At 40.7% G+C, this 57,671-nt stretch carries 51 protein-coding genes and 8 tRNA genes (1 of these 59 running past the window's edge); 12 read left to right on the top strand and 47 right to left on the bottom strand.

The features are described from left to right. Positions 1-380, bottom strand: partial view of an ABC transporter ATP-binding protein gene (locus KK487_RS05405; protein ID WP_036956944.1) — the 5' portion only. 211 nt of this gene lie to the left of the window's left edge; 380 of the gene's 591 nt are visible here — the first part of the coding sequence; its start codon is at positions 378-380; its stop codon lies off the left edge, out of view. Positions 381-542: 162 nt separating this feature from the next. On the opposite strand from KK487_RS05405, the gene KK487_RS05400 reads away from it, so the two are divergent. Next, entirely contained in the window at positions 543-2,486 is a 1,944-nt protein-coding gene (locus KK487_RS05400; RefSeq protein WP_036956943.1) for a S9 family peptidase, read from the top strand. Between the two features lie 63 nt (positions 2,487-2,549). Here the strand turns inward: KK487_RS05400 and KK487_RS05395 are convergent, their stop codons facing one another. The 10 genes from KK487_RS05395 to dnaQ all read right to left on the bottom strand — a co-directional run bounded on the left by KK487_RS05395 (position 2,550) and on the right by dnaQ (position 6,405). After that, a complete protein-coding gene (locus KK487_RS05395) occupies positions 2,550-3,113 on the bottom strand; it encodes a transcriptional regulator (RefSeq protein ID WP_232311339.1) in 564 nt (187 codons plus the stop codon). A 334-nt stretch (positions 3,114-3,447) separates the two neighbouring features. Beyond that, a tRNA-Asp gene (locus KK487_RS05385) sits at positions 3,448-3,524 on the bottom strand. Positions 3,525-3,577: 53 nt separating this feature from the next. Then, positions 3,578-3,654, bottom strand: a tRNA-Asp gene (locus KK487_RS05380). A 37-nt stretch (positions 3,655-3,691) separates the two neighbouring features. Then, positions 3,692-3,768 (bottom strand) — tRNA-Asp (locus KK487_RS05375). Between the two features lie 38 nt (positions 3,769-3,806). Further along, positions 3,807-3,883, bottom strand: a tRNA-Asp gene (locus tag KK487_RS05370). Between the two features lie 31 nt (positions 3,884-3,914). Then, positions 3,915-3,991, bottom strand: a tRNA-Asp gene (locus KK487_RS05365). 41 nt (positions 3,992-4,032) lie between these two features. After that, positions 4,033-4,109: transfer RNA gene (locus KK487_RS05360), tRNA-Asp, on the bottom strand. Between the two features lie 27 nt (positions 4,110-4,136). Further along, positions 4,137-4,213, bottom strand: a tRNA-Asp gene (locus KK487_RS05355). Positions 4,214-4,311: 98 nt separating this feature from the next. Then, positions 4,312-5,682 (bottom strand): TIGR03503 family protein, encoded by a 1,371-nt coding sequence (locus KK487_RS05350; protein ID WP_128583293.1) that lies wholly within the window; start codon positions 5,680-5,682, stop codon positions 4,312-4,314. A 9-nt stretch (positions 5,683-5,691) separates the two neighbouring features. Continuing rightward, positions 5,692-6,405: a DNA polymerase III subunit epsilon gene (gene dnaQ, locus KK487_RS05345; RefSeq protein ID WP_058154394.1), complete on the bottom strand. Its 714-nt coding sequence runs from the start codon at positions 6,403-6,405 to the stop codon at positions 5,692-5,694. A gap of 68 nt (positions 6,406-6,473) precedes the next feature. Here dnaQ and rnhA point away from each other — a divergent pair, with 68 nt between their 5' ends. Next, positions 6,474-6,938, top strand: a complete 465-nt coding sequence (gene rnhA, locus KK487_RS05340; protein WP_013464557.1) for a ribonuclease HI — start codon at positions 6,474-6,476, stop codon at positions 6,936-6,938. Positions 6,939-6,952: 14 nt separating this feature from the next. On the opposite strand, the gene KK487_RS05335 is transcribed toward rnhA, so the two are convergent. Then, positions 6,953-7,714: a class I SAM-dependent methyltransferase gene (locus KK487_RS05335; protein WP_128583294.1), complete on the bottom strand. Its 762-nt coding sequence runs from the start codon at positions 7,712-7,714 to the stop codon at positions 6,953-6,955. Positions 7,715-7,767: 53 nt separating this feature from the next. Here KK487_RS05335 and gloB point away from each other — a divergent pair, with 53 nt between their 5' ends. Both gloB and KK487_RS05325 read left to right on the top strand, forming a co-directional pair. Then, positions 7,768-8,541, top strand: a complete 774-nt coding sequence (gene gloB, locus KK487_RS05330; RefSeq protein WP_128583295.1) for a hydroxyacylglutathione hydrolase — start codon at positions 7,768-7,770, stop codon at positions 8,539-8,541. A gap of 187 nt (positions 8,542-8,728) precedes the next feature. Then, positions 8,729-10,306 (top strand): lytic transglycosylase, encoded by a 1,578-nt coding sequence (locus KK487_RS05325; RefSeq protein WP_138764352.1) that lies wholly within the window; start codon positions 8,729-8,731, stop codon positions 10,304-10,306. 53 nt (positions 10,307-10,359) lie between these two features. On the opposite strand, the gene KK487_RS05320 is transcribed toward KK487_RS05325, so the two are convergent. Next, positions 10,360-11,730: a Gfo/Idh/MocA family protein gene (locus KK487_RS05320; protein WP_215522006.1), complete on the bottom strand. Its 1,371-nt coding sequence runs from the start codon at positions 11,728-11,730 to the stop codon at positions 10,360-10,362. Between the two features lie 161 nt (positions 11,731-11,891). On the opposite strand from KK487_RS05320, the gene KK487_RS05315 reads away from it, so the two are divergent. Then, on the top strand, positions 11,892-13,505 hold the full coding sequence (locus tag KK487_RS05315) for a M28 family metallopeptidase (RefSeq protein ID WP_215522005.1): 1,614 nt from the start codon (positions 11,892-11,894) through the stop codon (positions 13,503-13,505). Positions 13,506-13,536: 31 nt separating this feature from the next. Here the strand turns inward: KK487_RS05315 and KK487_RS05310 are convergent, their stop codons facing one another. From KK487_RS05310 to KK487_RS05190, 25 genes are all read right to left on the bottom strand, one after another. Further along, complete coding sequence (locus tag KK487_RS05310; protein ID WP_016899465.1) at positions 13,537-14,484, bottom strand: EAL-associated domain-containing protein; 948 nt, start codon at positions 14,482-14,484, stop codon at positions 13,537-13,539. A 231-nt stretch (positions 14,485-14,715) separates the two neighbouring features. Then, positions 14,716-14,931, bottom strand: coding sequence for an EF-hand domain-containing protein (locus KK487_RS05305; RefSeq protein WP_013464551.1), 216 nt, complete (start codon positions 14,929-14,931; stop codon positions 14,716-14,718). A gap of 69 nt (positions 14,932-15,000) precedes the next feature. Then, entirely contained in the window at positions 15,001-15,213 is a 213-nt protein-coding gene (locus KK487_RS05300) for an EF-hand domain-containing protein (protein WP_008467121.1), read from the bottom strand. Positions 15,214-15,373: 160 nt separating this feature from the next. Further along, positions 15,374-15,586: an EF-hand domain-containing protein gene (locus tag KK487_RS05295; protein ID WP_008467122.1), complete on the bottom strand. Its 213-nt coding sequence runs from the start codon at positions 15,584-15,586 to the stop codon at positions 15,374-15,376. 577 nt (positions 15,587-16,163) lie between these two features. Continuing rightward, the gene (locus KK487_RS05290) at positions 16,164-16,379 is read right to left on the bottom strand and encodes a TIGR02450 family Trp-rich protein (protein ID WP_033103890.1); all 216 of its coding nucleotides are present in this window, start codon (positions 16,377-16,379) and stop codon (positions 16,164-16,166) included. 69 nt (positions 16,380-16,448) lie between these two features. Continuing rightward, positions 16,449-16,802 carry a cupredoxin domain-containing protein gene (locus tag KK487_RS05285; protein WP_215522004.1) on the bottom strand — a complete coding sequence of 118 codons (354 nt, stop codon included), beginning with the start codon at positions 16,800-16,802 and terminating at the stop codon, positions 16,449-16,451. A 22-nt stretch (positions 16,803-16,824) separates the two neighbouring features. Continuing rightward, the gene (locus KK487_RS05280; RefSeq protein WP_215522003.1) at positions 16,825-19,068 is read right to left on the bottom strand and encodes a heavy metal translocating P-type ATPase; all 2,244 of its coding nucleotides are present in this window, start codon (positions 19,066-19,068) and stop codon (positions 16,825-16,827) included. Next, positions 19,065-19,502 (bottom strand): MerR family transcriptional regulator, encoded by a 438-nt coding sequence (locus tag KK487_RS05275; RefSeq protein WP_215522002.1) that lies wholly within the window; start codon positions 19,500-19,502, stop codon positions 19,065-19,067. The genes KK487_RS05280 and KK487_RS05275 overlap by 4 nt, the downstream gene beginning before the upstream one ends. Before the next feature lie 209 nt (positions 19,503-19,711). Further along, positions 19,712-20,209 carry a DUF2059 domain-containing protein gene (locus KK487_RS05270; protein WP_215522001.1) on the bottom strand — a complete coding sequence of 166 codons (498 nt, stop codon included), beginning with the start codon at positions 20,207-20,209 and terminating at the stop codon, positions 19,712-19,714. Positions 20,210-20,336: 127 nt separating this feature from the next. Beyond that, entirely contained in the window at positions 20,337-20,669 is a 333-nt protein-coding gene (locus tag KK487_RS05265; protein WP_013464546.1) for a Na+/H+ antiporter subunit G, read from the bottom strand. A gap of 9 nt (positions 20,670-20,678) precedes the next feature. Next, positions 20,679-20,948 carry a K+/H+ antiporter subunit F gene (locus KK487_RS05260; RefSeq protein WP_215522000.1) on the bottom strand — a complete coding sequence of 90 codons (270 nt, stop codon included), beginning with the start codon at positions 20,946-20,948 and terminating at the stop codon, positions 20,679-20,681. After that, positions 20,942-21,478: a Na+/H+ antiporter subunit E gene (locus KK487_RS05255; RefSeq protein WP_016899457.1), complete on the bottom strand. Its 537-nt coding sequence runs from the start codon at positions 21,476-21,478 to the stop codon at positions 20,942-20,944. The genes KK487_RS05260 and KK487_RS05255 overlap by 7 nt, the downstream gene beginning before the upstream one ends. Then, entirely contained in the window at positions 21,478-22,995 is a 1,518-nt protein-coding gene (locus tag KK487_RS05250; RefSeq protein ID WP_215521999.1) for a monovalent cation/H+ antiporter subunit D, read from the bottom strand. Before KK487_RS05250 ends, KK487_RS05255 begins: the two co-directional genes overlap by 1 nt. Continuing rightward, entirely contained in the window at positions 22,992-23,339 is a 348-nt protein-coding gene (locus KK487_RS05245) for a Na+/H+ antiporter subunit C (RefSeq protein WP_013464542.1), read from the bottom strand. Before KK487_RS05245 ends, KK487_RS05250 begins: the two co-directional genes overlap by 4 nt. Next, complete coding sequence (locus KK487_RS05240; protein ID WP_028835352.1) at positions 23,339-26,131, bottom strand: monovalent cation/H+ antiporter subunit A; 2,793 nt, start codon at positions 26,129-26,131, stop codon at positions 23,339-23,341. Before KK487_RS05240 ends, KK487_RS05245 begins: the two co-directional genes overlap by 1 nt. A gap of 289 nt (positions 26,132-26,420) precedes the next feature. After that, complete coding sequence (locus tag KK487_RS05235) at positions 26,421-27,560, bottom strand: hypothetical protein (RefSeq protein WP_028835353.1); 1,140 nt, start codon at positions 27,558-27,560, stop codon at positions 26,421-26,423. Then, positions 27,544-28,416 (bottom strand): lipoprotein NlpI, encoded by an 873-nt coding sequence (nlpI, locus tag KK487_RS05230; protein WP_013464539.1) that lies wholly within the window; start codon positions 28,414-28,416, stop codon positions 27,544-27,546. The genes KK487_RS05235 and nlpI overlap by 17 nt, the downstream gene beginning before the upstream one ends. Before the next feature lie 185 nt (positions 28,417-28,601). Further along, complete coding sequence (pnp, locus tag KK487_RS05225; RefSeq protein WP_013464538.1) at positions 28,602-30,728, bottom strand: polyribonucleotide nucleotidyltransferase; 2,127 nt, start codon at positions 30,726-30,728, stop codon at positions 28,602-28,604. 362 nt (positions 30,729-31,090) lie between these two features. Then, positions 31,091-31,360 (bottom strand): 30S ribosomal protein S15, encoded by a 270-nt coding sequence (gene rpsO, locus KK487_RS05220; RefSeq protein WP_006793376.1) that lies wholly within the window; start codon positions 31,358-31,360, stop codon positions 31,091-31,093. Between the two features lie 109 nt (positions 31,361-31,469). Beyond that, positions 31,470-32,414 carry a tRNA pseudouridine(55) synthase TruB gene (gene truB / locus KK487_RS05215; RefSeq protein ID WP_013464537.1) on the bottom strand — a complete coding sequence of 315 codons (945 nt, stop codon included), beginning with the start codon at positions 32,412-32,414 and terminating at the stop codon, positions 31,470-31,472. Beyond that, positions 32,414-32,821, bottom strand: a complete 408-nt coding sequence (gene rbfA / locus KK487_RS05210) for a 30S ribosome-binding factor RbfA (RefSeq protein WP_008467148.1) — start codon at positions 32,819-32,821, stop codon at positions 32,414-32,416. Before rbfA ends, truB begins: the two co-directional genes overlap by 1 nt. Before the next feature lie 157 nt (positions 32,822-32,978). Next, positions 32,979-35,636, bottom strand: a complete 2,658-nt coding sequence (gene infB, locus KK487_RS05205; protein ID WP_013464536.1) for a translation initiation factor IF-2 — start codon at positions 35,634-35,636, stop codon at positions 32,979-32,981. A 25-nt stretch (positions 35,637-35,661) separates the two neighbouring features. Next, positions 35,662-37,161, bottom strand: coding sequence for a transcription termination factor NusA (gene nusA / locus KK487_RS05200; RefSeq protein WP_013464535.1), 1,500 nt, complete (start codon positions 37,159-37,161; stop codon positions 35,662-35,664). A gap of 38 nt (positions 37,162-37,199) precedes the next feature. Then, positions 37,200-37,655 carry a ribosome maturation factor RimP gene (gene rimP / locus KK487_RS05195; protein WP_008114543.1) on the bottom strand — a complete coding sequence of 152 codons (456 nt, stop codon included), beginning with the start codon at positions 37,653-37,655 and terminating at the stop codon, positions 37,200-37,202. Between the two features lie 279 nt (positions 37,656-37,934). Then, positions 37,935-38,011, bottom strand: a tRNA-Met gene (locus KK487_RS05190). Positions 38,012-38,235: 224 nt separating this feature from the next. On the opposite strand from KK487_RS05190, the gene KK487_RS05185 reads away from it, so the two are divergent. The 4 genes from KK487_RS05185 to KK487_RS05170 all read left to right on the top strand — a co-directional run bounded on the left by KK487_RS05185 (position 38,236) and on the right by KK487_RS05170 (position 42,661). Next, positions 38,236-39,789, top strand: a complete 1,554-nt coding sequence (locus KK487_RS05185) for a cryptochrome/photolyase family protein (protein WP_128583301.1) — start codon at positions 38,236-38,238, stop codon at positions 39,787-39,789. A gap of 159 nt (positions 39,790-39,948) precedes the next feature. Next, the gene (locus KK487_RS05180; protein ID WP_128583302.1) at positions 39,949-40,962 is read left to right on the top strand and encodes a phospholipase C/P1 nuclease family protein; all 1,014 of its coding nucleotides are present in this window, start codon (positions 39,949-39,951) and stop codon (positions 40,960-40,962) included. Further along, entirely contained in the window at positions 40,962-42,152 is a 1,191-nt protein-coding gene (locus KK487_RS05175; RefSeq protein ID WP_024602791.1) for a peptidylprolyl isomerase, read from the top strand. Before KK487_RS05180 ends, KK487_RS05175 begins: the two co-directional genes overlap by 1 nt. Then, complete coding sequence (locus tag KK487_RS05170; RefSeq protein ID WP_016899449.1) at positions 42,149-42,661, top strand: hypothetical protein; 513 nt, start codon at positions 42,149-42,151, stop codon at positions 42,659-42,661. Before KK487_RS05175 ends, KK487_RS05170 begins: the two co-directional genes overlap by 4 nt. A gap of 59 nt (positions 42,662-42,720) precedes the next feature. Here KK487_RS05170 and KK487_RS05165 read toward each other — a convergent pair whose 3' ends face one another. Then, a complete protein-coding gene (locus tag KK487_RS05165; RefSeq protein WP_016899448.1) occupies positions 42,721-43,167 on the bottom strand; it encodes an Hsp20 family protein in 447 nt (148 codons plus the stop codon). 289 nt (positions 43,168-43,456) lie between these two features. Here KK487_RS05165 and KK487_RS05160 point away from each other — a divergent pair, with 289 nt between their 5' ends. Both KK487_RS05160 and KK487_RS05155 read left to right on the top strand, forming a co-directional pair. Beyond that, positions 43,457-43,720 carry a GrxA family glutaredoxin gene (locus KK487_RS05160; protein WP_008114535.1) on the top strand — a complete coding sequence of 88 codons (264 nt, stop codon included), beginning with the start codon at positions 43,457-43,459 and terminating at the stop codon, positions 43,718-43,720. A gap of 160 nt (positions 43,721-43,880) precedes the next feature. Continuing rightward, positions 43,881-45,713: a DEAD/DEAH box helicase gene (locus tag KK487_RS05155; protein ID WP_016899447.1), complete on the top strand. Its 1,833-nt coding sequence runs from the start codon at positions 43,881-43,883 to the stop codon at positions 45,711-45,713. A gap of 1,048 nt (positions 45,714-46,761) precedes the next feature. On the opposite strand, the gene KK487_RS05150 is transcribed toward KK487_RS05155, so the two are convergent. The 5 genes from KK487_RS05150 to KK487_RS05130 form a co-directional block, all read right to left on the bottom strand. Further along, positions 46,762-48,321: an AbgT family transporter gene (locus tag KK487_RS05150; protein WP_010391381.1), complete on the bottom strand. Its 1,560-nt coding sequence runs from the start codon at positions 48,319-48,321 to the stop codon at positions 46,762-46,764. 143 nt (positions 48,322-48,464) lie between these two features. Further along, complete coding sequence (locus tag KK487_RS05145) at positions 48,465-48,740, bottom strand: YfcL family protein (RefSeq protein WP_024602794.1); 276 nt, start codon at positions 48,738-48,740, stop codon at positions 48,465-48,467. Between the two features lie 3 nt (positions 48,741-48,743). Then, positions 48,744-49,886 (bottom strand): ATP-NAD kinase family protein, encoded by a 1,143-nt coding sequence (locus KK487_RS05140; protein WP_128583304.1) that lies wholly within the window; start codon positions 49,884-49,886, stop codon positions 48,744-48,746. Then, positions 49,876-50,430: an elongation factor P hydroxylase gene (locus KK487_RS05135; RefSeq protein ID WP_215521998.1), complete on the bottom strand. Its 555-nt coding sequence runs from the start codon at positions 50,428-50,430 to the stop codon at positions 49,876-49,878. Before KK487_RS05135 ends, KK487_RS05140 begins: the two co-directional genes overlap by 11 nt. A gap of 180 nt (positions 50,431-50,610) precedes the next feature. Then, entirely contained in the window at positions 50,611-53,796 is a 3,186-nt protein-coding gene (locus KK487_RS05130) for an HD domain-containing phosphohydrolase (RefSeq protein WP_128583306.1), read from the bottom strand. 220 nt (positions 53,797-54,016) lie between these two features. Between KK487_RS05130 and KK487_RS05125 the strand changes: the two genes are divergently transcribed. After that, positions 54,017-54,715, top strand: a complete 699-nt coding sequence (locus KK487_RS05125) for a 2'-5' RNA ligase family protein (protein ID WP_171040100.1) — start codon at positions 54,017-54,019, stop codon at positions 54,713-54,715. 45 nt (positions 54,716-54,760) lie between these two features. On the opposite strand, the gene KK487_RS05120 is transcribed toward KK487_RS05125, so the two are convergent. From KK487_RS05120 to prmB, 3 genes are all read right to left on the bottom strand, one after another. Next, the gene (locus KK487_RS05120) at positions 54,761-55,147 is read right to left on the bottom strand and encodes a DUF4112 domain-containing protein (protein WP_128583308.1); all 387 of its coding nucleotides are present in this window, start codon (positions 55,145-55,147) and stop codon (positions 54,761-54,763) included. Between the two features lie 126 nt (positions 55,148-55,273). After that, entirely contained in the window at positions 55,274-56,371 is a 1,098-nt protein-coding gene (gene aroC, locus KK487_RS05115) for a chorismate synthase (protein WP_128583309.1), read from the bottom strand. 91 nt (positions 56,372-56,462) lie between these two features. Then, the gene (gene prmB, locus KK487_RS05110) at positions 56,463-57,398 is read right to left on the bottom strand and encodes a 50S ribosomal protein L3 N(5)-glutamine methyltransferase (RefSeq protein ID WP_013464520.1); all 936 of its coding nucleotides are present in this window, start codon (positions 57,396-57,398) and stop codon (positions 56,463-56,465) included. Positions 57,399-57,671: the final 273 nt, after the last annotated feature.

The raw sequence follows: 57,671 nt of genomic DNA, 5'->3' as shown, positions 1-57,671 counted from the left end.
TGATTACCTGACGACAGCGCATCAAAACGAGTATTTAAAAATTCATTGAAATTAAACCCATCTATTATTGTCGTTGGCCAATCACAACCCAGCGTATTCACGGACAAGTTAATAATTTGCTTTGCCGTAAGAAAGTCAGGTAAAGCAATACAGTCTGAGGCTATAGCAACTTGTTTATGCGGTTCGGTTAATGCTTTTTTAGAAAATAAAATCTGCCCACTTTGGCGCGTTTCGAGCTCTGCCAACATCATCAACAACGTTGTTTTACCTTGGCCATTAGGCGCTTCAATGCATATTTTAGGTGCACAAAACTGCACACTATAACCACTGTACAATACGTTTTCAGCAAACTGTTTATGTAACCCAATGACTTCTATCATAAATACTCCCTGATTTTGAAAGTGAATTATAACTAGTTTTCTATTTTCGTGGGCTACATGGTTTGTAACACTTTATTGCAGTTCGAATAGGCTAATTACTTGCGTTTAAAAAACCTTCGGTTAACACTAAAAGTCCATAATTATAATCCAAGGAATGTATCTATGAAAAAAGCCCTCAAATTTGCCTGTATTACCTGTGCAGTATCAATTGCATTAACAGGTTGCAATCAATCTAATAATTCAGCCTCTACCCCTGTGGCAACTGAGCAAACACGACAAGTAAAAACCTATAACGCTAAAACCTTTTTTGATACAACATCTATCATGGGCAGTAGCTTTTCCCCGACTGGCGATAAAGTTCTAGTTAGTAGCGATGAAAGCGGTATTTACAGCTTGTATGAAGTTGACGTAAAAACAGGTAGCAAAACGCGCCTAACCAATTTTGAAGACAGCACCTACCCTATTCGCTATTTCCCAAATGATGAGCGTGTACTATTTACCAAGGACTCAGGCGGTAATGAGCGCTACCATGTTTATGTGCGTGAAGTTGATGGTTCAATCAAAGATTTAACCCCAGGGGAAGAAACCCGCGCGAGTTTTGCAGGCTTTACTAAAGATGGCAGTCAGTTTTTTATTACCAGTAATCAACGCGATGCCAAGTTTATGGACTTGTATCGCGTAGATAGCAAAACCTATAAAGTCACGCCCGTTTATCAAAACACACAAGGACTAGATGTGGGCGCAATTAGCCCCGATGGACGCTACATTGCGCTGTCTAAAAATAATACCAATAAAGACAGCGATACGTTTATTCTTGATACCTATAAGAAAACCCTCAAGCCGCAATTAATTTCAAAACACGATACACCAGCACAATATACGCCTGAGACCTTCTCTGTAGACAGCAAATATTTATACTACTCAACAGACGCTAAAGGAGAGTTTTCAGAGGTGTGGCAATATGAGCTCGCCACAGGCAAGCACAGTCCAGCATTAAAAGATGATTGGGACGTTAGCTTTATTGATTTTTCTAAATCTGGGCGATACCAAGTAAGCGGTGTAAATGCTGATGCCAGCACAAAGGTCACAGTAAAAGACACGCAAACAGGGGATGAAATTGCCATGCCTAAATTACCTGCGGGAAATCTACGTGGTGTGAATTTCTCAAGCGATGAGAAAACCATGGCGTTTTATTTAAATTCAGATACCTCACCAAGCAACTTATTTGTTTGGCAAGTTGGCAGTAATGAAGCCAAGCAACTTACCAACACATTAAGTGAAGATATAGATCAAAACGACTTAGTAGAGAGCACCATTGTGCGCTTTAAAAGTTTTGATGGTTTAGAAATACCGGGCGTATTATACAAACCAAAACAAGCCAGCAGCACCAATAAAGTACCTGCACTTATTTGGGTGCATGGCGGCCCAGGTGGGCAAAGCCGAACTGGTTATAGCGCAATGCAGCAACATTTAGTTAATCATGGCTATGCTATTTTTGCCGTCAATAACCGCGGTAGCTCAGGCTATGGTAAAACATTTTTCCATTTAGACGATAAAAAACATGGCACCGATGATCTACAAGATATTATCTACGGTAAAAAACACTTACAAAGCCTAGATTGGGTCGATGCAGATAAAATCGGCATCATGGGTGGTAGCTACGGCGGTTTTATGACCGCAGCCGCGCTTGCCTTTAAACCGGAAGAGTTCAAAGTAGGTATCAATATTTTTGGTGTGACTAACTGGGTACGCACACTGAACTCAATTCCACCATGGTGGGAAAGCTTTAAAAAGGCGCTTTACGATGAAATGGGCGATCCTGCCACCGATGGTGAACGTCACCGTGCTATTTCACCGCTGTTTCATGCCGATAACATCACTAAGCCTTTAATGGTGATACAAGGTGCTAATGATCCACGCGTATTACAAGTTGAAAGCGATGAGTTGGTTGCTGCGGTTAAAGCTAATGGTGTGCCAGTAGAATATGTATTATTTGATGATGAAGGACACGGTTTTAGCAAAAAAGAAAACCGTATCAGCGCCTCAAACGCCTACCTCAACTTTTTAGATACTTACTTAAAAGAGTTATTTGGCCCACAAGGATAATTGGAAGCCAATTTATATTAAAGCCTGCTGCGTTTTCATGTACGCAGGCTTTTTATTACTTTTTTATTGCTTGGTTAATCTGGGTTCCAGTAAAGCGAACGCCAAACCAAATACAGCAGCCAAAATACCTAAAAACTCAAACCAACTATTGCCTGCATGTGGTATTGTTCGCGAGAGTTCATTTACGTTATAAAGTCGTTTACCTCCCTCGACTTCTTCAACAAATGATTCACCGATGTATTCATCCATTAACTTAAAACTGGGTACCCTTCTGGCCAGCATTTCACGAGTTTTTTCCTCTCTTTTCTCTCGGTTTGAATCAATAATATAATTGCTCCAATGAGTATATATATTTAGAGGTTCATCATTTTTGATCACACCCAGTGATTTATATTCGTAAAAGCGCTCATTGAACAGATAATTTTTATGTCCTGCATAAAATAATGCACAGCCAAAAGAAATCAGAAACATAGCGAGGTATATAATTTTACGCTGTGCGACTGAGCTCTTTACTGCTTTACTTTTAAACCACAGCTCTAAATCGGGTATTTGCATGAGTCTTGTTTTGTCATGGCTGTAGGTAAGGGGCTTCATAAACTCATCAATTGAAAGGTCTAATGCTATCAATAAAGCTCTAAATATTTCATTCGAGGGAATTGATTTATCGTTTTCAAGTTTTGATATATATACCTACTTGCTGGGCAAATTCAGGTTGGCTCAATTTTTTATTATTTCTTAGCTGCTTTAATTGCTGACCTAATGTACTCATCTTAATGCTTCCTTTTTTAAAGTGAGATTAGATTCTTGGTAATTCATGCAGAGATAAGAAGCTGAATATTGAAGAATAGACAAGAATATTAGCAGGTTAGTATATAAGAGTCGAGCTGATAGCTGATAAAAATGATGTTTGGATTTATTAATAAGTAAATTATCTATTGCTTGTTATTGAGGAAATAACAAGTGGCGGAGTGGACGGGACTCGAACCCGCGACCCCCGGCGTGACAGGCCGGTATTCTAACCAACTGAACTACCACTCCGCAGTGGTATGTGCATGGGGTAATGCACTTACTAATTTTGTTACGATATCAAATGGCGGAGTGGACGGGACTCGAACCCGCGACCCCCGGCGTGACAGGCCGGTATTCTAACCAACTGAACTACCACTCCGCAGAGATATCTTTTTACTTGTCATTACTTAATTTGTTGGCGGAGTGGACGGGACTCGAACCCGCGACCCCCGGCGTGACAGGCCGGTATTCTAACCAACTGAACTACCACTCCAGCATACAAATTTTGTAATATAACAGTGTTTAAATAGTTGGCGGAGTGGACGGGACTCGAACCCGCGACCCCCGGCGTGACAGGCCGGTATTCTAACCAACTGAACTACCACTCCAGCGCGTATTTAAACTGTTATTTTTTCTTATTGGCGGAGTGGACGGGACTCGAACCCGCGACCCCCGGCGTGACAGGCCGGTATTCTAACCAACTGAACTACCACTCCATAATAAGAATATGTTTTACAACCATATGTTGTGTAAGTGTTGGCGGAGTGGACGGGACTCGAACCCGCGACCCCCGGCGTGACAGGCCGGTATTCTAACCAACTGAACTACCACTCCAGCTTTTACTTACAAATTGTCGAAAATTGGCGGAGTGGACGGGACTCGAACCCGCGACCCCCGGCGTGACAGGCCGGTATTCTAACCAACTGAACTACCACTCCGCATTTTCGTTGCTGTCTGAGTCTCCCCTGACAGCGGCGTGAATAATACGAACCAGCCCCTACTTCGTCAAGGGCTTTTTTGTTTTTTTACAGGTTTTTTAGTCATCTGACATCGAAAGGTTTAAAATTTCACCTGTTTTGTCATTTTTTGAGCCATTTTCTGCATCAGTTGTTTTTTGCTGTTCTGATTTTTTTGCCTCGGTTGCTTTCTTTTTCTTTAAAAAAGCAAAATTCAATTTAAGTTTTATTGGTTTATTCTGCACAAAAACACGAATACATAACCAACCAATAAATAATATGGCCAAATTCCCACCAATAATTAAACTTACCATTACACCGGTTGCCATTACTTTTGGTTTTATAACAGGCTCTGGAATATTTTCTTCCTTAATGAGGCTCGCTTTTGGAATTTCAGGAATAACTTCTATCGGTCTTTCTATTTCAAATAAATAGGTTGGCAACGTAGCCATAAACTCTCTGTCATTTACTGTTGAGCCAAACACAGAAATTTCAATGTTGTAACGTCCCCATCCGTAATCTTGTAAAGCCAGTTCTCTTACTGCGGTGTTATTAGTGTCTAAGTAAAATACTTGCTCTTCATTATTGGGATAATAAATTTTCCCTTGCATGATAACGGTTTCAGGCTTTAATAACTTTTCATCAATATTTATAGTAATACGGTGATCGTCCCCCTCATCGGTTGCTTCAACTGAGGTAAAACTAAAAGGCGGCTCATGCACAACTATCGTGTCTTGAACAACTCGTCGCTCAAGGACATCGGTGGTAATATAAAGTTCTGGCCGCCACTCGCCTGGAGTAAAATTTAAAGTAAACTCACCCGTAAACACACCGTCTTTTGCACTTTCATCAAATCCGTAGCCATCGTCTTTAAATTCAGTAACTTGCTGTATGCCCGCTCCAAAATTTTCAAAATTTTCATTATTAGTACTCACAAAACTCACATTGAGCGATACCGCATCTTTGAAAAGATTAGCGCGAATGGGCTCGCCATCATTTAAAATCTCACCGGTTACCTTTACAGTTTCACCCTGAAAAAGAATCTTAGGGAGTGGATCAACCTTAAGCGATAGCTCACCAATTACAACAATACGGCTCTGTGGCATTATTTGGCCAATAACTTGCCATGGCCCAGGCATAGGGTTGCGAATAACCACTAGATCGTAATTTAATTCGTCGTACCAATCTAGGCTGGTGTTTCTTACCGCATTGGTTGCAAAGTACTTAGTGCCATCGGGTCTAACTAAAATAACGGCAGGCGAGCCAGGACGTCTAAAAAATATTAATTTTATTTCATCAATTTTGTCATCTATACGAAAACGGTTATCCAGTAACGGGATTTCATTTTGTTTACCGCTGCCTTTTAACTCTTCAACTTGCTTTACGCTGTGTGCATCGGGGTGGAAACACACGGCAATTAAAAGCAGTGAAACTACTAATAGCGTTTTCATAATAATGCCCTATTCAGCGCGCCATAAACAATGGCCGCCCTCCTTTTGTACAATGTCTAAACGCGTTTGATGTGCGCTTTGCTCTGCTTCGCTTGCTGCTATAACTACCAAAGGCGCCCTGTCGCTACTTAGGCGTCTAATACCGCCTTTTTGATCTTCACTTGAGTCATCTTTGTTTTGATTTAGGTTTAGCTTTACTTGTCCACCGGTCATTGCCAGGTAAACATCGGCTAAAATTTCAGAATCCAGTAAGGCGCCATGTAACGTCCGCTTAGTGTTATCAACATCGTAGCGACGGCAAAGCGCATCCAGGTTGTTCTTTTGTCCTGGATGCAAGTCACGCGCCATTTTAAGGGTATCAAGCACGCCACAAAAATCATGGGTGTTTTGATAACCTTGATTTAATAACGCAAATTCATTATCCATATGGCCAATATCGAACGGCGCGTTATGAATAACGAGTTCTGCGTCTTTAATATAGTCAAAAAACTCTTGGGCAATGTCTCTAAAAAGCGGTTTGTCACGTAAAAATTCGTTGGTAATACCGTGAACGTCGATTGCTTCTTCTTCAATGCTGCGTTGTGGATTTATGTAAACGTGAAAATTATTGCCGGTTAACCGGCGATTCATTAGCTCCACACAGCCAATCTCAATGATTCGATGCCCTTGTTTAGGGTCGATGCCGGTGGTTTCTGTATCTAAAACTATTTGTCTGCGTGCCATATCGAATTAAGCCTGACTCTGGTATCTTTCTATAATCACTTTATTGTACATAATATCAAGGTAAAACAGTGCAAAAAACCGTAGAGATTTACACCGATGGTTCGTGTTTAGGTAATCCAGGCCCCGGTGGTTATGGTATTTTTATGATTTATGAAGCCCACGAAAAAAAATTAAGTCAAGGTTACAAACTCACAACAAACAACCGCATGGAAATGCTAGCTGCCATTGTTGCGCTAGAATCACTTAATCGTTCATGTCCTGTTACCCTGACTACCGATAGCCAATACGTAAAACAAGGCATTGAGTCGTGGATCACCAATTGGAAAAAACGCGGTTGGCAAACCTCTGCTAAAAAGCCGGTTAAAAATGTCGACTTATGGAAACGTCTCGATAAAGCCTGCGCCGAGCACGATGTTACTTGGAAATGGGTAAAAGGTCACAGTGGCCATAAATATAATGAAATTGTTGACGACCTTGCCCGTGATGCGGCCAGCGGCAACAACTTAATTGATGATGAAGGTTACCAACCGTAACCCTCTACATCATGCTATTTTTTATTTTGCTGATAATGTTGCTTTGAGGTCTGCCTAAGCCCTACCCCTTTTATTGGCGCAAATTGTGGCCGTGCATGCCACTTAGGTTTTATTGGCGTAAGTGGCGCAACACGCTTTCGTGCCACCAGCAAATATACACTGCCCATAGGTTTTAAATATTGCTTGGTAAAGCTGCGCCAAAACGCAAACCGCGACAACCGGTTACCGCGTGCCAACGATGAATAAATAAAGCGCTCATCGGCCACAATTTCAAACCCAAGCAAATTAAGCCAGTCTTTTACCCGTGCAGGGGTAAAAAAGCGCCCTGTCCACGGTAATTTTTGACCACTAAATGGCAGTAATTGCGCTAACCCACAAAAGCTAAAAGGATTAAAACCGGTAATGGCAATATAACCGCCGGGAATAAGCGAGCGATGAGCCTCACGTAATATATGATGCGGATCTGAGTGATACTCTAAACAATGGCTCATAATGCACGCATCTATACTGTGCTCATAAAAAGGCAGTTCGTCTATGTCAGCCACCACTCCGGTATAAGGGCCTGGCTCTGCAACACATACTTGATGCTTAATGGAACTTTTGCTGGTATCTAACTCGCCACTTAAATTACCCAATTTAAGCATATGATAGCCAAACATACGTGGTAACCACGGCGACAATTTGCGTTCTATATCACAACGTAAATAATCACCATGCGGAAACTGTTGCCATGACAACGGTTTGGGGCCTTCTTGAAAACTAAGGGCTGGTTTCATTATATAAGCTCGTTATAATATTAATTAAATACCACTTTATAGAGCAACGATACATGGTGCAAGTCAAAGCAATTAAAGCCTTTTCTGATAACTACATTTGGTGCTTAACCACCGAGCATAATAATCAAGCGTGGGTGGTTGACCCTGGCCAATCTGCGCCGGTCACTGAGCATTTAGCACAGTATAATTTAACCCTAGGCGGTATTTTGATAACGCATCATCATTATGATCACACTGATGGCGTTGCCCAATTAGTAAAACAGTATCCAAACGTTGAGGTTTACGGCCCAAGTAACAGTCCATTTAAAGGAATAACAATGCCTTTAAATGAAGACCAAACGATTACCGTTTTAGGCACCTCATTTAATATTATCACCACGCCTGGCCACACACTCGATCATATTTGTTATGTTAATGATGCACTTGCCTTTACTGGCGACACCCTATTTAGTGGTGGTTGTGGGCGCTTATTTGAAGGCAGCCCAGAGCAAATGTGGCATTCATTTAATAAGTTGCGAGCACTGCCAAGTGATTGCAAAGTGTATTGCACCCACGAATACACCCAAGCAAACTTGGCCTTTGCAAAAGCGGTTGAGCCACGAAACCCCGAATTACTCGCTTACAGCCAGCAAGTAGATGAATTGCGTAATAAAGATGAAATAACGTTGCCAAGTACCATAGGCCATGAGCTGAAAATTAACCCTTTTATGCGTAGTAATTTGCCAAACATTACAGAATTAATACCAAAAGAATATTGTTTAGTTACAAAAAACAATGAACCTTGGGAAAACTTTGCTAGTCTGAGAAAGTTCAAAGATCATTTTTAATTTGGGCCTGTTGACCTTTCAAGGTTAAACATGCGCTAGCAACAACAATAATAAAACGATTAGTTAATAAACAACAAGTTAACATTTTCTAATCATATTTGTTTGGAACTTTTAACGGTCATAAGTGGCAATGTTGACTCATTATGGGTAGTATTCGCCGAGTTTTTTACCCTATGTATTGGTATTTATGAATAAATCTCCTCTTTTATTGGTCTTAGTGATGACGCTAAGCGGTTGTCAAACACTGACAACGTTAAACACAGATTCACAAAATCAGGCACTAGACCAGCTTGAAGGCGCAAGCCCAAACGATATTAGCACGGCGCTGATGATGAACGCGCAATATCAACAAGTGAACGATATCGAAGAGGAAGCCCCTGTGTTTGACGATGTTTGGGAGCGTATTCGTTACCAATTATCTATCGATATTCCCCAAAATCGCCCAGTGGTCGCTGAGCGTAACTATTATGCGCGCCATCAAGCATACTTAGATCGTATCTCTAAACGTGCTGAGCCGTATTTGCACTTTATTGTTGAAGAAATTGAAAAGCGTGAAATGCCAATCGAAATTGCACTTTTACCTATAGTAGAAAGTGCTTTTGACCCTTATGGCTACTCGCATCGCACCGCATCGGGTATTTGGCAATTTATGCCAGCAACCGGCGAGCGTTTTGATTTAAAACAAAACTGGTGGTATGACGGCCGTCGCGACATTGTGCAATCAACTCGCGCAGCGCTTGATTATCTCTCATACTTACACAAAACCCTTGAGGGTGACTGGCTGAACGCAATTGCAGCTTATAACTCAGGTGAAGGCCGCTTACTGCGTGCGATTAAAAAGAATCGTAAAAAGCATTTACCTACCGATTTTTGGTCACTTGATTTACCTCGTGAAACCACTGCCTACGTGCCTAAATTATTAGCATTAGCCGATTTATTAAAGCGCGCTGATGATTTTAATGTGTCATGGAAGCCTATCATTAACGCGCAAGTGGTTGAAGTGGTCAATATTGAGTCACAAATTGATTTAGCGCTGGCAGCCGACATGGCTGACATGACCCTTACCGAGCTATACAGACTAAACCCTGGATTTAACCGCTGGGCAACAGACCCTGATGGCCCACACTTTTTATTAATACCCACCGATAAAGTAGAGCAATTTACAGAAAAATTGGCTGCAACTGACATTAAAAATCGTCTTCGCTGGCAACAATATAAAGTAAAAAAAGGTGATAGCCTGTCGGTAATTGCCAGTAAATTTACCACTAGCACCAATGCAATAAAGTCATTAAATAAGCTTAATTCAAACGTAATTCGTGTTGGCCAACAAATTTTAGTGCCGCTAACAGATGGTAAAATTAACAGTGAACATTTGCCTCAGCAAGTACGCGCGGCCGCTAATAAAAGTTTGCGTACTAAGCTCTCACACACGGTAAAAAGTGGTGACACATTGTGGGACATAAGCCGCGAATACGATGTCACTATAGGTGAATTAGCTAAGTGGAATAAGCTGAAGAAAAATGCAGTACTGCGTTTAAATCAAAAATTGGTTGTTTATAAATCAGCAAATCAGCCTAAAGAGTCAGCGAATAACACCAATCGCACTATTACTTATAAAGTGCGTCGGGGTGATTCATTAGCGCGTATAGCCTCTAAGTTTAATTTAACCGTGAGCGATATAATTAAATGGAATGACTTGGCTGGGCAAAAATACTTACAGCCAGGCCAAAAGCTTAAACTCAAGGTTGATGTGAGAAGTAGCTAATAAACATAACCAATAAATAAAAAAAGAGCGCATGCGCTCTTTTTTTATTTGGCTTAGCTTACAATGCCCAAAGGCTGTGCGGTTTGCCATGCCCCGCGAGTAAAATCGGGAATATCTATTGAGCGGCTACGCTCACTCACAGACTGGGCTGATAACGGCGAAATAACCGACCATGCCGCCCCGTCATAAACGTCTTGATCTAGCGGTTCACCATTTCTTAAGCAGTAAATCATCCGCCAAAACATTAAAAAGTCCATGCCACCGTGACCACCATTGCGCTGCGCCTCTTCACCCATTTTTGTCCATAAGGGATGGTCGTACTGCTCATACCATGCGCTCATATCATAATCCCACTCATGAAAACTTTTTGAGCCACCAGTTTCAATGGCAATACGATTAGGGAAACCTGCAAACACGCCATTCGTGCCTTGTATTAAGTTATGTCGTGAGTACGGCCGAGGGGTTGTCGTATCGTGCTGCACCATAATACTGCGCCCTTTGAGAGTTTTAATCAGCGTCGTGTTCATGTCACCAGCAATATAATTGAGCTGGTTACGGGGATGATCGGCAGCAAACTCACGTTGCGCATAGGCGCTTCGGCCAAGTGAAGGTGAGCTCATTGAGGTTAAAAAATCGAACCGATCGCCACGATTTATATTCATGTATTGCGATACCGGCCCTAATCCATGCGTAGGATATAAATTACCGTCACGTCTTGCATGCCACTGCGTTCGCCATGAGCCTGTTTTGTGCTCAAGCTCTTTCATTTGCCAGCGCAGTTCATGAATATACGCCGCTTCGCCATGTAACAGCTTCCCAAATACACCTTGGCGTACCATGTTTAATACCATTAACTCGTCGCGGCCGTAGTTAACATTTTCCATCATCATGCAGTTTTTTTGCGTACGCTCTGCGGTATCGACAATTTGCCACATTTCATCAACAGTCAGTGCCAGAGGCACTTCAACAAAAGCATGTTTTGCGCTGTTCATGGTATCGATAGCCATTGGCGCATGCCATGCCCATGGTGTTGAAATAATCACAATATCAATGTCTTGTCGTTCGAGCATTTGTTGATAAGCGCGCTCACTGCCACTATACAATGCAGGCTTTGCCACTCCCGTATCAACTAAATAATTAGCGGCACGTTCTAAAACCTCTGTATGAGTATCGCAAATAGCCACTATTTGAGTACCTTCAATGTGGCTCATACGCTTTACATGGCCATACCCGCGCTGACCCACACCAATAAACCCTACTCTCACCACATCCATTTTAGGTGCGACCAAACCGATAACGGAGCGCCCTTGTTGCATAGGCGCGCTAGTATGAACACTGCCACTAGATGCGCAGCCACTAACCACACCTGCAGCGGCAGCTACACTGGCTGTCTTTAAAAAATCCCGACGATTAAATTGCTTCATTACTTATCCCTTTTGTTATTATTTTTAACTTACCTAATGGCGATTAATGGGTAAAGGGCCAAAGAGGTAAGCTGCATAAAAATAGGTTTAAAAGGGATAAAAATTCGCATTGTGTTATTGTTTGGGGTTATAGTCGAAAAAATATTATTTCCTAACTTATTATGTCTTATATAAAAACCATCACATTTTTTTTAGTTATTGTACTAACGGGTTGCTCAGAGTCTGCAACCCCCACTTCCTCGCTCGAAAACAGTCCGGGCATTAGTTTAAATAATATAAAACAGCATATTAAAACCCTTGCCTCTGATGACTTTGAAGGTCGCGGTCCTTTAACATTGGGTGAAGTAAAAACCGTTGGCTATTTGAGTGAACAATACAAAGCCATAGGGTTAACTGGTGCCTATAACGGTGATTTTTTACATCCGGTTAAAATGGCCATGATCACCGCAGATCAAAACATGCAATTGACCATGGGTGATTTAAGCTTTAAAGCGGGTAAAGACTTTACTGCTCGTACTAAACAATTGCAGCCAGTTATTGATGTTCGAAATTCTGATGTGGTCTTTGTCGGTTATGGTATAAATGCCCCTGAATATAACTGGAACGACTACGCCAATATTGATGTAACTGGTAAAACCGTTATTGTGCTGGTAAACGATCCGGGCTTTGCCACTCAAGACGATACGTTATTTACTGGTAATGCCATGACTTATTATGGTCGTTGGACTTATAAATATGAAGAAGCCGCGCGCCAAGGCGCTAAAGCGGTATTTATTGTTCACGAAACAGCTCCTGCCGCATACCCTTGGGGGGTAGTTGAAAGCTCAAATACCGGCACTAAATACAGTCTAATGGATAACAACCTCAATGCATCTGAATTGCCCGTTATGGGCTGGCTAACACTCGATGCCACCGAGCAAATATTTGCATCAGCACACTTAAATTACCAACAATTAAAGCAACAAGCACTTAGTGAGCAATTTCAAGCTAAAGCGTTGAATTTAAAAGCAACCCTTGCATTTAAAAACGAAGTGTCACATGCAAAATCACATAATGTGGTCGCAAAAATCACAGGCAGTGAAAGCCCAGATGAATACATCGTTATTAGTGCCCATTGGGATCACTTTGGCACTAAACAAACCGACAGCGGTCCTAAAATTTATAATGGCGCCGTTGATAACGCATCAGGCACCGCGGCCACCCTTGAGATTGCTCGAATAATGCAAAAAATGCATCAGCAAACACCGTTTAAACGCTCGATTATTTTTGCCAACTTCACCGCCGAAGAAACCGGTTTAATTGGTTCAGCGCAGTTTGCCTCTGGTGACGTGATCCCAACAAAGAATATGGTTGCCCTACTAAATATTGATGGGATGAACGTACTCGATAGCACCGACTATATTTTACAGTACGGTAAAGACCTCTCGACTATGGAACACTATTTAGCTAAAGCCGCAAACGCGCAAGGACGTCAAGTTAAACTGGATCCTCGTGCGCAAAATGGCTTATTTTTTAGATCGGATCATTTTTCACTCGCCAAACAAGGTGTGCCAAGCTTACTGTTTATGAGCCTAGGTGATACCGATCCTGACTACATCACTCATAAATACCATAAAGAAGCTGACGATTACTCAGCTGATTGGTCATTAGGTGGGGTAAAACAAGATGTAGAACTGATTGTTGATATAGCCTCACAACTGGCGAATAACGGTGATTGGCCAAAATGGACAAGCGAGTCTGACTTTAAAGCCAAACGCACCGCTGACAAACAATAAATACAATTAAACATTACTACTTAAAATCCTCCTACTCGGAGGATTTTAGCTTTACCCGTGCCTGTGTAAGCAATGTTTCAGCTTTTGCCCCTAAATACACATATATCGCTAAAGCAATTAAAAGTCCCACCACTGCAAGCATCATCGCTATAGCTGGCATTAAATACTCTGATTGCCCTAATGCGGCTTTAAACATAGTGAGTAGTGCTTCAATTGATATAGCAATTAACACGGTAGAGATAAACCGGGTAATGGTTCGTCGTGTTGATGAGTGTCTAAAAATATCTTTATGCATGAGGATTTCTTCCTCAAGAATTGTTTTGCCAAGATCAAAAACAGCCAATGCTAACGTGATATAAATAATGATGCTAAAGGGTTCTAGGGGATCGGACGAACTATTTACGTGAGTTATTAATTCATAGATGTCGATAAATACGATGTTGAGTAAAAAAAGCACCAAACTAAATAAGCACGCCACAATAATGCCATAACCTGCTTTAAAATAAGGTGACATAGTCGCACGAGCGGTATCACCCATCACAAACTCAATAAGCTGCGTTAAACTTACATCAACAACTAAATAATGTTGATTATTGATAGGTTTGTTTAATTCTTTAATCGCAGATATACATAAATGGTTGGTCGCAATAGAAATATAAGGCGCAGTAAAACAAATAGCATTACAGGCTTTTACATTTAAAAAATAAGGCCGCTCACTTAAATCCTGATTATTGCCTCTCTGTGCCAATTTTTTATTGTAGGCACGTTTAAAGCAAACGTTATTGCCCTGTTGTGAGCCCTTCTCGTCTAAACAGTATTGTAATTCTAAAAAAGGATAATGCTTTGTTAAATAGCGCATATCACGATTATTAGCGATGCCGTCATCTATACTCATTAAAATTGATTCTAATAAGCTATGTATTATCTGCTCATATTCGTTATAGCGCTCTACACTACTGATATAACTCATTCTCGCCATAATTAGGCTCCTTAAATACCCTAATCAACAGCTAAGCAAGTTTAAAACCAAAAATTAAAGAATATAAAAATCAATAGATTAAATTAAATACATTGATGCCATTGCACTATTTTAGTGACAACTGCACACACTATTTCTCGCCACGCACAAAAAAGCAGCTGAGTATTTACTACTTAGCTGCTTTTTATGTCTCGTTTATAAATTACATAAACGCTTTCATCCGTAATGTAATTACTGAATTTTTGCGAACTCTTCTTTTGAAAGCTCACCGTTGCTATCAACATCTAAATCATCAAATAATTGAGCTAGTTGTGAGTTAGCTTGTGCTTCAGACTGGCTAATAACGCCGTCGCCATCAGTATCGAAAGAATCAAAGTCAACCGCAGCAAAAGCCGCTGAAGATGAAGCAAGTGCAATTAAAGCGAGTGTTTTAGTAAATGTTTTCATAATTAATCCTTAGGCTAAATGCCTTAATTAAAATGGTAAGAAGTCCTTTTCAAAGATCCTTAAGGGAAACTAGTACGCTGAAAATTCGTCTTTAGAAAGTTCACCATTACCATCTACATCTAGCTCTGCAAATTGCTCCATAAGCTCAGCAGCAACCGATGCCTCTGCTTGGCTGATGGTGCCACTGCCATCTACATCAAGCGTTTCAAAGTCTGTGCTTGCAAATACTGCAGATGAAGAAGCAAGCGCCATTAATACCAGTGTTGATTGTAACTTTTTCATAATATAATCCTTCAAAGTGTGCAATGTTCGTCAAATAAAAAATAATTGGCTCAAAACTATCAACCTCATATCCTTGCGATTCTTTGTCATAAGCTCCCTTGCCTATTTAGGTTGTCTTGGGCAACTCAGAATCAGTAGTAGTATTGAGCACTAAAGCTGGTTACGCCTTAGAAAACTCTGCTTTAGATAACTCACCGTTTTGGTCAGTATCAAGCTCAGTAAACTGGCTCATAAGTGAGGCGTCAACTGATGCTTCAGCTTGGCTAATAGCGCCGTTGCCATCCACATCGAGTGTGTCAAAATCGGTTGCTGCAAAAGCCGCTGATGAAGAAGCTAAAGCCATTAATACCAGTGTTGATTTAAGTGTTTTCATAATGTAATTCCTTCATTAGGTTGTGTGATGAAGCGATGTGCTTTATCACGTTTTTTGCTAAATACAGCTTAGGTATTACAACTTCGATGCCATGTTTTTAAAGTTATTTAAAAACATGCAGTTAGAATGATTTTGAAGCATTTTAATAAAAATAAACCATGATTTTGTTGCTTTTTAGCAACAACCACAGGGGCTGAAATAAATAAACATTTAGAATCAATAAGTTAAATTATAATAAAAAGAGACATGGGAATGAAAAAACCGGAAAAATCATGTTTAGAGCAGTTATGAGAATAAACCGACTCTGAACACATCCGACATACTTACTTTAACGGTATAAAATAATACGCATAACGCATTGAAATATAATAACTAAAATAATTTTTCTATTATTTTTTATAAAAACGTTTGAAGAACGATTTAAAAACTATCGTTTTGTTGCCAAATGGCGAATTGGGATGAAAACAAGCTGTAATAGAGGAGAGTCGCTAGCAATGTGTTGTTCTAAAAAACAATAAACTAGTCGCTCATACTCATAAGGGCTATGAGCATGAGCAATGTGTTTAAACAGTCTGCTTTATTTCCAACCTTGCAGCCATTTTTGTTGATCTTTTAAATCGCGCCACTGAATTGGGTATTGGTTTTTTGACATTACCGCCTCAGTGATACATTCAACGACGTTGCCGTCTTCATCAAACTCAACCTCAACAATAATAAAATGTTTTTCCTTATTAATTGCTGGGATCGCTGTCCATTTACTATTAAGCAGTTTTTTAGGATTTAATTTATTCATACTACGCCTTATAAGCTTTCTGCTTGAACATACGCATCAGAGCCATTTTTAGTTTTATTAATCTAATATTCAAGACACTACTAACGTGCCTTTATACATTTGCATTTGGCAATGAAAAGCATATTCACCCACTTTAAGTGCCGGCAGCTCAACAGTGTTATTCTCACCCATAGCGAGCGTTTTACTGATATCGAGTGAAGGAAACACCACCGTTTCGGCGCATGGGGCGCTGTCTTGTCGATTAAACGTCAGCGTTATTTTGTTATCAGCAGCCACTTTAATATGGGCAGGATAATAAACGCCGTTATTAACCACTATCGTTATTTTGTTATTATTACTCTGCACTTGCTTAGGTTTGTATAGCCAAAACCAGTAAATAATAACCGCAATTAACAATGCGCCGAGTATATTGATCATCAACATAATGCTACTCCTATTTATAAAATTACGATTTACTGGGTTTAAAAAAGCGCAGGCGATTGGCGTTTGTGACCACAGTTAGTGATGACAACGCCATAGCAGCACCTGCAACAACCGGGTTGAGTAATATACCAAAAAATGGATATAACAGCCCCGCAGCAATTGGAATACCTGCCACATTGTAAATAAATGCACCAAATAAATTTTGCTTAATATTGACTATAGTGGCGCTACTAATCGCAATGGCATCGCCAAGACTCTGTAATGAACCACGCATTAAGGTGATATCAGCGCTCTCTATCGCCACATCGGTGCCAGTGCCAATAGCAAACCCAACATCAGCCTGTGCCAGTGCCGGCGCATCGTTTATACCATCACCCGTCATACCGACTATTTCACCTTTAGCTTGGCGTTTAGTTACTTCACTGGCTTTGTCATCAGGCATTACTTGGGCAATAAAGTCCTTAATACCGACTTTGTTAGCGACGGCTCTGGCGGTAGCTTGGTTATCACCGGTCAGCATAACAACATGGATACCTTTTTTTTGTAGACGTTTAATGGCCTCTGCTGAATCGTCTTTTATCGGATCGGCTACCGCTATAATGGCTTGTAGTTGGGTATCAATAGCAAAATACATTGGCGTTTTAGCGGCGCTGGCTAATTGCTCAGCTTGCTCTTTTGCCTCTGCAATACTGATATTGTGTTGGCTCATAAGCGCTTCATTGCCAAACAATAAAGTTTGTCCATTTAATCTGCCTGTAACACCTTGCCCCGTCACAGCGTTAAAATCGCTGACTTTTTCAATCGTGATATCTTCATTTTCAGCATAACTTACAATAGCTTGCGCTAAAGGATGTTCGGAGCCGCTTTCAAGACTAGCGGCAAGCTTTAGCACGTGTACTTTATCGCTGTCATTAAAATTAATGATATCGGTAACGGTGGGTTTTCCTTCTGTGATCGTGCCAGTCTTATCTAAAATCATGGTGGTTATTTTAGAGGTGGTTTGCAGCGCTTCTCCATTACGAATAAGTATTCCCGATTCAGCGGCTTTACCTATCCCAACCATAATTGACATAGGGGTTGCTAAACCCAGCGCACACGGACAGGCAATGATAAGCACCGTGGTCACGGCCACTACCGCATAAGCAATGCTCGGCTCGGGACCAAAATTAAGCCAAGCAAGGCCCGCGAGCACTGCAATAATCATTACCGTAGGAACAAATACGCCGGATATTACATCGGCTAAATGCCCTATGGAGGGTTTAGAATTTTGTGCTCGTTTAACCATATTAATAATACTGGCAAGTGTGGTTTCACTGCCAATATGGGTGGCTTTAAATAGCAACGTGCCACTTTTATTAATGCTGCCTGCAACAATGGTATCGCCCTCAATTTTGTTCACTGGCATAGGCTCACCCGTGAGCATTGACTCATCCACTGAGCTGTGACCTTCAATGACTTCACCATCCACAGGGATTTTTTCACCGGGGCGTACACGCACAGTCTCGTTTTTTAGTACCTCACTAATAGCTATATCTTGCTCTTCGTTATCACGCACTACCCGAGCGGTTTTTGGCTGCAAACCGATTAAGCGTTTTATCGCATCAGAAGTACGACCGCGGGCTTTTACTTCAAAGGCAAGGCCTAGGTTAATTAAACCGATGATCATCGCTGAGGCTTCAAAATAAACATGCCTAGCCACCTCGGGTAACACGCTTGGCGCAATGACTACCACCATAGAATACAACCACGCGGTACCTGTGCCCAACGCAATCAGTGTATCCATATTGGCGGTGTGGTTTTTAAATGACTGCCATGCGCCGTTGTAAAACTGTTTACCCGCAATGGCCATAACCACTAAAGTGACTATACCAACAATAAACCAGCCAATGCGCTGCGCGTTGGTGGTGACACTCATATCAAAAATAAGCCCATACAACATAAGCGGAGCGCCAACGCCTAGCGCCAATACCATATTACGCATTAGCTTTTTATAATGTGCGTTATCGGCTTTGGCTTTTTCATCTAGCGCGTCTTGCTCCGACTCGCTATTCATTGGCTTAGCCTTGTAACCAATATTTTCGACTGCTTCAATCAGCTCTGCTGATGGCACATTGCCTTCAACTTGCACACTGCGATCAGCAAAGTTCATTTCAACACGCTGCGCACCTGATACGCTTTTTAGCGCTTTTTCTATTTTTGCGACGCAGCTGCCGCAATTGGCACCTTCAATTATAAAATTTTGCACTGTGTCTTTATTGTTGCTCATTTTGCTTCCTCGGAACTAACTTGTTCGTTAAGGGGATCTACAAAGGTCTCAATTAAACTACATATATCAGCACTTGCGGCACCATCGCTTGAGTTTTCCCACTGTTTTACCGCTGCTTGCATACGCGTTCTTAGTTTGAGTGTTTCTTGAAATAGCCGCTCTGTTTCTTCAAGTCGCTTTGCTATTAATTGTCGTGTCAGTGGACACGGACAATTCCCTTGCTCCGACTGAGCAACTATTTGCTGAATATCTTTAATAGAAAAACCAAGTTGCCGTGCACTAATAATAAACTTTAAACGCTGTTGATCGGCAGCGGTATACACTTGATAGCCATTGCTTTGGCTACGAATGGGGTTAAGTAACTTTATACGCGTGTAGTGCCGCACTGTATCTTGGGTCACTCCCATGATTTTAGCTAGCTGTTTAACATACATAACTCACTCCATCGGGTTTTAATAGTGATATAATAAACCTATGTGTAACACAAAGGTCAACCGCTATTTTAAAACTCAGGGAATGCGTTATCGGCACATTAAATAAGTGATTACGTTTGCTTAAAGAAGAGGAAGAATACAGCAGTCACAAAATAGTGACTGCTAGAAAATGTAGACGTTATTTTGCTACGAGTTAGGTTAACTATAGTTTAATTTGCTTCGCTACGCGATTGTTTAAGTGCTTCACCTAGCTGCCCAGCAATTGCTTGGATCTCAGGCATGGCTTCTTGCACTAAAGATTGTGACATTTGCATAGATGCTTGCATCACCTGTGGCATTTTTTTCAAAATAGCTTGCCCTGACTCTGTTTTATAAAAATCGAGCATATCGCTAATCTCTTGCTCACTAAATTGCTTATCATAAAGGTTAACCATCATAGGCTGCATTTTTTGCCAGCTCATTTTGGTTTTTAGCACCTTAGTCATATCGGCATAATATTTATCAAATATTGGCTTTTCATCTGGCTTTACACCCATTTGCACCGACATATTTTGCATCATGCCCTCAACTTGAGAATACATAGAGTCAACCATGGCGTCCATATCCATCACCTCTACCAGCTCATCAATTTTTTGTTGCTTAGTAGTTTGCGCTGCATATAAGTTAGTTGAAAAAATAAGTAGTGATAAAAGTAATACCTTACACATATTAATATCCTTTTTGTATTTGAATTTACGCCATACTCACATGTTCAATAAGTGTTGTAAATGGGAACAACTAAAAAACAAAAAGCCGAATAACTACCATTATTCGGCTTTTTGTCGTTTGTTAGGGTTAATCTTTTTCGATATTATCGAGTCCTTTCGTTCCATCTTTGGCTTTTAACTTATGATGAATAGCGGTTTTAATTAGCATATAACCACTAATGGGCGCCGTGATTAATAAAAATATAGTGATTAATATTTCTTTTACGCTTAAGCCACTAGCTGAATTGGCAAAAAATACCATCGCAGCCGTGAGTATACTTGCCATCCCTAAAGTGGTTGCTTTAGTTGGCCCATGTAAACGCATAAAAAAGTCCGGCAGTTTAATTAAGCCAATAGAGCCAATTAAAATAAAGAGCCCACCTAACAACAGCAATATTGATACGATCCATTCACTTATCATTTTAATACCTTACTCAATTATATCGCCACGAAGTAAATACTTACATACTGCCACGGTACTTATAAAGCCTAACATTGCGATAAGCAAAGCGGCTTCAAAATATAAACCTGTTCCCATACTGATGCTATATAAAATAATCAATGCAATAACGTTAATATACATTGTATCGAGCGCCAAAATACGATCTGGTACTGATGGACCAATAATAAGTCGCCATAAATTTAGTAGTAATGACAATCCAACCATTGAAAAAACAATCAGTGATACTGTATCTAACATTGAAATATCTCCTTTAGGGGAGCTTCGTAGCGTGCTTTAATTTGTTTGATAAGTGCTTGCTCATCATCTAAATCCAACACGTGAATTAATAAATATCGCTGCGCTGGTTCATCATCTTCATTAAGTGACTTAATGAGAGGATAAACCTCAGCACTTACTGTACCCGGCGTTAAAGACACACAACTAGCCAAAATAGTAATTGGCATTTCATGCATTAAATCGATAGGCACTTTAACAAAACCTGGACGTAAATTTTTTGAAGGGCCCAGTATTAATAAGGCCACTTGTAAATTAGCCACAATAATATCGTAAAGCACAATAAGTAACTGCTTAAACGCCAAGCCAGGCTTTAATATGAGTGGTTGTGGATCTCTAAATGACATACTGAATAAAGGAATAAGCAGTGCTAACAATGCACCCAATATAATATGCCCTACAGACACACTGTTATTTAATAATAGCCATACTATAAATAAAAATAGACTACGAAACGGTGTGGGTAACCAACGAAAACGAGCTTCTAAGCGCATTACAGACCTCCCTTGAGTACCGCATTAATACCACCACTAATATCGTGAAGTTGTGTTGCTGTTTCAAGTGCATATTGCGTTGCCAAATCACCAAAAACAACCAACAGTATTGAGCTTGTGAGCAGGCCAACAAGTACGATAACTTGCAACGGATGTGCATTAGCAACATCAGCAGCCTCACCGCCTTTGTCTTTATGCTCCCAAAACAAACTCGTGCCTGCACGTGATATAGCAACAATTAACGCTAAGCTCATAATTAAGTAAACAGGCCAAAATACCAGTGCTTGCTCACTGTTTAAGGTGGTTTTTAAAATCCAAATTTTACCTACAAAACCTGAAAGTGGCGGCATACCTATGACGGTTAGTCCAGCGATAATAAAACACGTTCCCAACAAGAATGGTTGTTTAACTGCGCGTCCGCCAACTAATCTGTCGCCGGCTTTACCTCGCTGAGTTGCAATTAAATCAGCCAGTAAAAATAGTGCTGCAGTCACTAACGTTGAGTGCACCAAATAATACAATAGTGCAGCTGTGGCGTTTATATTTTGAAGTGCAACCAGTGCCACTAAAGTACCCACAGAAACCAGTACTAAGTTTGCGGTAAGCTTACGTAAATCTTGTGCTGCCAACACCCCGATTGCCCCAATCACTATAGTAGCAATGGCCAACGCCCATAGCCAAGACTGCGCCATATGCTCAAGTTCACCGGCTTGTTCACCAAATACCACTGTATATACGCGTAAAGTGGCGTAAACACCTACTTTGGTCATAATCGCGAATAATGCAGCAACCACAGGTGTCGCACTTGAATAGGCATTTGGGAGCCATAAATGCAGTGGTAATAGTGCACTTTTAAGGGCAAATACTACAAGCAATAGTAACCCGCCCGCTTTAGCTAAATAAACATCATCACCAGTTAACTGCGGTACTTTATTAGCCATATCAGCAATGTTTAGGGTACCCAATACCCCATATAAAATACCTAAGCCGATTAAAAATACACTTGAGCCAACTAAGTTTAAAATAACGTAATGCAGTGCTGCACGTGTTTTTGGTTTACCGCCGCCGTGCATTAATAGCGCATAAGAAGCAATTAGTAACACTTCAAAAAAGACAAAGACGTTAAATAAATCACCCGTTAAAAACGCACCATTTACCCCTAATATTAAAAAATGAACCAAGGGATGGAAAAAGCTGCCTTGCTCGTCATCGCCGGCACACCCATATAAAACCACACCAAGACCTAAAAAGGCGGTTAAAGTAACCAGTAAAGTTGAGAGCATATCTGCTACCAGTACAATACCAAACGGCGCTGACCAGTTACCGATTGCATAAACAATAATCCCGTTATCTTTAACCTGAACCAGCAGTAATACTGTAATTACAAAGGTTAAAATAGCCATTAGGCTTGAAGTTAATCGCCGTGCAAATAAACTTTTGCCACACGGTGGCAGTAGCAGAATGATTGCCGCTAGCATAGGCATTAAAACAGGCAAAGATGCTAAATGCTGAATCATTTTCTCTCCTTGCGTTTACTTCTGGTTAGGGTGCCATCAACATGATCATTCCCTAAATCTGCTCGCCCTCGTATCGATAAAATAACCACAAACGCAGTCATGGCAAATCCTATCACAATAGCTGTTAATACTAAGGCTTGTGGCAGCGGATCGGCGTAATCAGCGCCAGTTCCAAGTACCACCGCTTTATTGATAGTTAAGCGCCCTGATGAGAATAAAAACAAATTAACCGCGTAAGAAATCATTGTCAGCCCCAATACCACTGGGAATGTGCGCGCTCTCAATAATAAGAACACACCACAGGTGACTAGCACGCCAACGCAAGATGCGTATAACAGTTCCATTAAATATTTACCTCTTCTTTCTCTGCGTTCGCTGTCATATTACCTAAGCTCGCAAGGATCATTAGCGTCGCGCCAACGACGGTTAAGTACACGCCCAAGTCAAATACAATGGCGCTAGCTAGCTCTGTTTTACCAACAAACGGAATATCAAAGTAATCAAACCAGGTAGTTAAGAATGGTTTATCGAAGAACCAACTTCCGACACCCGTAAACATGGCGATAGCGATACCTGATGCAATAATTTTTCGATAGTTAACATCAAAACGTTCATTAATCCACGCAGTACCATGGGCCATATATTGTAAAATAAAGGCAATAGAGGTCACGAGACCGGCAATAAATCCACCGCCCGGTAAGTTATGACCACGTAAGAAAATATAAGCGGATACTAATAGCGCCAATGGTAATAAGCTTTGTGAAATACAAGCCAATAAAATAGGGTGACGGTCTTTAGACCATGGGCGCCCTTCACTGTCGCTTGCTGGCATATAAAGCGGAATTCTTGATAACAGTTTAAATATACCCAGTGCTGCAATCCCTAACACGGTGATTTCACCTAAGGTATCAAAGCCCCTAAAATCAACTAAAATAACGTTAACAACGTTAGTACCCCCACCGCCTGTTTTAGCATTAGCAACAAAGAATTCAGAAATTGAATTAAGAGGACGGGTCAGTAATGCATAACAAATACTAGCAATAATTACCCCCACCGTAGAGGAAATAACCACATCACGTAAAATACGCAACGAGCTTGACTCTCTTGGCGTACTTTGCGGTAAGAAAAACAGTGCCAACATTAATAATATGATGGTCGCAACTTCTACTGTAAGTTGCGTTAAGGCCAAGTCAGGCGCTGAAAAACGTGTAAACGCTACCGACACCATTAATCCCACAATCGACAGCATTAATAACGACACCATCCGAATTCGATGCCAAATAACGGTAGCAATAGCACCAATAATCAGTAGCCCTGCACCTATAGCATTTTGAATATCAACTGGGGTGTTAGGTACACTGCCAGCTAGCTGTTTCATTTCAAATAATGGCCAACCTGAGGCAAGTAATACAACACCTAACATAATAAATACATAGCGTTGTAATGAGCCATTTTCTGTTGATTGGATTTTGTTTTGACACCAATTAACCACAACCGCTAAAAAACGCTCGAAGATTTTTTTAGCGTTAAAAGGAGGTAACGACGCCTGAAACTGAAACAAGTACTTACGATTAACGTAAATAAATAAACCACCAATCACCGCCATACCACTCATAAGTAGAGGTAAATTGAAACCGTGCCAAATAGTTAGCTTGTACTCAGGCATAGCTTGGCCAAGTACGGCCAATGAAGCAGCCGATAAAATACCATCTACTGCAAAGTGCGGAAAAATACCCACTAAAATACATAGCACCACTAAAATTTCGATAGGCACACGCATATAACGTGGCGCCTCATGAGGGGTGCGTGGTAAGTCTATCGGTTCACCATTAAAGAACACGTCATGAATAAAGCGAGATGAGTACGCTACGGACAGCGCACCTGCAACGGTTGCCAGCACAGGAATTAACCACGACATAGAGCCAAGTACTTGCTGATGCAGTGTTTCAGCAAAAAACATTTCTTTAGATAAGAAACCATTTAATAGCGGTACACCCGCCATAGCGGCAGCGGCCACCATCGCCAATGTGGCTGTATAAGGTAAGTAGCGCCACATGCCATTGAGTTTGCGCATATCACGCGTGCCGGTTTCATGGTCAATAATACCCGTGGCCATAAATAACGACGCTTTAAACGTAGCATGGTTAATAATATGAAAAATAGCGGCTACGGTTGCAAGTTGTGTGTCTAGGCCGAGTAATAGAGTAATTAGGCCTAAATGACTAATTGTTGAATAGGCTAATAAGCCTTTTAAATCATGTTTGAATAGCGCGATGTAAGCGCCAAATAAAAGTGTAGTTAAACCCGTCAAACCGACTAATAAAAACCAAGTGTCGGTACCCGCCAGTGCTGGATAAAAACGCGCAAGTAAAAAGATACCCGCTTTTACCATAGTGGCAGAGTGTAAATAGGCACTAACCGGTGTAGGTGCTGCCATGGCGTGGGGTAACCAAAAATGAAACGGAAATTGTGCAGACTTGGTAAAGGCGCCTAGTAATACTAGCACCAGCGCTAATTCGTATAAATCATGTGATTGAATAATCGCTTTGCTAGCTAAAATAGTGTCTAGGTTGTAGCTTCCAACAATATCACCTAGCAGCATTAAGCCGCCCAGTAATGCTAAACCACCCGCACCGGTTACCGCCAGTGCCATACGCGCCCCCTTGCGCGCCTCTGATTTATGCCACCAGTAACTAATCAACAAGAACGAGCTAATACTGGTTAGCTCCCAAAATACCCATAACTGAATCACATTGTTTGACATAACAATGCCCAGCATGGCGGTCATAAATAACATTAAGTAACTAAATAGCTTTGGCAGTGAATCGTTTTGACTTAGGTAATAACGGGCATACAAAATAACCAGCAGCCCTATTCCTAAAATCATAAATAAAAACAGTAAACTCAAACCATCTAAGCGTAAGGAAATATCCAGCCCTAAAGCAGGTATCCACTGCGCGCTAAAACGAATGGTTTCTCCCGCGAGAACCGCAGGCGCATGATAAAGTGTAATTGCAAGCGCGGCTAAAGGCGCAATAGCCGTTAGGCTCGTTGCCTGATTTCGAGAAAGTTTGCCGGTGCATGCAGAAATAACACTGCCTAATAAGGATAACAGGGGTATCCAGAGCAAAGTCATAATGAAGGGCCTTTTTGAATCATAAAGTTTATCAATTCGCTACTTGTTATTATTAAATACCAAAGTGACTTGGGTATACGTTTTATATCTGTTTTTTAACAACATTAATACGTACAGTTATACTGATAAACACGGTTTTTGTCTATAGAAAGCGCTTCTAGCGGGGCAATAATCAAACAAAAAAGTCTATAAATTAATGAACTGGGATAAAACCGGCTCAGCTTTTAAGCAGTTTTAATAGGCTCATATAATCATTGGTTAAACAACCTAAAAGCACTCTATTTAATGATTAAAAGCGCGGGAATAAATCTGCATGTTGCTCTATATGAGTTTGCCACAAAGCCCGATATTGCTCTGAAAGTCCAACCTGTTGATATTGCATAATAGACCACTGTGCGCTTGGCTTATAAGCAACACCTCCTTGCTGACAGCTTTTGCTTTTGTGCCATCCTTTTGGCGCATCAGTGTTATGAGCAATAAACAAGTTAGGGGCAACCAACCCCTCAAGCTGACAAAGCCAAGCTTGTTTTTTTGCTGGTAAAGCATATTCATCTTCAAAACCATTAAAGTGCATTAATTCATGTAAAAAGACTGCATAATTAGCCTGCGAGTTAATATGCATTAAGCCCTGATGCACATTGGCAGTACCTTGCTTGGGCATCATAATCGCAAAATCGAATCCTTTAGGAAGCCGCTGCTTAAGTGATGACTGTTGCCAATCGCACTGCGCAAGCGTTGCTTTAGTGCTGTTACAAGCAATTGCATTACCAACATATATAGGCTTTGAAAAACAAAATGCATTACTACTAGGCTCTGGGTGTTGTGCGTATTTTTTCACAAAGTGGTTGAGCCTATATAAACCATCACGGTGATCGCTCAGCATTAGCACATTAAATGTGCATTGCTTTTGTATCTCAATTTGATCGCTCGCTACCAAAAACCCTAATTTATTCATAAAGGAGTGATTTAATGCATCGAAGGGAGCATGCTGTTGTAACTGTAAATGATAAAAGGCATCCCCTTTAGGTAACTTATTGTGAGCTTTTAATAACGCTAAATCTTGCCAACGCTGTTGAGCAAGCAATGAAGCTGCGAGATGTTTTTGTTGTTTAATTGTTATCTCATCGAGGCTTGCTTGCCAAAAGAGCTTGGCGGTTTCAGTTTGATTATTGGCTATTAATGATAACCCATATCCGTATTGTGCATGGGCTATTTTATTGCGTGCTAAGGTGGCTAATGAGGTCGGGGGGAGTTGTAAAATATGCGATGCAAAGTAACTAGGGAATTGCCAATAACTATCAATCACATTGGCTTTGGCGTGCAATACTTGCCAAAAGCCAATGCTATTTTGTTTATTACTGGAGCCACTAATTAAGCTAGTGCACAGTAATAAAATACTTAATTTAAAAAAATTAGCCCGCGCTTTCACTTGCCATCAACTCAAGCTCTAAACGTGCATATTTATATTCTATAAATTCATGAACGTTCGTGGCCAGCGCCAACTTAAAGTAATCTGTTGCAATTGAAAGCTCACCTGCGGCTTGGTGCTGTTTAGCTAAGTAAAAATAAGCTTCACATAAACGTTGAGCATATTCTTGTTGTGAACTTACACCATCGGCTATGCCTGAAAAAAATGCTTTTTCACTCATATCACCTACATACAAGGCAATAAGCTGATATGCCCATTCGTTTTCATCAAGGGCTGCCGCATTGGCTTTTAACGAAGCGAGTGCCTGAGTTTTATCTTGTGCCGCTTGCGCTAAATAAAGCCACAGAACACGATAAGGATCGTTAGGAGAGCGCTCCAAGAACGTTTTAAAGTCATCTTTTGCAAGCGTGGCTCTATCACCATAGTACAAAGCAATACCACGATTTAAATACGCATATTCATGTTCTTGGTCTAACTCTATGGCTGAATCAAAATACTCGTATGCTTTTTCGTATTGCTGCATCAAGGTATGTTGAATCCCCAAAAAGTTATACACTTCAGCCAAATCAGGTTTCAGTTTAACTGCTCGGTTAAAATCAATTCGCGATAAAGTTGTCATGCCTAAGCTATCAAACAGCACACCACGGTCATAATACAGCTTTGCTTGTTGCTCTGTACTTAAGTCTGCCCTATTTAATAGTTCTGAAAAACGAGCAATGGCAATTTCATTTCTAAAGTCTGATGCAAGTGGCGCAGTAAATGGCACATTAATAATAGCAGCGGGTTTAGTAGTAGCCTGACAAGCGCTTAAAGACAAAATAGCAAAAGATGCCAAGGCTAAATGTTTAAGTCTCATTAAAATCCTTAATACCGAGGTAAGTAGCAAATAGATAAGACATAAGCTGTCTTGTAAGGTTCATTCTTGTTATATGTTACTTAACGTCTTGAACATAATAGGTTGCTAACATTAAAGCATAAAAAAAGGGGCTAAACAGCCCCTTTTTATACTATCCAGTAATTATCTGGATGAAAGATTAGCAATTACGCGTCTTTAGACTCGTCAGCTGCAGGTGCTGCTGATTCCATTGCTTCTTTAATACTTAGACGTACACGGCCTTGGCGGTCTACTTCTAGTACTTTAACTTTAACTTCTTGACCTTCACTAAGGTGATCAGCAACGTTGTTAACACGCTCTGTGCTGATTTGTGAGATATGCACTAGGCCATCTTTACCAGGAAGAATATTTACAAACGCACCGAAGTCAACGATACGTACAACTTTACCTTCGTAGATAGTACCAACTTCAAGCTCAGCAGTTAATTGCTCAATACGGCTAATTGCATTTGCTGCACTTTCACCGTCTGTAGCAGCAATCTTAATTGTGCCATCATCACCGATTTCAATCGTAGTACCTGTTTCTTCAGTAAGTTGACGAATAGTTGCGCCACCTTTACCGATTACTTCAGCAATTTTCTTCTGTGGGATTTGCATCGTGTAAATACGCGGAGCAAACATAGATAACTCTTCAGAAGGTGCAGAAATCGCTTCGTCCATCACACCTAGAATGTGTAAACGAGCTGCTTTAGCTTGCTTAAGCGCGATTTGCATGATTTCTTGCGTGATACCTTCAATCTTGATATCCATTTGTAGTGCAGTGATACCGTTAGTTGTACCCGCTACTTTAAAGTCCATGTCACCTAAGTGATCTTCATCACCTAAGATATCTGAAAGTACTACAAAGTTTTCTTCTTCTTTAACTAGGCCCATCGCGATACCCGCAACAGAAGCTTTAATTGGTACACCCGCGTTCATAAGCGCTAGAGACGTACCACAAACCGATGCCATTGAAGATGAACCATTTGATTCAGTGATTTCAGATACAACACGAATTGAGTAAGGGAACTCAGTTAATGTTGGCATTACAGCTTGGATACCACGCTTAGCTAGGTTACCGTGGCCGATTTCACGACGCTTAGGAGAACCTACAAAACCCGTTTCACCTACACAGAATGGAGGGAAGTTGTAGTTAAGCATAAAGTGGTTTTTGTGCGTGCCAGTTAAATCATCGATTAACTGTGAGTCACGTTCTGTACCAAGTGTTGCTGTTACTAATGCTTGCGTTTCACCACGTGTAAAAATTGCAGAACCGTGAGTACGTGGAAGTACGCCCGTCATTACATCTAGTGCACGGATCATATCTGGTTCACGACCATCGATACGTTTTTCGCCAGCAGCGATACGGCCACGAACGATTTTCTTCTCAAGTGAACCGAATACTTTACCTACTTCTTGCTTATCAAGCGTTTCGCCTTCAGCAAGTTCGCTAGTAAGCGCTTCAACTACGGCATCTTTTGCTGCAGTTAATGCTTCTTTACGCGCTACTTTATCAGTAATACGGTAAGCTTCGCCTACTTTATCAGCAGCAAGTGTTGCTACTTTCTCTTCTAATGCAACGTTTTTCTCAGGTGCAGTCCAATCCCAAGTAGGCTTGCCTGCTTCTGCTTTAAATTCGTTGATTGCCTTGATGATAGACTGTGATTGCTCATGGCCGTATACAACTGCGCCTAGCATTACGTCTTCAGCAAGTACGTCTGCTTCTGATTCAACCATAAGTACGGCGTTATCAGTACCAGCAACAACTAAATCAAGTTGGCTTTCTTCAAGCTCTTTTAGTGTTGGGTTAAGTACGTATTCACCGTTGATGTAACCAACACGTGATGCACCAATTGGACCGCTGAACGGAATACCAGAGATAGCAAGTGCTGCTGATGTACCAATCATCGCAACCATATCAGGTTGGATTTCAGGGTTTACAGAAACAACAGTCGCGATAACTTGTACTTCGTTTACGAAACCATTTGGAAAAAGTGGACGAATTGGACGGTCAATAAGACGTGCAATTAGCGTTTCGCCATCGTTAGGACGACCTTCACGCTTAAGGAAACCACCTGGGATACGACCTGCAGCGTACATACGCTCTTGGTAGTTAACTGTTAGTGGGAAAAAGTCTTGGCCTGGTTGAGCTTCACGCTTACCAACAACCGTTACTAGTACTGACGTGTCGCCAATGCTTGCTAGTACTGCGCCGTCTGCTTGACGAGCGATAGCACCTGTTTCTAGCGTCACTGTGTGTTGACCTAGTTGAAATTCTTTTATAATTGCTTGCACTTAAAATATTCCTTAAATGTATTTTTAGTATTAATTAAGTTTTCATCAAAGTACCAATTACAGTACATAATTGTATTCAGTTGGAAATCAATTAAGTACTACAATTGGCAATGATGTAAATAACCGTAGATAAACCTTTTTATCTACGCGCCATAGTATATAACAAAGTCAGGTAAAATTGCGAGCTTAGCACCGAGATAAAATAGTGCTTGCAGCAATGTCAAAAACATTCGCTTTGTGAAAGATAATAGTATGGCTTTTATTCGATATTTCAAGGGGTTTACTAAGAAGTACTGGGGAAGACGAGAAAATTTAAGCACAAAAAAAGGAGCTAAAAAGCTCCCCTTTTGATAATCAAGTTCTTAGCGACGTAGGCCAAGCTCTTTGATTAACGCAGTGTAACGCGAGATATCTTTACCTTTAAGGTAATCAAGCAGTTTACGGCGAGTGCTTACTTTACGAAGCAGACCACGACGTGAGTGGAAGTCATGCTTGTGATCAGCAAAGTGACCTTGAAGCTTGTTGATATCAAAAGTAAGTAATGCTACTTGTACTTCAGGTGAACCAGTGTCGCCTTCAGCGCGTGCGAATTTAGCAATGATATCGATTTTTTCTTGATTACTTAGTGACATAATAACTCCAAAAGTTAAATTTAATAGGTGCTTTAGCCGATCACTAATTCAGCCAAAACGATTAAGCGGGCGTATTCTACCAATTATCAGCATAACTACAAGTTAAACTTTACTCTGGTTGCTGATTAGACAAGCCACGTTTTGATTTTAGATGGCCATCAGGATTACGTTCACCAGTACCAATAAAAATTCCGTCAGCCAGTACTTTTATTGCACCTTCAGGTAATTCTTTACCTAGCACCACAGCTTGACCATGGCTAAATGCTATTCCCTGCTCTTTAGTAATTTCCACAACAGGTAAATCAACTAACGCGGTATCCATTGGCAATAATAGTTCGTCAAGGTAAGTAGAAGGCGCAACGTCTTGTTCTTTCGCTTGATTTAATAACGTTTCTAACTGCTCAAGTGTGACCATTTTATCTGCTGGGTAATGCCCTACAGCACTACGATGCAGCATAATCACATGCGCGCCGCAGCCAAGGTTTTCACCTAAGTCATCAACAATAGTACGAATATACGTGCCTTTAGATACATGGGCAGTCATTTGTATTTCGTTAGCTTGCTCATCAAACTCATCAAGCGTTAAGCTAAATACGTTAATTTTTCGACACTTACGAGGGACTTCTATGCCTTCGCGCGCGTATTTATATAAAGGCTTGCCTTCATATTTAAGCGCTGAGTACATTGATGGGTATTGATCTGACTCACCTAAAAATTTAGCAATTTCCTGTGTAAGCAGTTCAGCAGTAACATTAACATCACGCGTTTCGACCACTTCACCATCAGAGTCTGACGTGGTAGTACGCTCACCCAGCTTTGCTCGCACAACATAGGTTTTATCTGTATCGAGTAAAAACTGGGTAAACTTAGTGGCTTCACCAAAACAAATAGGCAGCATACCGGTCGCAAGCGGATCGAGCGCACCAGTGTGCCCTGCTTTTTGAGCAAAATAAATACCTTTCGCTTGCTGCAGTGCTTTGTTTGATGAAATACCTTCTGGTTTGTTTAACAACAAAATACCATCAACTGGACGGCCTTTACTGCGTCTTGCCATTAGTCTTTAGTGCCTTCTTCGCTATCTGTTTCATCATCAACATGCTTAGCATTATCTTCACGAATGATAGAGTCCACTAAGTTAGAGATTCGCATCCCTTCCATTAATGAATTATCAACCACAAATTTAAGCTCAGGCATGATTCGCGCACGAATACGTTTACCTAGCAACGAGCGGATATAACCGGTTGCTTCGTTAAGTACTTTGGCACTTTGCTTGGCTGCATTTTCATCTTCGGTGTTAAACACAGTAATGAAAACTTTGGCATAAGATAAATCGCGCGATACTTCTACCGCAGACACTGTCACCATGCCCAAGCGTGGATCTTTAATTTCGCGTTGTAAAATCACCGCAATTTCTTTTTGAATTTGCTGAGCAACACGATCAGTGCGAGAAAATTCTCTCATTTCACTTTCCTAAAATTATAACTTATTGAAAAATAATAATAAGCTAACTAAATAATGGATACACAAATGGGGGCTGAGCCCCCATTTAAAATCTTAGCATAGGTTATGTTGGGCTATCGAGGTACAACCTTGAATGTCCAACACCACCTAATAACAATTAAAGAGTACGTTGTACTTCAACTGTTTCAAATACTTCGATTTGGTCACCAACGCGAACATCATTGTAGTTCTTAACGCCGATACCACATTCCATGCCGTTACGAACATCAGCTACGTCATCTTTAAAGCGACGTAATGACTCAAGCTCGCCTTCGTAAATAACCACGTTATCACGAAGTACACGAATTGGTGCGCTACGCTTAATTGTACCTTCAGTAACCATACAACCGGCAATTGCACCAATTTTTGGAGACTTAAATACGTCACGTACTTCAGCAAGACCAATGATCTCTTGTTTAAACTCAGGCGCAAGCATACCAGACATGGCTTGCTTAACTTCTTCGATTAGCGCGTAGATTACGCTGTAGTAACGAAGATCTAGGTTTTCAGAGTCAATCACTTTACGCGCTGATGCATCAGCACGAACGTTAAAGCCAACCACAATCGCGTTAGACGCTGCCGCAAGGGTTGCATCAGTTTCTGTGATACCACCAACACCAGAACCAACAATCTTCACTTTTACTTCATCAGTAGAAAGCTTAGTTAGTGAGTCTGAAATTGCTTCGATTGAACCTTGAACGTCTGCTTTAAGTACCACGTTAACTTCAGATACGTCGCCTTCAGTCATGTTAGTAAACATGTTTTCAAGCTTCGCTTTTTGTTGACGCGCTAGTTTAACATCGCGGAATTTACCTTGACGGTAAAGTGCAACTTCACGCGCTTTACGCTCATCTTTAACTACAGTTGCTTCATCACCGGCAGCTGGAATACCAGACAGACCTAAAATCTCAACTGGAATAGAAGGACCGGCAGACTTAATGTCTTTACCGTTTTCATCGCGCATTGCACGAACACGGCCGTATTCAAGACCACATAATACAATGTCACCTTGATTAAGCGTACCTGACTGAACAAGAATAGACGCAACAGGACCACGGCCTTTATCAAGACGTGATTCAATAACAACACCTGCAGCCATACCTTCGGTCGGCGCATTTAACTCTAAAAGCTCAGATTGCATTAATACAGCTTCTAGCAGATCATCAATACCTAAACCTGTTTTTGCTGAAATGTGCACGTACTGTGTATCGCCGCCCCACTCTTCTGGGATAACGTCTAGCTGAGCTAGTTCGTTTTTAACGCGATCTGGATCTGCGCCTTCTTTATCCATTTTGTTAACAGCAATAATTAAAGGAACGCCAGCTGCGCGAGCATGCTGTACCGCTTCTTTAGTTTGTGGCATTACGCCATCATCAGCTGCAACTACTAGGATTACGATATCAGTCGCTTTTGCACCACGAGCACGCATTGATGTAAATGCGGCGTGACCCGGAGTATCTAAGAAAGTGATCATGTTGCCGTTAGTTTCAACGTGGTATGCACCAATGTGCTGTGTAATACCACCGGCTTCGCCTGATGCAACTTTAGCTGAACGAATGTAATCAAGCGTCGATGTTTTACCGTGGTCAACGTGACCCATAACAGTTACTACTGGCGCACGTGGCTCTGACTTACCATCTTCATGGCGGTCATTAAGTACTGTTTGCTCTAATTCGTTTTCTTTAACGATGATAACTTTATGGCCCATTTCTTCTGCTACAAGTTGCGCAGTTTCTTGGTCAATAACTTGGTTAATAGTAACCATGTCACCCATTTTCATCATAGTTTTTACAACTTCAGCACCTTTAACCGCCATGCGTGATGCAAGCTCAGCAACTGTAATTGTTTCACTAATACGCACTTCGTTTTTAACATCAGCCGTTGGTTTTTGGAAACCGTGCTGTAATGACGCTGGCGCTTTTAGCTTACCTTTTTTACCTTTAGACGCTGCAAATTTATCTTTTGCTGGCGCTTTTTTCTTTTTCTTCGCACGGCGAGAGCCTTGCTCTTCGCGAGCATCAGCTACATCTTCTGCTTCACGTGCGTATGTTGAAGTCGTAAGGTGGTGATCCGCGGTTTCTTCGCGTTTCTTACGTTCTTCTTCTTCTTTCTTCCAGCGTGCTGAGTTCTCTTCAGCTAGCTTTCTTGCCTCTTCTGCTTGACGTTTCGCTTCTTCTTCAGCTTTCTTCAATGCGGCCTCTTCTGCTTCTTTTTGCAGACGCTCAGCTTCGATGCGATCTTTCTCAGACTTAGCACTTTGCTCAGGGGTCATCTGCTGTTGTTTCGCTTTACGCTCAGCATCTGCTTTGCGTTTAGCTTCTTCTTTGGCTTTACGATCAGCGTCTTCTTTTGCTTTACGTTCTGCCTCTTGTTTTGCCTTTAATTCAGCAGCGGCTTGTTCAGCTTTTTGCTGCTCTTCAAGACGTGCTTTTTCTTCAGCGGCTAGACGTTGCTGTTCTTGTTCTTGCTCAACAGCACTTTTTTTCACATAAGTGCGTGTTTTACGAACTTCAACTTGCACAGCTTTTGCTTTACCCGTAGAGCCCGTCACACTTAATGTGCTTTTGCTCTTACGTTGCAATGTCATGCGAGCAGGGCCTTCAGAGCCCGTGCCACCATGTTGCTTGCTTAGGTGATCAAGTAACGTCGCTTTTTCAGCTTCAGTTACATTATCGCCTGCTTGTTTAGTAATACCGGCTTGTGAAAACTGCTGTAGTAATTTATCAACAGTTGTACCTATATCACCGGCTAGTTTTTCAACATTTACTTCTGCCATAGTCTCTAATACCTCCGTTAATAAATTACTCGTCTGCAAACCAACAAATATTACGTGCAGCCATAATTAGCTCGCCCGCTTTCTCTGAAGATAGCTCTGTAATATCTACAAGCTCATCAATGCCTTGCTCAGCTAAGTCTTCAAGTGTTACTACACCCTTACTTGCCATAACAAATGCTAAATGACGCTCTAAGCCTTCAAGCGCAAGTAAGTCTTCTGCAGGCTCAGCGCCTTCTAAGCTTTCTTCCGTTTTAAGCGCTTTCGTTGTTAATGCATCTTTTGCACGTGAACGTAATACGTCCACTGTTTCTTCATCTAAGCCGTCGATTTCTAAAAACTCTGAAGCCGGAACATAAGCAACTTCTTCAAGTGTTGAGAAACCTTCGTTGATAAGTAATGATGCAAATTCGTCATCAATATCTAAGTTTTCAGTAAATAAGTTAATTAACTTATCTGACTCAGCTTCGTTCTTAGCGCGCATTTCATCAACGGTCATTACGTTTAATTCCCAGCCAGTTAATTGGCTAGCTAAACGTACGTTTTGACCATTACGACCAATAGCTTGTGCTAAGTTATCAGCTTCAACAGCAATATCCATTGAGTGTGTATCTTCATCCATTACGATTGAAGCCACTTCTGCTGGTGCCATTGCGTTAATAACAAACTGTGCAGGGTTGTCATCGTAAAGTACGATATCAACACGCTCACCGCCAAGTTCTGACGATACCGCTTGAACACGTGCGCCACGCATACCAACACACGCACCAACAGGGTCAATACGCTTGTCGTTAGATTTAACCGCGATTTTAGCGCGTGAACCTGGATCACGTGCTGCAGCGCGTAATTCAATCATTTCTTCGCCAATTTCTGGCACCTCAATGCGGAATAATTCCATCAGCATTTCTGGTTTAGAACGGGTTACAAATAATTGTGCACCGCGTGCTTCAGGCTTCACTTCATATAAAAGACCGCGGATACGATCACCCGGGCGGAAGTTTTCACGTGGCAGCATGTCGTCACGATAAATAACCGCTTCTGCGTTGTTACCTAAATCAAGTACGATTGCATCACGGGTTGCTTTTTTAACAACACCCGTTACCAGCTCGCCTTCTTGATCTTTATATGCTTCAACGACTAAGGCGCGCTCTGCTTCACGTACTTTTTGTACGATCACTTGCTTAGCCATCTGTGTTGTTATGCGGTCAAATTTAATTGATTCAATCTGCTCTTCTACGTAGTCGCCCATTTTCAAGTCAGGTTCTTCAACTTGAGCAGCTTCTAACGTGATTTCGCTGTATGGATTCTCTAAAGAACCATCTTCTAAAACTTCAGCTATTTGCCAGCGACGGAAGGTATCGTAATCGCCGGTTTTACGGTCAATTGCAACACGTACATCAATTTCACCATCATGCTTTTTCTTTGTCGCTGTCGCTAATGCGAACTCTAGAGCTTCAAAAATCTTTTCTTTTGGAACCGCTTTCTCATTGGAAACGGCTTCAGCAACCAATAATATTTCTTTTGCCATGGGTAATGCCTCGCTTGCCCTATTCCTTCGCACTCGAATTAAAACTTTGCGATTATGTTCGCACGTTCAATGTTACTAAGCATGATTAAATGCTCCGCACCATCGCTAGATAGTGTGATCATATCGCTGCTAACTGCTATTAAGTCGCCTTTAAAATTACGGCGACCATCTTGTGGAAGCTTAGTACGCACGCGTACTTCCTCTCCTTGCGCCTGCTCGTAGTGATCTTGTTTGAATAATGGACGATCAACACCAGGAGACGACACTTCCAAATCGTATTCGTTTGTAATTGGGTCTTCGACGTCTAAAATCGCACTAATTTGACGACTTGCATCGGCGCAGTTGTCAACTGAAATCCCATCCTCATGAGCAATGTATACTCTTAAGGTAGAATGGCGACCCGCTTGTACAAACTCAAGCCCATGTAATTCAAAGCCTAACATTTCTACCGCAGGCGTTAACATGGTTACTAAATCTTGTTCAAGTTTTGTCACGAAAATCCTCCATACAAACAAAAAAAGGGCTTATAGCCCTAAAATACTGAGTTTAAATTTTGATTTAATCGATAAACATTAAATCAAACGGTGCAGATACAACAACGCCCCGAACCAAGCGGGGCGTCACACCAAAAAACGCAAAACTGTGTGGCCTAGGGCCAAGCTTGGTTGCGAGTCAGTACCCTGACCAAATTAAACTTCATTAGCTTAAACGCAAAACGCGCATTACTTAGAATGCGCGATATAAAGTAGTAAGTATAAACCTACTATTAAGATTGGTTGCGGGAGCCGGATTTGAACCAACGACCTTCGGGTTATGAGCCCGACGAGCTACCAGACTGCTCCATCCCGCGCCAATAGATAAAAAGTTAATAACTTAATATCGCTGTTAGTAAATTTTATAACCTACTAAACAATGGCCGCTATTATAAAGATGTACACCTAAATTAGCAACCACAATAAGTAATAAGTTGATAAAAAAAGCAATGCTGTTTATTGCTTTGCTCTATGATTAAAACGACATGTAGAAATCGATCGCTTTTTAAAATACAGCGTATAAAAATAATTTTGGCTCATTATGAAAAAATTCAAAACCTTAAAACTAATTTTAGGTGACCAGCTAAACCCCGCTCATTCTTGGTTTAAAGATAAATCCGATGACACCGTGTTTGTTATTGCCGAGCTCATGCAAGAAGCGCAGTACGTAAAGCATCACGTGCAAAAAATATCAGCATTTTTTAAAGCCATGGAAAACTTCGCTAACGCCTTAAAAGATGCCGGCTTTAACGTGTTGCATTTAACGTTAGATGACACCAAAGACGATGATAACTTACCCGCTCTTTTAACTCGATTAGCTAAGCAGCATGAATGCACCTCAATTGAATATCAATACCCAGATGAGTACCGTTTAAAAACACAACTGCACGACTTTGCCACTAACAGCGAATTAGCTGTGACTGCCTGTGACAGCGAGCATTTTTTATTAGCATTTAACGATATAGACAAACGCTTTAAAAAAGATAAACACGTCACTATGGAGCATTTTTATCGGGCAATGCGAAAGCAGTTTGATATTTTAATGGACGATGACAAACCTCAAGGTGGTCAATGGAACTTTGATGCGAATAACCGTAATAAGTTTTCAAAAAGCGATTTAGCCGATATCCCCAAACCCAAGTTATTTAAAAATGATGTTAGCACCATCATTGAGCGTTTAGATAAACATAAAATAAAATACTTTGGGCAAATAGAAACCCAATTAAGCTGGCCAACAACCCGTAAACAAGCAATAAGCGCACTTGATCACTTTTGTGCACATTTACTCCCCCGCTTTGGTCAATTTCAAGATGCGATGACAGATCAATGCCCTGATAAAGATACCTTTTATCACAGCCGGTTATCATTTGCGTTAAATGCCAAAATTTTACACCCTCGCTATGTTATCGACCGTGTGGTCAAAGAATACCAACAACGCCAAGATGAAATATCTATTTCTCAGGTTGAAGGCTTTATTCGCCAAGTACTAGGTTGGCGCGAATATGTGCGTGGCGTGTATTGGAAAAACATGCCCGATTACGCTAACAAAAACCAGCTTAATGCAACCCGTGCACTGCCACGTTATTTTTGGAATGGTAAAACAAAAATGAACTGCTTAAGCCACTCATTAACACAAAGCTTAGACAGCGCGTATGCCCATCATATTCAACGTTTAATGGTAATAGGTAATTTTTGTTTACTAACCGCTATTAACCCTGATGAAGTGGATGAATGGTATTTGGGTGTTTATATCGATGCTATTGAATGGGTAGAAATGCCTAACGCCCGTGGCATGAGCCAATTTGCTGACGATGGCATCATTGCTACTAAGCCTTATGCGGCTAGCGGCAACTATATAAATAAAATGAGCGACTACTGTAAAAGCTGCCAATATAAGGTGAAAGAAAAAGTAGGAAAAGACGCTTGCCCGTTAAATAGCCTCTATTGGCAATTTATGCAAACACACCGAGAGCGGCTTGAAAAAAATCCACGGATAGGCATGGTTTATCGCAATTGGGATAAACAAGATGAATCATTGCGCCAAGAAACCTTAGAGCAAGCTAACAACTATTTAAATAATATTGAAAAGCTTTAAATATAAATGCCGTCAATTGACGGCAACATCCTTAATAGTTAATATTAAAGTACCAAAATAGGTAATATTGTTAATTAAATGTTTAATTTATTTGTCATGTCAGTGTAATGAGCTTATTTTTTAATTGCATCTCTTACTCCAGACTATGATGAGAATAAAATGAAAAAACAATTAATTGCAGCGACACTTTTACTACTGAGTACAAGCCAAGCTCAAGCTTTTAGTCAAGAAACTCACAAACGTATTGTTCTTGATGCTGTTAACTATATGCAGCAGCACCCAGCCAGCACCGAATATGCTGCCCTACGTCAGTACGCTGCACAAAACAATCTGACTATCTCTGAATTAGCCGAGCTGCTGGGACAAGCTGCTTATGATGTAGATGACTTTGAAGACACTTTTTTCTGTGGTGCAATCACAGGTTCGTGTGTTCAAGCGCCTGTATGGGGAGCAGCGCAAAGCATAGTTAAATATACAAGCTATTGGCATTTTCAAAATCATACTCAAGGTGCAGACCAACATGGTAACGATTTTGGTGGTTATAATTATGAGAAACTCACTGTTTGGGGCACTATTGATAATCTTGCGTCTGCTTGGCTTAAAGGTGACTACCTTGATGATGGTAAAGGGGGTGAAACAGGTTGGTTTAATGCCGATTCTTCAAAATATAACAGTTATGGTGTGACAGAATCTCACTATAGAATCGATAGCAACTCAACCTATTCTATGTACGATGACTTTGAAGAAATGCCATTTCAACCTATCGATAATTTAGGGCAATATTGGTATCAAAGTTACTTACAAAGCGGCAATCCGCAAGTATTAGGGTTTGTGTTCCATACTACTGATTTATTACAACCTCACCACACATGGACCACATCAGATCTAAATCATTCTAGCTGGGAAAGTTGGGTAAACGATTACTATGACCAAGAGCAGCTCAACGATTTATCACTCGTTACTCAAGCAATGCAAACGTTCTCGCCTTTAGATAAAAATAGCCAAGATGTTCGCCCATTATTAACTCAAGGCGGTTCATTTTCTTATGCACAAGGTGGGATTGTACTCAACTCAGAAGATCATTTTGATCGCCTTAATATAGCTAAGCAGGTCGTGCCCCATGCAATAGCAATGGTGGTGCACTTATTAAACCACGCCATGGTTGCTCGCTAATGAAAAAAATGGCTATTTTAGTGATTACATTACTAGGTGTGTTTTACCACTCCCTAGTAATGGCATCATTTACACAATACAGCAGTGATGAAATTAACTTTATGCATCGTGCTTATTTAAAGCACAACCCTGATATTACAATCAATGAAGTTAGAACTCGTCTGTATGAGAATCAATTTTTATTACAACAAGCTGCGCTAAAAACACCTGCGATAATAAAACGACAATCTGCCGTTGGTTTTAGTACTCAATACCATGTTGAACGTTACTTAAAAAATCTGTTCGATTCACAATTAGCTATAAGCGCACAGTCAAGCCCGATAAAGCTTGAAACTTATGATAACCAATGGCTTAAACACACATTAGGGCCCTACCCTAAAAATGGCCAGTATGTGCAAAGCGCCATCAAAAAAATGCAGCAGTTTGATTTAACCCCTCTTTTGTATAACGCTATTAATTTATATGAATTTGTCGATGCACTATCAATGCAGGTACGCTTTAAACTCCACGAAGGAGATAGTGAACTATTCAAAAGTGAATTAATAAAAAAACGGCAATTCAATATAGCGTTTTCAAAAGCCAAACCGATTTTGGCAAAACAGAATATTGATATTGAACATCTGTATGAAATAGCTAAAGGAGATATTCTGCGCCCCTCCATTCAAAGCTGGCTAGGCATAAATACAATGATGCATATGCAAAGCCCCGTTCTTGAAAAACTAGAGAAACAAGTAAACAAAAACGAAATTAAAGCGTTTTATCAAGCCAGTAAATCGCAGTTTAAATTTTTAAGCCACGTAAAAGCACATGGAGCTCAATTTGCTCATCGAGCCAATGCTGTAGGTTTTCGCACCTTGGCCGGTAACAAAACGCTAAAACAAGCATTAGTAATATCAGGAAAACAAGATATATATGCTCAATACAACAGTGAATTAAACCGTAAAAACAAAAGTAGCTGGGTTGTACAACTTGCGTTCACAACTAAAGAAAACACTATTTCTCCTGTTATACGTACACCCAGTGGTGAATGGGTGGTGATACACAGTTATGAGCATCAGTTTGAATACTTTTCGCCAAAAGATGAAACCGTTCGATACCAAGCAACAAAGGCCATCGCAAAACAAAAAGCGGTACAACAGTATGAGGATACTTGGCTCAAGTGGCAAAATAAGACAGGAGTAATTTTATGAGCAAAAAAGTTTTCGTTTCTGTTGTTGTAGCTTGTGTTGGTATGTACGCACTTTTTACTCAATATACTAGTAAACCAACGATAAAGAATATTGATTCCCTTAACCAAGCTAAAAGTGTTAAGCAAATAACGTCACTTGAGCTGACTACTGCTGACATGACCCAAGAGCTGAAAAGCACGCAATTAAACACGGTTACAACTAACAATACGAGCCCTCAGCCTTTGCCACCAATAACCTCTCCTGCCTATTTACCCAACATAGTAAAAAATACTCAGCCAGTTGCTCAGTACAGCGGTGATTTAAATAATCACCAGGCATATCAAGATTTCCACCTTGAACAGCAAAGACAGCTAGAGCAACGTTTTGTTATTGCTGCACAAGCCAAAATATTAAAACTTGAAGAATTACTGGCTAAAGGCCGACAAAAAAAGCTTTCACAAGAACAACTGCAAGTTGCGATAGATAAAATTAACGCTTTAAAACAAATGCAAATAAACTTAAAAGACTAACAACGCAAAAAGCCGCCAAATGGCGGCTTTTCACAGGGAAAATACATGTGCTAGCTTAACTATTTGCTTTCTAGCATATTGCCTGAGCCAATCTCGATTTTACGTGGCTTAAGCGCTTCTGGGATCTCACGTTCAAGGTCGATGCTTAGTAAGCCATTGGCTAAGTCTGCACCAAGTACTTTAACGTGGTCGCCTAACTGGAACTTACGCTCAAAGTTACGCTCGGCAATCCCTTGATGAATAAATTTGCGCTCATCATTTTGCTCTTTACCTGCTTTAGTGCCTGATACAACCAAAGTGTTGTTTTCAGATTGTAAGCTTAACTCGTCTTCACTAAATCCAGCGACTGCCATAGTGATACGGTACTTGTCTTTATCAAGCGCTTCGATGTTATAAGGAGGAAAACTTGGCTGCTTATCAGTTCGTGCAGCGGCATCCATTAATGATGCTAAATGATCGAAACCAATGAATGAACGGTATAGGGGTGATAAATCTACTGTACGCATAATAATATCCTCATATTTAAGCGATATATTGCTACTACTTTTCGTTTGAACAAGTAACGGCAAAAGTTAATTAATAATATAATTTTCAAATAGTTCTGATTTACTGAAGACCCATCAGGCGTCCTCAAATAACTATTTATGGGCGGGCAATTTTATTTCAAGATTTTTTTATAAAATATTTTTATTTTTTTACAGGCCCTAAAAAAAGCGAACGCAATAATCGTTTTTTTGCACTGTAATAAAAAATGAAATTAGTTACACTAGGGTCAACTAATTTGAGGAGAGCGTTATGTTAACAGTAATTTTTGGCCGTGAAGGCTGCCCTTTTTGTGTTCGCGCTAAAGATGTTGCAGAGCAACTTGCTAATGATCGCGATGATTTTAAATACCGCTACATCGACATCATCAAAGAAGGTATCAGTAAAGAAGATTTAGAGAAGTCTGCAGGCAAACCATGCCCAACCGTACCGCAGATTTTTGTAGACCAAACTCATATTGGTGGATTCACTGAATTTGAAGCTTATGCTAAAGAAAACCTAGGCCTTTACCAGTAATTTTGTAGACAGAGTGTTAACCAGCTCAATTAACGCACAATTGAAGCTGGTTAAATTTCGACCAACATCAAACACATATAAATTAGTTGTAATTTATACAAGCATTTGCCTCGCATTTCCTATACAATGCGCGCCTCTTTAAATTCGTTGAGGCGTATTAATGTCAGAACCAGTCACGTTTGAATCTCTAAATCTTTCTCCTGCAATTTTAAAGGCAGTTGAAGAGTTGGGTTACAAGACACCATCTGAAATCCAAGCTCAATGTATACCGTTATTGCTAGAAAGAAAGGACGTACTGGGACTAGCACAAACGGGTACAGGTAAAACAGCAGCATTTGCACTGCCATTACTAAATAATATTGACCCGTCTGTGAAACAGCCACAGATCCTTGTACTCACACCTACCCGTGAGCTTGCGATCCAAGTAGCTGAGGCATTTGAACAATATGCAAAACACACTCGTGGTGTTGAAGTATTGGCACTTTATGGTGGCCAGAGCTACAGCATCCAGCTGAGCGCACTTCGTCGTGGCGCACAGATTATCGTTGCTACACCAGGTCGATTAATCGATCATATAAACCGTGGCACTATCAAGTTTGATGCTTTACAAGCACTTGTACTTGATGAAGCCGATGAAATGCTACGTATGGGCTTTATCGATGATGTAGAAAGCATCATGGAAAAAACGCCGCGTGAAAAGCAAACATGTCTTTTCTCTGCGACTATGCCTAAGCAAATTCAAAACATCAGCAGCAAATATATGAATAACCCTGAACAGGTTCATATTTCTGCGCGCAACTCGACTGTATCATCAGTTGAGCAAGTGTTTTGGAATGCCCATGTTCATAAAAATAAAGCGATTGTTCGTTTCTTAGAAGCTGAACAATATGAAGGTGCTATTGTTTTCGTACGTACGCGTAACGACACAGTGCAACTTGCTGAGTTATTAGAGCGCGAAGGTTTCTCTGCAGCGCCACTTAACGGTGACATGAACCAGCAAGCGCGTGAGCGCACGGTTGATCGTTTAAAAAGCGGCATGCTAAACGTTGTTATTGCAACAGACGTAGCGGCACGTGGTCTTGATGTAGACCGTTTAAGCTTAGTTATCAACTACGACATTCCACAAGACTCTGAAGCCTACGTTCACCGTATCGGCCGTACAGGTCGTGCTGGTCGTACTGGTAAAGCGATTCTTTTCGTTAAGCATAACGAGCGTTATTTACTTAAAAATATCATTCGTCATACTAAATCTGAAATCGCACAAGTTGAATTACCTACAGCTAAAGTTGTTGAAGAAAAACGTATCAATGCCTTACAAGAAAAGCTTACGCTTGCTCTTGAAAACAAAGATATTACTTTCTTCAATGAAGTGGCTGCCAACATGGCACAAAAACTTGAGCTTGCTCCTGAAGACTTAGCGGGTGCGTTACTGTGTTTAGCACAGCAACAATCTCCAATTAAAGTTGAAGAAGTTAAGATTCAACCGCGTGAGCGTAACGAACGTAATGATCGTAATCCTCGTAGCAATGACCGTGGTCGTCGTAACGAACGCCCTGAACGCGGTGGTGAGCGCGCTGAGCGTAAACCACGCGAGCGTAACAGCCGTGATGCAGGCCCTATGGATACATACCGTATCGAAGTAGGTCGTGAGCATGGTGTTCAGGTTAAGAACATTGTTGGCGCAATTGCTAACGAAGCAGACATTTCAAGCAAGTTTATTGGTGACATTCGTCTTCACGACAGTCACAGTACGGTACAATTACCGCAAAACATGCCTAAAGATGTACTTGATCACTTCCAGAAAGTGTTTATTTGTAAACGCCCAATGGGTATGACATTAACACAAGATCAAGGCCCTTCTGAGCCACGCGGCGAGCGTTCTGAACGCCCTGCTGGTGACAAGAAGCGTAGCTTTAATAAAGATGGTCAACGCCCTGATAAGCGTAGCGGCCCTCGTAAAGAACGTCGCCCAGTTAGCTTTACCGCTAAGTAAGCAACGACTCTTTAGAAAAAAAGCCTTGCCACGAAAGTGCCAAGGTTTTTTTGTGTCTGGAATTCAGGTATCAGCTTAATTTCCGTAACTTGAAGCCGCAAGTCAGTATTAGGCACTTAACTAACAGATTGAATTAAAAAATATTTTTTTGTTTTCTCTAACCAGAGATTGCAGTGAAAACAAGGCGAAATTACGCGTCAATAGCTAGCCCATTGTAAGTAAGTTCAACGCAATTAGCGTTGAAAAAGCTGCTTGAGATAGCTTTATTACCCAATAACTCAAATTACTTAATGTGTATAAACATGTTTTCTTTGATTTTTAAAACAATAAAATTTATGTAAACTAAGCAAAGGCTATAATTCATGGACGAATTAAAAATTGAAAAGAAATTACGACAACTTACTCTTTGTAGCAATAATGTTCCCTATTTTATTATGTATCATTATTCCTATCTTAATGGACTTTACAGATCCACCATTTATCACAAATGAAATATACGACGTTATTTTCTTTATAGCACTCCCTATTATTTGTGGCGCATCATTCATCTATTTAAATATACTTGTATTCAAGAAATATAGACGCTGCAGTAAATACAGGGAGCATCTTAAATATAGTTTCTCAGATACAAAAACGAAATTATCATTAATATTCACGTATCCATTAATCCCTTTTTTAATCTATGGAACACTCTATATTTTTATCTCTGAGCCCATTAAGTTATGGGCTTACTACACGCAAGGCGACTATTGGTATAAGGAATATATCCTAACTGATGTACAAAAGTGTGGTTCTGATTATGAAGATAGTTGTACTCGTTTATATTTTAAAGATCCTAAAACAAACGAAACTCATGATTTTAGATGGTACGAAGATAAGTCTACAATAATCAATAACAAAAACGATTATGTTTATATTCTTGGTGAGGCCAGTTTGTTTGGCTATATAGTGAGAGATTTAGAAAGGTAACTTAGACTTACTTTGAATATTACAGCACTTTTATATAAACCTCACTCGAGTGAGTGAGGTTTATGAATCAAGATTTAAGTTAAGGCGCTACTGCTGGGTACACGTAGCTGGCATCAAGCCCTAATGGGATACCTAGTGCCCAGTAGCCTAGCAAGAAGATACTCCAGCCAATCATAAAGGCGATTGAATACGGTAGCATCATCGCGATAAGCGTACCTATGCCTGTGCCTTTAACGTATTTTTGACAGTACACCACAACTAGTGGGAAGTATGGCATGAGCGGGGTGATAATATTAGAGCTAGAATCTCCCACACGGTACGCCGCTTGCGTTAAGTCTGGCGAAATACCGAGTTGCATTAGCATAGGCACAAATACCGGACCTAATAGTGCCCACTTAGCCGAACTTGAACCAACAAATAAGTTTACAAAACCAGTTAAGAAAATAATCCCTACTACCGTTACAGAGCTCGGTAACTCCATTGCTTTTAATACTTGAGCCCCTTCAATTGCCAGTAATGCACCTAGGTTTGATTTACTAAATGCAGCAATAAATAATGAACAAAAGAATGCCATAACAATGTAATACGCCATACCATTCATGGCTTTGCTCATCGCATCTATCATATCTTTAGAGCTTTTAAAGGTGCCTACGGTAAAGCCATATACTGCGCCTGGGATCCAAAATAACAAAAATATCAGCGGTACTATTGATTGCATTAGTGGTGAGCTAAAGTTTGTTAAAGAGCCATCGCTGCTGCGCATCGCTGAATCAGCTGGTGCAGATACATACGCTAATAATGCAATACCTGCAATCATTACGCTACTTGCAATAAGAAAGGCGCGCTTTTCGTCACTACGCGCATCTTCAAATGCTGGTAGGTCTTGAGTTTCGCCATCAACGGGTGAATTTTTTAAACGTGGTTCAATAATTTTATCGGTGATATACCAACCTAGCATCACAATAAATAAACTTGATGCTGAAGCAAAGCCCCAGTTATTAAGCGGGTTAATGCTCATTGTTGGATTAATAATTTGTGCTGCACTTTGCGTAAAACTTTGCAGTAACGGGTCAATTCCAGATGGAATAAAGTTAGCACCAAAGCCACCACTTACCCCGGCAAATGCCGCTGCAATACCGGCAAGCGGATGACGACCTGCTGCAAAAAATATTACCCCAGCAAGTGGAATAACCAGCACATACCCTGCATCGGTAGCCGTATGGCTCACAATAGCCACTAAAATAATTGAGGGTGTTAGTAATTTTCTAGGCGTTACTTTGAGCATTAATTTAAGGCCGGTATTAATAAAGCCCGAATGCTCTGCAACGCCCACACCTAACATTGCAACCAGCACTACACCCAGTGGCGCAAAACCGGTGAATGTTTTTACCATAGAAGATAAAAAAGTGGCCAACGAATCGCTGGCAAGCATGTTATTAATGATAATGGCTTCGCCAGTACGAGGGTCTATTGCATCAAATGTGACGCTTGAAAACCACCAAGACAAAAACCAGATTAATAACATGGCAAACAAAAAGATAATTGCTGGATCAGGAAGTTTATTCCCTACCCGCTCAACAAAATTTAAAAATCGCGCAACTATGCCCGTTGGCATTGTCGCATCATTATTGTTATTCATTTCACTTGTTCCCTAGAATTTAGACTACGCTACTTTAGCGTATCTAAGGAATGAGGTAAATTTTAACTGAATAAACAAGTTCTTTTTTAGGCACAAAAAAACGCGGCTCAGTGGCCGCGCTATTATTAATGAATAAAAAAAGCTTATGCGAGTGCTTTTACTTCATCCCATATTCTTACTACGAGTGCTTTATCGTCTTCATTAAGTTCGCCATTGCGATAGGCTTTTACTAGGCTTTTTTCAACGGTGTCGTTTAGCTCAGTAATTTCTAAATTTAGCTCCTCAACTTGGGCATACCCTACCGCTAAATCAAAGTGACCACGTAAATAACCGCCGGCAAATAGCTCATCATCAGTGGCTTTAATCACTAAATCATCAAAATATTGCTGCGCAGCATCTATGTAATTTACTAAACTCATGTGTTACTTCTCCTCAAGGTGCAGCCCATCTTGATGACCTACTGCATACATAATATGGTCGTTAAACCCACTGGTTACACGGATATAACCGCTTAATTCATCATCTAATTTGCTATCACCGGTATCACAAATCAGCGGTCGGCCATTTAAAGCCTGTAATTTTGTTTTAGTAGCCACAACAATAATATTATCGCGACCTATCGCTTTAATTAACGCAGGACTGAGTTGTTGATTGCCTCGACCAAAAATATGCCCTTGACCGCCAATCAAGGTGATCACTAATTTTGTCTCACGCCCTGTCGTAAGTTCAAGTAATTGTTGAGCTGTTAAGTCTTGGCCTACTAAAGCTTGATCTTCAACTAAATCAACACCGAGCAGCGTATTCTCAAGCCCCATTTCTTCCATCACCGCGCCAACGGTAGAGCCACTGCCCATGACATAGAGGGTATCGGCATCCATTTCACTGACCACATAAGCGGCAATATCAGCAAGTACCAATTCATCGGTTTCTTTACCGCCATTTTTAACCGCTTGTACATAGCGCACTTCACTGGGTACTTGCATTTCGCCATAACGTTTTGCTTTTACTGTTCCTTGGCGAAAGGCGACTTCATCAATGTCCATGACATCGGCATCGCTTAGCGTTACCAACTCACCTTTTACCAGCATTTCAACTACACGGCCTGCGGCTTTTGGCGTTATGGCATATACTCCAGAGTGAATTTTACACCCTGCAGGAATGCCCAACACAGGTACAGAGTCTTCTACCGCATGGCAAATATTACGTGCTGTGCCATCGCCACCTGCAAATAAAATTAAATCTACACCTTGCTGCTGTAATAAACGTGCTGCCGCTTCAGTATCGTCACTGGTTGTGGGTGAGCTACTTTGATAAACCACTTGCGTATTAAAGCCGAGTGATTTTGCTGTTTGCTCCCCCATTTCATCATTAACAGTATAAATAGTAATATTTGACTGATGAGGTACAAGCACTTCAAGTGCAGCTTTAGTGCGGCTATTTGATTTAGGCTCAGCGCCTAATGCAATGGCTTTAGCGGCGGTGTCTTCGCCGTCACTGCCTTTTAACGCCACGCTACCGCCCAATCCTGCAACCGGGTTTACAATCAGCCCTAACTTAAACTGCATCTTTTAGCTCCTCGGGAGAATGCCATGAAAACTGCGCAGCATTTAAAGGCCACGTTGTGTTATAAAATTTACACAGTGCTTTTAGTAACCTTGTAGTACGTGGGTTAAATCCGTCTTGCAGCAGCTGTAATAACTTTGCATGTACACGCGATTGAAACGCAAATCGACAGGTTTGTTCACCATTTAAATTATCTACCGATACGTTAAAATCAAATCCCGCGGCCACACTGAGCGCCCACTCTATTGCTTGGGGTTTTACCTCTACAGATTCAAACTCTGCTTGCTGTGAAGCATCGCGCCCGTCGGGGCAATACCAATAACCATAATCTTCACTTAAACGGCGTTGCGAGCCTGCCACTAACCAGTGGGCTATTTCATGCAGCGCACTGGCATAAAAACCATGGGCAAACACAATTTGATGATACGGGGTTGTATCATTTGCGGGAATGTAGATAGGCTCGTGCTCACCTTTTACCAAACGCGTATTATAGCTTTGGAAAAAAGTGTGTTCGAAAATAGAAATTAAATCCGCTATTTGATGCATAAATATTTCGTATACTCGTTTGAACCCGATGCTTTATAGCCATATAAAAATAATATAAAGCGCACTAAAAACGAGGCGAATTGTACGTACTTTTCTGCACAAAGTAAAAAGCTAGCGATTTAAAGCGATGTTCACATAAATCTCTTTAAGTTTACACACGCTGAGTCATGCTCATTGTTGTTATGACAAGTATTGAGAGATATCTACCTCATCTATTTGTTCAGCACTGAGGTAGCGTTTAGCGTAATCAAGATAAATACCTGAACTTAAAAACAGTTCAAACACGGCTTTATCAACATGATGATCGGCCACCATTTTGGCTAATATACTCATCGACTCGCTGAGTGTTTTTGCCTTTTTATAGGGCCTGTCGGCCGCCGTTAGGGCTTCAAAAATATCAGCTAGCACCAATACTCGTTCTGGTATCGATAAGTCATCCGCATTGAGTTTACGAGGGTAGCCAGTTCCTTTTAATGTTTCATGGTGAGTAGAGGCATAACGCGGGACACGCTCCAACTCTTTAGGGAACGGCAGTGTATCGAGCATACGTATCGTACTTATCATGTGCTCATTAATTTTAAACCTATCCTCTTTAGTAAGAGTGCCTCTTGAAACTGTTAAATTATAAAGCTCCCCTAGGTTATATTTATATTTACATGGGGCAATTTTAATCCCTAAACGCTCATCATATTCAATCGGCTTATCATGAGGAATTAAGTGCCAAGGTTTATCACTGAGTAATTTTTCTGTGATGGGAAGCGTGTCATCCGTCCCTTCATAGCGATACATTTCTACTGGTGAAAGCCCCAACTTATCGTCAAAATGACGCTGCCAAGTAATATTACTCAACGCAGTTAAACGCTCAAGGGCAGCTTCTGTGATTTTTTCGCCGCCAATATTACATTGTGCAATAAAAGCAAAGTCGTCCAGCAACTGTTGCTGTTTAGCTGCCAACTGCTTGGTTAAGTCGAGCTGATTTTGAGGACTGTGTTGCAATGATTTATAGTAATCAAGTTCGGCATCTCGCCAAAGTACCTCAAAACGCGTTCTAATTTCATGAATACGATTATAAATAGTCTCCAGCTTAGTGCCTTTATCAACTATGTGCTCTGGAGTGGTTATTTTACCGCAATCATGTAGCCAAGCGGCTAAACTAAATTCTTCAACCTCATCATCATTTTTAAACTTAAACCCTTTAAAAGCGGGTAACTCTGACTCTGAAGCGGCCTTAGCAAGCTCAATACCGAGTTCAGGTACGCGCTCGCAATGCCCCGCTGTATAGGGAGATTTATCATCAATGGCTTGTGCTATTAACTCGATAAACGACGCCATGAGTGCTTTTTGACTGTCTTCATGTTGCTGTATCGACTTACTCATATCAACCATAGAGTAAGCTAACGTATTAATTTCTTTAATATGACTTTTTAAAGTCGAGACTTGTTTAAACTGCCGATTTTTAATTTTATTGTTTTCACCCACCAGCGTTTTAATAGGACCGACAATGGGGGATGCAAAAAACCACGACACTGGTAACATCATAATTAAGCAGGCAACCGTAATTATTATTGAAAGCTTTATTTTTTCTCTTGTGGAGCTCAATACATCTTCTTTAGAAACCATAATGGCTAAATAGCCCGTACTAGCTAGCGCTAAATAATCAGATAGTGGCTTAATAAAAACATACTGTTCTTTACCATTAATGTTCACTAACTGTAGCTTAGAGAAGTTACTATCATCATCCAATAAAGTGATTAATTGCTCATCAGGAACAGTGCCTACAATTTTTGATTTTTTCCCTGAGTTAGTATTGAGCCATTTATCACTAAGCTGTTGTTTAAATTGCAGAGGAAGTTGCGTGGCGGCGTAATCAAACAAAGCTTTTAATTGTGCGTCTTGGTTTTGAAACAATAAATGGTAGTCATTTGAAAAAAGCGCGGCACTGTCTTCATCAAGCGGATTGTACTGGATCCCCTCAATAAAAAATTGCTGCTGTATATATTGCAATACGGCTTTGCTGTCTATTCCCGCATAAGTATCACCATTGGCAACATGCATTAACAACGCCTTTGTGTTGGGAACTTCCACGAGGTTAATTTCTGGAAATTGCGCTCGTAATATTTTTACAATTGACCAGCCCTCTCCCACCGCAACTGACTTACCAGCAAGTTGCTGCATATGGGTAATTGGTGGATTGTTTTGTTGATTAACAATACTCAAAGGCAAACTTACCATGGGTGTGCTGAGCATACCCAATGCATTATTCGATGCTGTATTAAGTACCGGATGAATCACATCTATCTGCTTATTTTCAAATAAATTAAGTAATTCTTGCCAACTGAGTCCATTAATATAATTAACCTTAATACCCAACAGTTCAGCAATCGCATTTATATATTCAACACTGTAGCCTTTAGGCTTACCACTGACACTAAAATCCATAGGTGCCCAATTGGTTTCATTTGAAACTGTGATAGTAGGATATTTGGCAACTATTTTTTGCTGTTGCTCATCCAGTACCAACCGATTTAGCCTTGCCTCAACCGTTGAGCTAAAGGTCTGATTTGATGCAATAATTTCTCCTTCTCGGTTATAAATAAGTAACTGTGTTGAGCTGTGCATCTCCAAACGCTGTTGCTGTTCGATTAAATAATTAGACATGTTATCAACGATAATCCCTAAGCCAAGCACATGGTTTTTACCTGCTATCTTAATCGAATACGTTTGCCCAGAGGTTTGTAAATGGGTAAATAGATAAGGCTTGGTTTTGTTTACTTGCTGTGAGTTTGCTTGCTTAAACCATGCTTGCTCGCGGGGATCAAAATACGTCGGTTTTTTGGTTTTTTCTCTTAAGCTAAATGACGCATCAAAATAAAGCGTTTGCTGTATTCTTTGCCCTTCTTCAGATTTTATTTGAATAACGACCCAGCGGTCATTATCAGTTGCACCAAGGCGCTGACGAACCATCGCACTACTTTCAAGATTAATAACCTCAAAAAAGTCACCATTGTTATAGCCCATATAAAAAGCATAAAACAAAGGGTTCAAATCCATCATTTCACTTAATACATTTCGTAGCTCTGTTTTATCTGAAAGGTTTTCACCGACTAACGAGGTGTTTTTTACCATCATATATAAAGTATTTTCAGATTTTTCATTAATGCGTGTTAGGTAATCAGCAACCGATTGAGTGGTCATATTAAAGTGTTGCACATTCGACTCGAGCGCCATTTTTTCACTGAAATAATACTGTAAGCTCGTGGCTATAATAGCGGTAATAGACGTTGCCAACACAAATACTGCCACAACCGTCAAACGAATAGAAAAGCGTACTGTTTTTGTTAACTTTTTAAGCGCTTTAAATATCATTGAACGTTCCTTGCGACACTTTTAAAAGCAGTAAATATACGTCGTTGAAAATTGCAATTTAGCAATATTCAAAGCCTATGAAGTAAGTTAATCATTAATTGTTTGAGCTAAAATAATATTAGTCACAAAATCAGAAATTTAAAAACTTTATGCCTTTATTTACTGAACATCTAATTGCGCTTACCATATGCAAACTAAAAACCTAAATGAATACACTCTTATGGTTAAACAACACACCACTAAAGCATGGCCAATTAGCATTCTTACTTTTTTAGCGCTACTGAGTGCCTCTGCCAATAGTTATGCAAAAAGCGTGAGTATTAACGTGTTTGCTATTCCCTCTTTGCCAATTGTTGAGCTCATGGCTACAACCAGCAATGAACTAGCCAAACAGCAAATAACCACGTTTTATCAGCAAGGCTTACCCGTGCATGCCACATTATATTTGACTGATTATCCGCAAGAGGCACAAAATGAAATTAAGCAGGTGGTGGAGCGTATTGTAAAGAAACATCAACCTTTTGAAATTAAAGCCAATGGGTTTAGTGTATCTGCCAGTAATTGGGCCTTTATAGACTTAGAAAAATCTTATCAGTTACAACGCTTAGCCGATGAAGTGACACTTAAACTTGAGCCACTTCGCGATCATCAAGCGCCAGTACCAAGTTGGGTAAAGCATTACCCTAATAAACTCGTGGCCTTTGAGCGTTATGGTAGCCCAAATGTGTTTCAAAACTTTCAGCCACATTTAACCCTACTTGCAAATGAGCAAAACCCTGCATTGGCTGCGTTTAATAAAGTCATGCAAGCTGAGCCACCGCAAGCACAAGGTGAAATAATTGGGATTGGAATTGGAATTTCTGATCAGTTTGGGCAACAAAAACAAGTCATCGCTAAGTACTTCTTTGATACCAAATAAATAGTTAATAACGGGGCTAATTACACATTTAATAACTTAAATGGTTTATGGATTTGTGGTTAGCTTATCGGTTAAATGCTTTTTAAGTATGCGGGTATTGCGCGTATTTGCTTTGAACATGGCATCAAAAATATCTCCAAAAAATGGAATAAGCCCACCTACAAAATCAACTAACATGTTTAAAATAATCCGGCTTTTTACTCGCTTACTAACACCTAATCGCTGCGCTTCAATTAGTACATACCCAGATAAAATAAGCCCGGCTAAATCGCCTACCACTGGCAATAGCCCTATCAATGATTCGACACCGAAACTAAATTTAGTAAACGGAATACCAATGCTGCTGTCGGTAAAGCGGCTAAACTCTTCAAGCCGTTTTATGGTGGCTTTATATTCAGCTTGTGTAACGTAAGATTGATTATTTTTTTGCATAATGACTGCTCTTTATTTTTAGGTGCGCTAAGCACATGGAAATTATTGAGCGGCAATAAAGATGTATAGCCTGTACATAATAAACGCGCTAGTGCGCGTTTATTATTAATTTATAGTAAAGCGCGCTTAAATAGCGCCTTTAATTGGCCCATGTTCGTGGTTAACATGTGGGTTTTGACCGCGTTGACGTAGTAAATGATCCATTAAAGTAATGGCCATCATTGCCTCAGCAATCGGAATAGCACGAATGCCTACACAAGGATCGTGACGACCTTTGGTGATCATCTCGACCGCTTCATTTTCGGTATTAATACTATTACCGGGAATGGTAATACTTGATGTTGGCTTAAGCGCAATCGATGCGATTATATCTTGCCCTGTAGAAATACCTGCCAATACGCCGCCGGCATGATTTGAGGTAAAACCATCAGGGGTTAACTCATCACGGTGCTCTGAGCCTTTTTGCTCAACCACATCAAAGCCATCGCCAATTTCAACGCCTTTTACAGCGTTAATACTCATTAATGAATGGGCAAGTTCGGCATCTAGCCTATCAAATACCGGCTCACCTAAACCAACTGGCACATTTTTAGCGACCACTTTGACTTTCGCGCCCACTGAATCACCTTGCTTTTTAAGCTCGCGCATATATTCATCGAGTGCTTCAAGCTTGCTAGTGTCTGGGAAAAAGAATAAGTTATTTTCCACCTCATCCCAATCGTAATTTTCGGCTTTAATTGGCCCTAATTGGCTCAAACACGCACGTACTTCAATACCATGGAATTGCTTTAAATACTTTTTAGCAATAGCGCCTGCGGCAACCCGAATAGCGGTTTCGCGCGCAGATGAACGGCCACCACCACGGTAATCGCGAAGGCCGTATTTGTGCCAGTAGGTATAGTCACCGTGGCCTGGGCGAAATACGTCTTTAATTTTGCCATAATCTTGTGAACGTTGATCGGTATTTTCAATTAATAAACCAATGCTAGTACCAGTGGTTTTACCTTCAAAAACGCCCGCTAAAATTTTGATTTGGTCGCTCTCACGGCGCTGCGTGGTATAGCGACTTTGCCCAGGTTTGCGTCTGTCTAAATCGTGTTGTATGTCGGCCTCAGTGATTTCAAGGCCTGCGGGCGTGCCATCCACTACGCCGCCTAATGCAACGCCGTGGCTTTCGCCAAAGGTGGACACTTTAAATAACTGCCCTATGCTATTACCTGCCATTAACTTTCCTCATTCCTAATGACTTATAGCCGAGGATTAACTCGGCTATTGTTTTGCCCAGCCATTTCGGATGAATGGCTAGTATTAATTGTTACTGTGCAAAGTAGGCATCTAGTTGTTGTTTGCTAATAACAAACACCCCTAATCCGCCTTGTTCAAACTCAATCCATTCAAATGGTGCGCCTGGATACAGTGCATCCATATGTACCATAGAGTTACCTACTTCGACAAATAACAAACCGTTATCTGTTAGATGCTCACTAGCTTGATCTAAAATAGTACGTGTTACATCAAGGCCATCGTGTCCCGATGCTAATCCTAGTTCTGGTTCATGGTGGAATTCACGTGGTAAATCAGCCATATCTTCAGCATCAACGTACGGCGGGTTTGCTACGATTAAGTCGTATTTTTGCCCAGGTACACCACTGAATACGTCAGACTGAATCGGTAGTACGCGATCACTTAGTTGATAGTCAGTGATATTAATATCAGCCACTTCAAGCGCTTCATAGGATATATCAACCGCATCAACTTGCGCATTTTCGAACGCTTGTGCCAAGGCAATAGCAATACAACCTGAGCCTGTACATAAATCTAAAATACGCCCTACTGACTCTGGTTTTTCTAACCAAGGGGTGAAGCGATTATTAATAAGCTCAGCAAAAGGCGAGCGAGGAATTAATACGCGTTCATCCACATAAAATGGCATGTTAGCAAACCATGCAATGTTGGTAAGGTAAGGTACTGGGGTAAAATCGTTAATGCGCTCGGCAATTAAGCCCGCTAAACGATTTTTTTCAGTACTGGTTAAACGCGCATGCATCAGCTCTTTGGGTGCATCGATAGGCAAACTAAGCGCCGGTAATAACAAACTTACCGCTTCATCCCATGCGTTATCGGTGCCATGACCAAAGAAAATACCGCTACTTGCAAATTGACTAGTTGTCCAACGAAGCCAATCGTGTAAGGTTGAAAGTTCTGCAACAGCTTCATCTAGGGTTGCTTCTTCTATTAGTAATTCACTCATCAGTATTATCTGCCTGCTACTTTCAAAAAAAATAAACTCAATCGGGGCGCATCATTGGCCCCATGATTGCCCTATTGTATACCCAAGCCACCTTTAGGTGCGAGCGCAGTTAGTGTTAAAAGCGATTTAGGTAAGGCTTTGATTGCAAATAATAGTCACTCTATTGTTCAAATCAATAACGCAGTATAAATCGCTTTTAAACTAACCTTAATGGCGCTGTACTATGCACCTCAAAGCTGCTTGGGTATCACACCTTTTTACTCGATTTTTACC

Origin of the sequence: Pseudoalteromonas sp. SiA1 (assembly GCF_018732205.1) — a bacterium.
Lineage (GTDB): Bacteria > Pseudomonadota > Gammaproteobacteria > Enterobacterales > Alteromonadaceae > Pseudoalteromonas > Pseudoalteromonas tetraodonis.
The sequence above is the reverse complement of the archived record's forward strand: the minus strand, read 5'-3'. Positions and strand labels throughout refer to the sequence as shown.

Bases quoted from the DNA above. Each gene is read 5' to 3' on its own strand.
- KK487_RS05120 (WP_128583308.1), bottom strand. From the start codon at position 55,147: ATGCAAAAAAATAATCAATCTTACGTTACACAAGCTGAATATAAAGCC.
- KK487_RS05135 (WP_215521998.1), bottom strand. From the start codon at position 50,430: ATGCATCAAATAGCGGATTTAATTTCTATTTTCGAACACACTTTTTTC.
- KK487_RS05325 (WP_138764352.1), top strand. From the start codon at position 8,729: ATGAATAAATCTCCTCTTTTATTGGTCTTAGTGATGACGCTAAGCGGT.
- KK487_RS05350 (WP_128583293.1), bottom strand. From the start codon at position 5,682: ATGAAAACGCTATTAGTAGTTTCACTGCTTTTAATTGCCGTGTGTTTC.
- KK487_RS05245 (WP_013464542.1), bottom strand. From the start codon at position 23,339: ATGGAACTGTTATACGCATCTTGCGTTGGCGTGCTAGTCACCTGTGGT.
- prmB (WP_013464520.1), bottom strand. From the start codon at position 57,398: ATGAGTGAATTACTAATAGAAGAAGCAACCCTAGATGAAGCTGTTGCA.
- KK487_RS05165 (WP_016899448.1), bottom strand. From the start codon at position 43,167: ATGCGTACAGTAGATTTATCACCCCTATACCGTTCATTCATTGGTTTC.
- nusA (WP_013464535.1), bottom strand. From the start codon at position 37,161: ATGGCAAAAGAAATATTATTGGTTGCTGAAGCCGTTTCCAATGAGAAA.
- KK487_RS05285 (WP_215522004.1), bottom strand. From the start codon at position 16,802: ATGTTGATGATCAATATACTCGGCGCATTGTTAATTGCGGTTATTATT.
- KK487_RS05270 (WP_215522001.1), bottom strand. From the start codon at position 20,209: ATGTGTAAGGTATTACTTTTATCACTACTTATTTTTTCAACTAACTTA.
- KK487_RS05300 (WP_008467121.1), bottom strand. From the start codon at position 15,213: ATGAAAAAGTTACAATCAACACTGGTATTAATGGCGCTTGCTTCTTCA.
- KK487_RS05260 (WP_215522000.1), bottom strand. From the start codon at position 20,948: ATGTTAGATACAGTATCACTGATTGTTTTTTCAATGGTTGGATTGTCA.
- infB (WP_013464536.1), bottom strand. From the start codon at position 35,636: ATGGCAGAAGTAAATGTTGAAAAACTAGCCGGTGATATAGGTACAACT.
- aroC (WP_128583309.1), bottom strand. From the start codon at position 56,371: ATGGCAGGTAATAGCATAGGGCAGTTATTTAAAGTGTCCACCTTTGGC.
- rpsO (WP_006793376.1), bottom strand. From the start codon at position 31,360: ATGTCACTAAGTAATCAAGAAAAAATCGATATCATTGCTAAATTCGCA.
- KK487_RS05275 (WP_215522002.1), bottom strand. From the start codon at position 19,502: ATGTATGTTAAACAGCTAGCTAAAATCATGGGAGTGACCCAAGATACA.
- KK487_RS05400 (WP_036956943.1), top strand. From the start codon at position 543: ATGAAAAAAGCCCTCAAATTTGCCTGTATTACCTGTGCAGTATCAATT.
- KK487_RS05240 (WP_028835352.1), bottom strand. From the start codon at position 26,131: ATGACTTTGCTCTGGATACCCCTGTTATCCTTATTAGGCAGTGTTATT.
- KK487_RS05170 (WP_016899449.1), top strand. From the start codon at position 42,149: ATGAGCAAAAAAGTTTTCGTTTCTGTTGTTGTAGCTTGTGTTGGTATG.
- KK487_RS05175 (WP_024602791.1), top strand. From the start codon at position 40,962: ATGAAAAAAATGGCTATTTTAGTGATTACATTACTAGGTGTGTTTTAC.
- KK487_RS05250 (WP_215521999.1), bottom strand. From the start codon at position 22,995: ATGATTCAGCATTTAGCATCTTTGCCTGTTTTAATGCCTATGCTAGCG.
- KK487_RS05290 (WP_033103890.1), bottom strand. From the start codon at position 16,379: ATGAATAAATTAAATCCTAAAAAACTGCTTAATAGTAAATGGACAGCG.
- KK487_RS05140 (WP_128583304.1), bottom strand. From the start codon at position 49,886: ATGCAGTTTAAGTTAGGGCTGATTGTAAACCCGGTTGCAGGATTGGGC.
- KK487_RS05255 (WP_016899457.1), bottom strand. From the start codon at position 21,478: ATGCGCTTAGAAGCTCGTTTTCGTTGGTTACCCACACCGTTTCGTAGT.
- KK487_RS05130 (WP_128583306.1), bottom strand. From the start codon at position 53,796: ATGATATTTAAAGCGCTTAAAAAGTTAACAAAAACAGTACGCTTTTCT.
- KK487_RS05150 (WP_010391381.1), bottom strand. From the start codon at position 48,321: ATGAATAACAATAATGATGCGACAATGCCAACGGGCATAGTTGCGCGA.
- gloB (WP_128583295.1), top strand. From the start codon at position 7,768: ATGGTGCAAGTCAAAGCAATTAAAGCCTTTTCTGATAACTACATTTGG.
- nlpI (WP_013464539.1), bottom strand. From the start codon at position 28,416: ATGAGACTTAAACATTTAGCCTTGGCATCTTTTGCTATTTTGTCTTTA.
- KK487_RS05160 (WP_008114535.1), top strand. From the start codon at position 43,457: ATGTTAACAGTAATTTTTGGCCGTGAAGGCTGCCCTTTTTGTGTTCGC.
- KK487_RS05280 (WP_215522003.1), bottom strand. From the start codon at position 19,068: ATGAGCAACAATAAAGACACAGTGCAAAATTTTATAATTGAAGGTGCC.
- KK487_RS05315 (WP_215522005.1), top strand. From the start codon at position 11,892: ATGTCTTATATAAAAACCATCACATTTTTTTTAGTTATTGTACTAACG.
- KK487_RS05265 (WP_013464546.1), bottom strand. From the start codon at position 20,669: ATGATAAGTGAATGGATCGTATCAATATTGCTGTTGTTAGGTGGGCTC.
- KK487_RS05185 (WP_128583301.1), top strand. From the start codon at position 38,236: ATGAAAAAATTCAAAACCTTAAAACTAATTTTAGGTGACCAGCTAAAC.
- KK487_RS05155 (WP_016899447.1), top strand. From the start codon at position 43,881: ATGTCAGAACCAGTCACGTTTGAATCTCTAAATCTTTCTCCTGCAATT.
- KK487_RS05320 (WP_215522006.1), bottom strand. From the start codon at position 11,730: ATGAAGCAATTTAATCGTCGGGATTTTTTAAAGACAGCCAGTGTAGCT.
- KK487_RS05310 (WP_016899465.1), bottom strand. From the start codon at position 14,484: ATGGCGAGAATGAGTTATATCAGTAGTGTAGAGCGCTATAACGAATAT.
- KK487_RS05305 (WP_013464551.1), bottom strand. From the start codon at position 14,931: ATGAAAACATTTACTAAAACACTCGCTTTAATTGCACTTGCTTCATCT.
- KK487_RS05295 (WP_008467122.1), bottom strand. From the start codon at position 15,586: ATGAAAACACTTAAATCAACACTGGTATTAATGGCTTTAGCTTCTTCA.
- dnaQ (WP_058154394.1), bottom strand. From the start codon at position 6,405: ATGGCACGCAGACAAATAGTTTTAGATACAGAAACCACCGGCATCGAC.
- KK487_RS05180 (WP_128583302.1), top strand. From the start codon at position 39,949: ATGAAAAAACAATTAATTGCAGCGACACTTTTACTACTGAGTACAAGC.
- KK487_RS05145 (WP_024602794.1), bottom strand. From the start codon at position 48,740: ATGAGTTTAGTAAATTACATAGATGCTGCGCAGCAATATTTTGATGAT.
- KK487_RS05335 (WP_128583294.1), bottom strand. From the start codon at position 7,714: ATGAAACCAGCCCTTAGTTTTCAAGAAGGCCCCAAACCGTTGTCATGG.
- rbfA (WP_008467148.1), bottom strand. From the start codon at position 32,821: ATGAGAGAATTTTCTCGCACTGATCGTGTTGCTCAGCAAATTCAAAAA.
- truB (WP_013464537.1), bottom strand. From the start codon at position 32,414: ATGGCAAGACGCAGTAAAGGCCGTCCAGTTGATGGTATTTTGTTGTTA.
- KK487_RS05125 (WP_171040100.1), top strand. From the start codon at position 54,017: ATGGTTAAACAACACACCACTAAAGCATGGCCAATTAGCATTCTTACT.